At 72.0% G+C, this 42,520-nt stretch carries 34 protein-coding genes, 1 tRNA gene and 1 pseudogene; 17 read left to right on the plus strand and 19 right to left on the minus strand.

Features of this window, described 5'->3' with window-relative positions:
* The 3 genes from IE249_RS35950 to IE249_RS02595 all read left to right on the plus strand — a co-directional run.
* On the plus strand, positions 1-2,461 hold a 2,461-nt coding region (locus IE249_RS35950; RefSeq protein WP_268249661.1), incomplete at its 5' end, for a glutamate synthase-related protein.
* Entirely contained in the window at positions 2,454-3,917 is a 1,464-nt protein-coding gene (locus IE249_RS02590) for a glutamate synthase subunit beta (protein ID WP_189703098.1), read from the plus strand. The genes IE249_RS35950 and IE249_RS02590, both read left to right, overlap by 8 nt.
* 114 nt (positions 3,918-4,031) lie before the next feature.
* On the plus strand, positions 4,032-4,757 hold the full coding sequence (locus IE249_RS02595) for a vWA domain-containing protein (RefSeq protein WP_189703099.1): 726 nt from the start codon (positions 4,032-4,034) through the stop codon (positions 4,755-4,757).
* A gap of 79 nt (positions 4,758-4,836) precedes the next feature.
* On the opposite strand, the gene IE249_RS02600 is transcribed toward IE249_RS02595, so the two are convergent.
* Complete coding sequence (locus tag IE249_RS02600; protein ID WP_189703100.1) at positions 4,837-5,811, minus strand: acyl-CoA dehydrogenase family protein; 975 nt, start codon at positions 5,809-5,811, stop codon at positions 4,837-4,839.
* The gene (locus tag IE249_RS02605) at positions 5,811-6,950 is read right to left on the minus strand and encodes an acyl-CoA dehydrogenase family protein (RefSeq protein ID WP_189703101.1); all 1,140 of its coding nucleotides are present in this window, start codon (positions 6,948-6,950) and stop codon (positions 5,811-5,813) included. The genes IE249_RS02600 and IE249_RS02605 overlap by 1 nt, the downstream gene beginning before the upstream one ends.
* A gap of 73 nt (positions 6,951-7,023) precedes the next feature.
* On the opposite strand from IE249_RS02605, the gene IE249_RS02610 reads away from it, so the two are divergent.
* From IE249_RS02610 to IE249_RS02620, 3 genes are read left to right on the plus strand one after another with little or no spacing between them, the layout of a single operon-like run.
* Positions 7,024-7,818 carry an SDR family oxidoreductase gene (locus tag IE249_RS02610; RefSeq protein ID WP_189703102.1) on the plus strand — a complete coding sequence of 265 codons (795 nt, stop codon included), beginning with the start codon at positions 7,024-7,026 and terminating at the stop codon, positions 7,816-7,818.
* 26 nt (positions 7,819-7,844) lie between these two features.
* On the plus strand, positions 7,845-8,480 hold the full coding sequence (locus tag IE249_RS02615) for a TetR/AcrR family transcriptional regulator (RefSeq protein WP_189703103.1): 636 nt from the start codon (positions 7,845-7,847) through the stop codon (positions 8,478-8,480).
* A 23-nt stretch (positions 8,481-8,503) separates the two neighbouring features.
* Complete coding sequence (locus IE249_RS02620) at positions 8,504-9,661, plus strand: acetyl-CoA C-acetyltransferase (RefSeq protein WP_189703104.1); 1,158 nt, start codon at positions 8,504-8,506, stop codon at positions 9,659-9,661.
* Between the two features lie 135 nt (positions 9,662-9,796).
* Here the strand turns inward: IE249_RS02620 and IE249_RS02625 are convergent, their stop codons facing one another.
* The 4 genes from IE249_RS02625 to IE249_RS02640 are packed head-to-tail and all read right to left on the minus strand — an operon-like array spanning position 9,797 to position 13,231.
* Entirely contained in the window at positions 9,797-10,855 is a 1,059-nt protein-coding gene (locus tag IE249_RS02625) for an NAD(P)H-dependent flavin oxidoreductase (RefSeq protein WP_189703105.1), read from the minus strand.
* Positions 10,855-11,637: a CoA-transferase subunit beta gene (locus IE249_RS02630; RefSeq protein WP_189703106.1), complete on the minus strand. Its 783-nt coding sequence runs from the start codon at positions 11,635-11,637 to the stop codon at positions 10,855-10,857. Before IE249_RS02630 ends, IE249_RS02625 begins: the two co-directional genes overlap by 1 nt.
* A complete protein-coding gene (locus IE249_RS02635; RefSeq protein ID WP_189703107.1) occupies positions 11,634-12,482 on the minus strand; it encodes a CoA transferase subunit A in 849 nt (282 codons plus the stop codon). The genes IE249_RS02630 and IE249_RS02635 overlap by 4 nt, the downstream gene beginning before the upstream one ends.
* A 5-nt stretch (positions 12,483-12,487) precedes the next feature.
* Positions 12,488-13,231: an enoyl-CoA hydratase family protein gene (locus IE249_RS02640; protein ID WP_189703108.1), complete on the minus strand. Its 744-nt coding sequence runs from the start codon at positions 13,229-13,231 to the stop codon at positions 12,488-12,490.
* 101 nt (positions 13,232-13,332) lie between these two features.
* Between IE249_RS02640 and IE249_RS02645 the strand changes: the two genes are divergently transcribed.
* Both IE249_RS02645 and IE249_RS02650 read left to right on the plus strand, forming a co-directional pair.
* Positions 13,333-14,103, plus strand: coding sequence for an SDR family oxidoreductase (locus IE249_RS02645; RefSeq protein WP_189703109.1), 771 nt, complete (start codon positions 13,333-13,335; stop codon positions 14,101-14,103).
* Entirely contained in the window at positions 14,100-15,092 is a 993-nt protein-coding gene (locus IE249_RS02650) for an SDR family oxidoreductase (protein ID WP_189703110.1), read from the plus strand. Before IE249_RS02645 ends, IE249_RS02650 begins: the two co-directional genes overlap by 4 nt.
* A gap of 9 nt (positions 15,093-15,101) precedes the next feature.
* On the opposite strand, the gene IE249_RS02655 is transcribed toward IE249_RS02650, so the two are convergent.
* Positions 15,102-16,001, minus strand: coding sequence for a hypothetical protein (locus IE249_RS02655; RefSeq protein ID WP_189703225.1), 900 nt, complete (start codon positions 15,999-16,001; stop codon positions 15,102-15,104).
* Between the two features lie 123 nt (positions 16,002-16,124).
* Here IE249_RS02655 and IE249_RS02660 point away from each other — a divergent pair, with 123 nt between their 5' ends.
* The 5 genes from IE249_RS02660 to IE249_RS02680 all read left to right on the plus strand — a co-directional run bounded on the left by IE249_RS02660 (position 16,125) and on the right by IE249_RS02680 (position 23,818).
* A complete protein-coding gene (locus IE249_RS02660) occupies positions 16,125-16,460 on the plus strand; it encodes a chorismate mutase (RefSeq protein ID WP_189703111.1) in 336 nt (111 codons plus the stop codon).
* Positions 16,461-17,263: 803 nt separating this feature from the next.
* The gene (gene pepN / locus IE249_RS02665) at positions 17,264-19,765 is read left to right on the plus strand and encodes an aminopeptidase N (protein ID WP_189703112.1); all 2,502 of its coding nucleotides are present in this window, start codon (positions 17,264-17,266) and stop codon (positions 19,763-19,765) included.
* A 177-nt stretch (positions 19,766-19,942) separates the two neighbouring features.
* Positions 19,943-20,776: an NAD(P)H-binding protein gene (locus tag IE249_RS02670; protein WP_189703113.1), complete on the plus strand. Its 834-nt coding sequence runs from the start codon at positions 19,943-19,945 to the stop codon at positions 20,774-20,776.
* Between the two features lie 151 nt (positions 20,777-20,927).
* Positions 20,928-22,385: a pyridoxal phosphate-dependent decarboxylase family protein gene (locus IE249_RS02675; RefSeq protein WP_189703114.1), complete on the plus strand. Its 1,458-nt coding sequence runs from the start codon at positions 20,928-20,930 to the stop codon at positions 22,383-22,385.
* On the plus strand, positions 22,382-23,818 hold the full coding sequence (locus tag IE249_RS02680; RefSeq protein ID WP_189703115.1) for a lysine N(6)-hydroxylase/L-ornithine N(5)-oxygenase family protein: 1,437 nt from the start codon (positions 22,382-22,384) through the stop codon (positions 23,816-23,818). Before IE249_RS02675 ends, IE249_RS02680 begins: the two co-directional genes overlap by 4 nt.
* Positions 23,819-23,879: 61 nt before the next feature.
* On the opposite strand, the gene IE249_RS02685 is transcribed toward IE249_RS02680, so the two are convergent.
* Entirely contained in the window at positions 23,880-25,688 is a 1,809-nt protein-coding gene (locus tag IE249_RS02685; protein ID WP_189703116.1) for a bifunctional metallophosphatase/5'-nucleotidase, read from the minus strand.
* A gap of 137 nt (positions 25,689-25,825) precedes the next feature.
* Between IE249_RS02685 and IE249_RS02690 the strand changes: the two genes are divergently transcribed.
* Entirely contained in the window at positions 25,826-26,551 is a 726-nt protein-coding gene (locus tag IE249_RS02690; protein ID WP_189703117.1) for an SIMPL domain-containing protein, read from the plus strand.
* 149 nt (positions 26,552-26,700) lie between these two features.
* Positions 26,701-28,137, plus strand: a complete 1,437-nt coding sequence (pyk, locus tag IE249_RS02695) for a pyruvate kinase (protein ID WP_189703118.1) — start codon at positions 26,701-26,703, stop codon at positions 28,135-28,137.
* An 8-nt stretch (positions 28,138-28,145) separates the two neighbouring features.
* On the opposite strand, the pseudogene IE249_RS02700 reads toward pyk, so the two are convergent.
* Together IE249_RS02700 and IE249_RS02705 are read right to left on the minus strand one after the other, a co-directional pair.
* A pseudogene (locus IE249_RS02700) lies at positions 28,146-28,926 on the minus strand (transposase).
* Positions 28,927-29,009: 83 nt separating this feature from the next.
* A tRNA-Leu gene (locus IE249_RS02705) sits at positions 29,010-29,092 on the minus strand.
* A gap of 101 nt (positions 29,093-29,193) precedes the next feature.
* On the opposite strand from IE249_RS02705, the gene IE249_RS02710 reads away from it, so the two are divergent.
* Positions 29,194-29,868 (plus strand): ANTAR domain-containing response regulator, encoded by a 675-nt coding sequence (locus tag IE249_RS02710; protein ID WP_189703119.1) that lies wholly within the window; start codon positions 29,194-29,196, stop codon positions 29,866-29,868.
* 78 nt (positions 29,869-29,946) lie between these two features.
* Here the strand turns inward: IE249_RS02710 and IE249_RS02715 are convergent, their stop codons facing one another.
* The 9 genes from IE249_RS02715 to IE249_RS02755 all read right to left on the minus strand — a co-directional run bounded on the left by IE249_RS02715 (position 29,947) and on the right by IE249_RS02755 (position 40,006).
* Positions 29,947-30,663 carry an ABC transporter ATP-binding protein gene (locus IE249_RS02715; protein ID WP_189703120.1) on the minus strand — a complete coding sequence of 239 codons (717 nt, stop codon included), beginning with the start codon at positions 30,661-30,663 and terminating at the stop codon, positions 29,947-29,949.
* Positions 30,660-31,667: an ABC transporter ATP-binding protein gene (locus tag IE249_RS02720; RefSeq protein ID WP_189703121.1), complete on the minus strand. Its 1,008-nt coding sequence runs from the start codon at positions 31,665-31,667 to the stop codon at positions 30,660-30,662. Before IE249_RS02720 ends, IE249_RS02715 begins: the two co-directional genes overlap by 4 nt.
* A gap of 7 nt (positions 31,668-31,674) precedes the next feature.
* Entirely contained in the window at positions 31,675-33,513 is a 1,839-nt protein-coding gene (locus IE249_RS02725) for a branched-chain amino acid ABC transporter permease (protein ID WP_189703122.1), read from the minus strand.
* Positions 33,514-33,518: 5 nt separating this feature from the next.
* Positions 33,519-34,451 carry a branched-chain amino acid ABC transporter permease gene (locus tag IE249_RS02730; RefSeq protein ID WP_189703123.1) on the minus strand — a complete coding sequence of 311 codons (933 nt, stop codon included), beginning with the start codon at positions 34,449-34,451 and terminating at the stop codon, positions 33,519-33,521.
* Positions 34,452-34,562: 111 nt separating this feature from the next.
* Entirely contained in the window at positions 34,563-35,792 is a 1,230-nt protein-coding gene (locus IE249_RS02735) for a branched-chain amino acid ABC transporter substrate-binding protein (protein WP_189703124.1), read from the minus strand.
* A 287-nt stretch (positions 35,793-36,079) separates the two neighbouring features.
* Positions 36,080-36,712 (minus strand): Tat pathway signal sequence domain protein, encoded by a 633-nt coding sequence (locus IE249_RS02740; RefSeq protein ID WP_189703226.1) that lies wholly within the window; start codon positions 36,710-36,712, stop codon positions 36,080-36,082.
* Complete coding sequence (locus IE249_RS02745) at positions 36,709-37,101, minus strand: hypothetical protein (protein WP_189703125.1); 393 nt, start codon at positions 37,099-37,101, stop codon at positions 36,709-36,711. Before IE249_RS02745 ends, IE249_RS02740 begins: the two co-directional genes overlap by 4 nt.
* 71 nt (positions 37,102-37,172) lie before the next feature.
* On the minus strand, positions 37,173-37,661 hold the full coding sequence (locus IE249_RS02750; RefSeq protein WP_189703126.1) for a PaaI family thioesterase: 489 nt from the start codon (positions 37,659-37,661) through the stop codon (positions 37,173-37,175).
* Between the two features lie 65 nt (positions 37,662-37,726).
* On the minus strand, positions 37,727-40,006 hold the full coding sequence (locus IE249_RS02755; RefSeq protein ID WP_189703127.1) for an FdhF/YdeP family oxidoreductase: 2,280 nt from the start codon (positions 40,004-40,006) through the stop codon (positions 37,727-37,729).
* Between the two features lie 200 nt (positions 40,007-40,206).
* Here IE249_RS02755 and polA point away from each other — a divergent pair.
* A partial coding sequence (polA, locus tag IE249_RS02760) for a DNA polymerase I (RefSeq protein ID WP_229857293.1) occupies positions 40,207-42,520 on the plus strand: 2,314 nt, incomplete at its 3' end.

The raw sequence follows: 42,520 nt of genomic DNA on the forward strand, positions 1-42,520 counted from the left end.
AACCTTCCTGCCGGGCGCCGAGCCCGAGAAGGCCATCCGCAACCTCATTCACGCCCTCGGCAAGGGCGTACTGAAGGTCATGTCCAAGATGGGCATCTCGACCGTCGCCTCCTACCGCGGCGCCCAGGTCTTCGAGGCCGTCGGCCTGGACGAGACCTTCGTCGAGAAGTACTTCAACGGCACCGCCACCAAGATCGGCGGCGTCGGCATCGACGTGATCGCCAAGGAGGTCGCCGCGCGCCACGCCAAGGCCTACCCGGCCTCCGGCATCGCGCCCGCGCACCGCACGCTGGAGATCGGCGGCGAGTACCAGTGGCGCCGCGAGGGCGAGCCGCACCTGTTCGACCCCGAGACCGTCTTCCGGCTCCAGCACTCCACGCGCTCCGGCCGCTACGACATCTTCAAGAAGTACACCTCCCGGGTGAACGAGCAGTCCGAGCGCCTGATGACGCTGCGCGGCCTGTTCGGCTTCGCCTCCGGCCGCGCGCCGATCCCCGTCGAGGAGGTCGAGCCGGTCTCCGAGATCGTCAAGCGCTTCTCCACCGGCGCCATGTCGTACGGCTCCATCTCCAAGGAGGCGCACGAGACCCTCGCCATCGCCATGAACCAGCTGGGCGGCAAGTCCAACACCGGTGAGGGCGGCGAGGACCCGGACCGCCTGTACGACCCGGCGCGCCGCTCGGCGATCAAGCAGGTCGCCTCCGGCCGCTTCGGCGTCACCTCCGAGTACCTGGTCAACGCCGACGACATCCAGATCAAGATGGCCCAGGGCGCCAAGCCCGGCGAGGGCGGCCAGCTGCCCGGCCACAAGGTGTACCCGTGGGTGGCGAAGACCCGGCACTCCACGCCGGGCGTGGGCCTGATCTCCCCGCCGCCGCACCACGACATCTACTCCATCGAGGACCTGGCCCAGCTGATCCACGACCTCAAGAACGCCAACCCGGCCGCCCGCATCCACGTGAAGCTGGTGTCCGAGGTCGGCGTCGGCACGGTCGCGGCCGGCGTGTCCAAGGCCCACGCGGACGTCGTGCTGATCTCCGGCCACGACGGCGGCACCGGCGCCTCCCCGCTCACCTCGCTCAAGCACGCGGGCGGCCCCTGGGAGCTGGGCCTGGCCGAGACCCAGCAGACGCTGCTGCTCAACGGGCTGCGCGACCGGATCGTCGTCCAGACCGACGGCCAGCTGAAGACCGGACGTGACGTGGTCATCGCCGCGCTGCTCGGCGCCGAGGAGTTCGGCTTCGCCACCGCCCCGCTCGTCGTCTCCGGCTGCGTCATGATGCGCGTGTGCCACCTGGACACCTGCCCGGTCGGCATCGCCACCCAGAACCCGGTGCTGCGCGAGCGCTTCGCCGGCAAGGCCGAGTACGTGGTCAACTTCTTCCGGTTCATCGCCGAGGAGGTCCGCGAGCTGCTGGCCGAGCTGGGCTTCCGCTCCATCGAGGAGGCCGTCGGCCACGCCGAGGTCCTCGACGTGACCCGCGCGGTGGACCACTGGAAGGCGCAGGGCCTGGACCTGGAGCCGCTGTTCCACGTGCCCGAGCTGCCCGAGGGCGCGGTCCGACACCAGGTGATCGCCCAGGACCACGGCCTGGAGAAGGCGCTCGACAACGAGCTGATCAAGCTCGCCGCCGACGCCCTGGCCGCGCCCGGCTCCGCCGACGCCCAGCCGGTGCGCGCCCAGGTCGCCATCCGCAACATCAACCGGACGGTCGGCACCATGCTCGGCCACGAGGTGACCAAGAAGTTCGGCGGCGCGGGCCTGCCCGACGACACCATCGACATCACCTTCACCGGCTCCGCTGGCCAGTCCTTCGGCGCGTTCGTGCCGCGCGGCATCACGCTGCGCCTGGAGGGCGACGCCAACGACTACGTCGGCAAGGGCCTGTCCGGCGGCCGTGTCGTGGTCCGCCCGGACCGCGCGGCCGACCACCTCGCCGAGTACTCGACGATCGCGGGCAACACGATCGCGTACGGCGCGACCGGCGGCGAGATCTTCCTGCGCGGCCGGACCGGCGAGCGGTTCTGCGTCCGCAACTCCGGCGCGACGGTCGTCTCCGAGGGCGTGGGCGACCACGGCTGCGAGTACATGACCGGCGGTCACGCGGTGGTCCTCGGCGAGACGGGCCGCAACTTCGCGGCCGGCATGTCCGGCGGCGTCGCCTACGTGATCGACCTGAACCGCGACAACGTCAACGCCGGCAACCTCGGTTCCGTGGAGGCGCTGGACGACGCGGACAAGCAGTGGCTGCACGACGTGGTCCGCCGCCACCAGCAGGAGACGGGCTCCACCGTCGCCGAGAAGCTGCTCGCCGAGTGGGACACCGCGGTCGAGCGCTTCAGCAAGATCATCCCCAGCACGTACAAGGCAGTGCTCGCCGCCAAGGACGCCGCCGAGCGAGCCGGTCTGCCCGAGACCGAGATCACCGAGAAGATGATGGAGGCGGCGATCAATGGCTGACCCGAAGGGCTTTCTGAACCACGGCCGCGAGGTCGCCAGGTCCCGCCCCGTCGAGGAGCGCGTCAAGGACTGGAACGAGGTCTACGTCCCCGGCTCCCTGCTGCCGATCATCAGCAAGCAGGCCAGCCGGTGCATGGACTGCGGCATCCCGTTCTGCCACAACGGCTGTCCGCTCGGGAACCTGATCCCGGAGTGGAACGACTACGCCTACCGCGAGGACTGGGCCGCCGCCTCCGAGCGCCTGCACGCCACCAACAACTTCCCGGAGTTCACCGGCCGTCTGTGCCCCGCTCCGTGCGAGTCGGCGTGCGTGCTCGGCATCAACCAGCCGCCGGTCACCATCAAGAACGTCGAGGTCTCCATCATCGACAAGGCGTGGGAGACCGGGGACGTCGCCCCGCGGATCCCCGAGCGCCTGTCGGGCAAGACCGTCGCGGTCATCGGTTCGGGGCCGGCGGGCCTGGCCGCCGCCCAGCAGCTGACCCGGGCCGGCCACACCGTCGCCGTCTACGAGCGCGCGGACCGCATCGGAGGCCTCCTGCGGTACGGCATCCCCGAGTTCAAGATGGAGAAGCGGCACATCAACCGCCGTATCGAGCAGATGCGCGCGGAGGGCACCCGCTTCCGCACCGGCGTCGAGATCGGCCGCGACATCAAGGCCACGGACCTGAAGAAGCGCTACGACGCGGTCGTCATCGCGGCCGGCGCCACCACCGCCCGCGACCTGCCGGTCCCCGGCCGCGAACTCAAGGGCATCCACCAGGCCATGGAGTACCTGCCGCTGGCCAACAAGGTGCAGGAGGGCGACTACGTCACCGCGCCGATCTCGGCCGAGGGCAAGCACGTCGTCGTCATCGGGGGCGGTGACACCGGCGCGGACTGCGTGGGCACCGCCCACCGCCAGGGCGCGGCCTCCGTCACCCAGCTGGAGATCATGCCCCGGCCGGGCGAGGAGCGGAACCCGGTCTCCCAGCCGTGGCCGACCTTCCCGATGCTGTACAAGGTCACCAGCGCCCACGAGGAGGGCGGCGAGCGGGTCTACGCCGTCTCCACCACCCACTTCGAGGGCGACGAGGACGGCAATGTGCAGTGGCTGCACATGAGCGAGGTCGAGTTCGTCGACGGCAGGCTCACCGCGAAGCCGGGCACCGAGCGCAAGATCCCCGCCCAGCTGGTCACCCTCGCCATGGGCTTCACCGGCACCGACCGCGAGAACGGCCTGGTGGAGCAGTTCGGCCTGGAGCTCGACGAGCGCGGCAACATCGCCCGCGACGCCGGCTTCCAGACCAACGTGCCGGGCGTGTTCGTCGCCGGTGACGCCGGCCGCGGCCAGTCGCTCATCGTGTGGGCGATCGCGGAGGGCCGCTCGGCGGCCCGCGGCGCCGACCAGTACCTGACCGGTGCCAGCGACCTGCCGGCCCCGATCCGCCCGACCGACCGCGCGCTCGCGGTCTGACGGCAGCCCCTGAGACGTCCCGTACAACGGCGTACGGAACACTGACGACGCCTGCCCCGTCCCCGACCGGACCCGGGCAGGCGTCGTCGCATGTCCGCACGCCGAGGGGAAGCCATGGCCGCGATCAGTCTGAGCAAGGTGGAGGAGACCGCGCCCGCGCTGGTCAGCCTGTACAAGACGGCGGGGGCCTCGCTCGCCGAGCACGGCCTGGAGGGGCAGCGCGCCGCCGTCTACCTCGTCCTGGACCACTCCGGTTCGATGCGGCCGTACTACCGCGACGGCAGTGTGCAGGCGCTCGCCGACCGGGTGCTCGGCCTGTCGGCGCACCTGGACGACGACGGCCGGGTGCCGGTGGTCCTCTTCTCCACCGACATCGACGCGGTCAGCGAGATCGCGCTCGCCGGCCACCGCGGCCGTATCGAGCGGATCGTGGCCACCCTCGGCCACATGGGGCAGACCAACTACCACCTGGCGATGGACGCCGTCGTCGACCACTACCTCGACAGCGGGGCCACCGACCCCGCCCTCGTCGTCTTCCAGACCGACGGCGGCCCTACCAGCAGGGCCGCCGCGGAACGCTATCTGTGCAAGGCGGCGAAGCTCCCGCTCTTCTGGCAGTTCATCGGCTTCGGCGACCCGCACAGCCGGCAATTCGACTTCCTGCGCCGCCTGGACGAACTGCCGGTGCCCGGCAGCCGGGCGGTCGACAACGCCGGCTTCTTCCACGCCGGCCGCGATCCGCGGGCGATGCCGGACGCGGAGCTGTACGACCGTCTGGTGGGCGAGTTCCCCAAGTGGCTGGTGGCCGCGCGGGCGCAGGGGATCGTGGCGCCGGACTGAGCACTCGGCGGCGCGGCGGGCGTGGGGTCGGCGGTGGGGCGGGTCGGTGGGCCAGGGTCAGTGGTGCGGTGGGGCCGGGTCAGTGGTGCGGTGGGTCCGTGGCCAGGGCGGCGGCGAGGACGGCGGCCCGGCACTCGTGGGGCGCGCCCCAGGCGGTGCGCAGCGCACGGGCCTTGGTGAGCCAGAGCGACAGGTCGCACTCCGCCGTGTACCCGATCGCACCGTGCAGCTGCAGCGCCGTACGGGCAGTCGAGTACGCCGCCTCGCAGGCCGCGCCCTTCGCGGCGGCGACGTCGGCCGCGTCCATGGTGAGAGCGGCGCCGAACAGCAGGGGCCGGGCGAACTCCAGGGCGATCTTCGCGTCGGCCAGGCGGTGCTTGACGGCCTGGAAGGAGCCGATGGGCACCCCGAACTGGACGCGCCGCCCGACGTGGGCGACCGTTCGGTCCAGCAGCGCCGCACCCACGCCGATCGCCTGGGCCGCCGTGGCGAGGCGGGCCCAGCCGAGGGCGGCCGGGGGTGTGCGGGGCAGGAGCAGTTCGCCGCCGGGCAGCGGGGTGGTGAGCCGGCGGGCGCGGTCCAGGCAGGGGCGCGCGTCCCGTGCGCCGGGCGCCCGCCACACCTCGCCGTCCCTGAGGGCGAGGACGACGTCGGCGGCATCGCCGTCCAGCGCGTACGGTGCCCCGACCGTGGCCATCGCCCTGCCCGAGGCCAGTGCGGACAGCAACTCGGCCGCCGGATCCGGCCTCCTGGGGTCCCCGGCGAGCAGGGCGGCGGCGAGGACCGTCTCCACCAGGGGGCCGGGCACCGCGTGGCGGCCCAGTTCCACGAAGGCCACGGCCAGTTCCACGGGCAGCGGTCCCACCCCCGCGCAGGACTCCGGTACGGCCAGGGCGAAGACCCCCGCGTCGGCGAGGCGCGACCACAGCGCGCGCCCGGCCGTGTGATCGCCGGCGGCCCAGGAGCGCACGGCCGAGGGGGTGCCGGCGGCGGTCAGCATCGCGTCCAGCGAGGCGGCGAACGCACGCTGTTCGGCGGTCGGCAGGAAACGCATCAGCGCCGCCCCCTCGGCAGGCCGAGCAGCCGCTCGGCGACGATGTCGCGCTGCACCTCGTTGGCGCCCGCGTAGATCGGCCCGGCCAGCGCGAAGACGTACCCCTCGGACCAGGCGCCGTCCGCGAACTGACCCTCCTCGCCCAGCAGATCGAGGGCCGTCTCGTGCAGCACGAGGTCCAGCTCGGACCAGAAGACCTTGTTCATGCTGGCCTCCGCGCCGACGGTGCCGCCCTCGAGGAGACGGGAGGCGTGGGCGTAGGCGGACAACTGGTAGGCGCGGGCGCCGGACAGCGCGTCGGCCACCCGGTCGCGCACGTGCTCCGGGCTGCCGAGCGTGCGCCACAGTGTGTGCAGGCGGCGCGCGGCGGCGAGGTAGCGGCCGGGCGAGCGCAGGGTGAGGCCGCGTTCGCTGCCCGCCGTGGACATCGCCACCCGCCAGCCCTCGCCGGGCTCGCCGATGACGTCCTCGTCGGGCACGAACACCTCGTCCAGGAACAACTCGGCGAACGCGGGTCTGCCGTCGAGGCGGCCGATCGGGCGGACGGTCACCCCCGGGTCTTGAAGGTCGAACATCACGTACAGGAGCCCCTGATGGGGCTTCGGCGCTCCGGGGCCGCTGCGGAACAGGCCGAAGGCGCGGTCGGCGAAGGCCGCGCGCGAGGACCACGTCTTCTGCCCGCTCAGGAGCCAGCCGCCGTCCGCGCGCACCGCCCGGGAGCGGAGCGCGGCCAGGTCGGAACCGGCCTCCGGCTCGGACCACGCCTGCGCCCAGACCACCTCCCCGGTCGCCATCGACGGGAGCACGCGCGCCCGCTGCTCGGGGGTGCCGTGCTCGAACAGGGTCGGCGCGAGCAGGCCGAGGCCGTTCTGGCTCACCCGGCCAGGGGCGCCCGCCGCCCAGTACTCCTCCTCGAAGACCAGCCAGCGCATCACGTCCGCGCCCCGGCCGCCGTACTCCTCGGGCCAGGAGACCACCGACCAGCGGTCCGCGGCGAGTTCGGCCTCCCAGGCGCGGTGGGCCGCGAAGCCCTCACCGGTCTCCAGTGAGGGCAGCGGGTGTGCGGGCACATGGCCGGCCAGCCAGGCGCGGGCCTCGGCGCGGAAGGCCTCGTCGGCGGGGCAGTGGGTGAGGTCCACGGGCGGCGCGCTCCCTTCCCGGCAGTCGTGCGGCACCTTCCCTAACAAGTGTTTGGTAGGTTAGCGTGGCGGTATGACAGACGTCGAGGGTCCGGCGTACGTCCCCGGACACGGACTGCTCAGCGGGCGCACGGCCGTCGTCACCGCTGCCGCCGGTACGGGCATCGGAGGGGCCACCGCGCGCCGGTTCCTTGAGGAGGGCGCGCGCGTGCTGATCAGCGACGCGCACCCCAGGCGGCTCAAGGAGCACGCGGCGCGGCTCGCCGGGGAGTTCGGTCCCGGCCGGGTGTACGCCACGCCGTGCGACGTGACCGACGAGGAGCAGGTGCGCGCGCTGTTCGCGGCGGCGGAGGACACCCACGGACGGCTGGACGTCCTCGTCAACAACGCGGGCCTCGGCGGCACTTCCGACCTCGTCGACATGAGCGACGAGCAGTGGTCACGCGTGCTGGACGTGACGCTCAACGGCACCTTCCGCTGCACCCGGGCCGCCCTGCGGCACTTCCGCGACCACCCCGAGCGCGGCGGAGTGATCGTCAACAACGCCTCGGTGACCGGCTGGCGCGCCCAGGCGGGGCAGGCGCACTACGCGGCCGCGAAGGCCGGCGTGATGGCGCTGACCCGGTGCGCGGCGGTCGAGGCGGCCCGGTTCGGCGTGCGGGTCAACGCCGTCTCGCCCAGTCTCGCCGTGCACCCGCACCTGGCCAGGGCGGCTTCGCCGGAACTCCTGGAGCAGCTGACCGTGCGGGAGGCCTTCGGGCGGTCCGCCGAGCCGTGGGAGGTGGCCAACGTGATCGTGTTCCTGGCCTCGCGCTACTCCTCGTACATGACCGGAGAGGTCGTCTCCGTCAGCAGCCAGCACGCGTGAGGGACGGTGCGGATCACAATGGACGCGTGCCGACCAAGAAGAAGCCCCAGGTGACCGCCCCGAAGAAGCCCGCGGCGGCCGCCGCCGTCGCCCGCCGCGGCGAACTCCTCAGCACCGCCGCCGAGGTCTTCGCCGAGCACGGCTACAACGCCACCACCGTCCGCAGGATCGCCGACGAGGCGGGCATGCTCGCGGGCAGTCTCTACTACCACTTCGACTCCAAGGAGTCGATGCTCGAGGAGATCCTGCGCACCTTCCTCGACGAGCTCTGGCACGGCTATGACGCCGTGCTCGGCGCCGGACTAGGACCGCGCGAGACCCTCGAGGCCCTGGTCACCGAGTCTTTCCGGGAGATCGACCGGCACCGCGCCGCCGTCGCGATCTACCAGAAGGAGAGCAAGCAGCTCGCCGCGCAGGAGCGCTTCGCGTTCCTCGCCGAGTCGCAGCGCAGGTTCGAGAAGGCGTGGCTGTCCACGCTCCGGCGCGGCGTCACCGCCCGGGTCTTCCGGGCCGACCTCGACGTCCGGCTCACCTACCGGTTCGTTCGGGACACGGTGTGGGTCGCCGCGTCCTGGTACCGGCCCGGTGGACAGCACAGCCCCGAGGAGATCGCCCGGCAGTACCTGTCGATGGTGCTGGACGGGATCGCCGTACGCGAATAGTCCTTTCCGTAGAGGGAGTTGGCATGGCCGAGGCCTACATCGTCGAAGCGGTCCGCACGCCCGTCGGACGGCGCGGGGGAGGACTGAGCGCCGTCCACCCGGCCGACCTCGGCGCCCATGTCCTCAAGGCGCTCCTCGCCCGCGCCGGCATCGACCCGGCCGCCGTCGAGGACGTCGTCTTCGGCTGCCTCGACGCCGTCGGACCGCAGGCCGGGGACATCGCCCGGACCTGCTGGCTGGCGGCCGGACTGCCCGAGGAGGTACCGGGCGTCACCGTCGACCGGCAGTGCGGCTCCTCCCAGCAGGCCCTGCACTTCGCCGCCCAGGGCGTGCTGTCGGGCACCCAGGACGTGGTGGTCGCGGGCGGGGTGCAGAACATGTCGCAGATCCCCATCGCCTACGCCACCCGGCAGGCCGCCGAACCCCTCGGCTTCACCCAGGGCCCCTTCGCCGGCAGCGAGGGCTGGCGCGCCCGCTACGGCGACCGGCCCGTCAACCAGTTCGCCGGCGCCGAGATGATCGCCGCCAAGTGGGGCATCACCCGGCACGACCAGGAGGAGTACGCCCTGCGCTCCCACCGCCGTGCCCTGCGCGCCATCGACGAGGGCCGCTTCGAGCGGGAGACGGTCCCCTACGGCGACGTCCTGGCCGACGAGGGCCCGCGCCGTGACACCTCCCCGGCCAGGATGGCCGCCCTCGCGCCCGTCCTCCCCGGCGGCACCGTCACCGCCGCCTGCTCCTCCCAGGTTTCCGACGGTGCCGCCGCCCTGCTGCTCGCCTCCGAACGCGCGGTGCGCGAACACGGCCTGCGCCCCAGGGCGCGCGTGCACCACCTCTCGGTGCGCGGCGAGGACCCCATCCGCATGCTCACGGCCCCGATCCCGGCCACCGCCCACGCCCTGAAGAAGACCGGCCTCACCCTCGACGACATCGACCTGGTCGAGATCAACGAGGCCTTCGCCCCCGTCGTCCTCGCCTGGCTCAAGGAAACCGGCGCCGACCCCGGCAAGGTCAACGTCAACGGCGGCGCCATAGCCCTCGGTCACCCCCTCGGCGCCACCGGCGCCCGGCTGACGACCACCCTCCTGCACGAACTGGAGCGCACCGGCGGCCGCTTCGGCCTGCAGACCATGTGCGAGGGCGGCGGCCAGGCCAACGTGACCATCATCGAACGCCTCTGACGGACCCCGGCGGTCGCGTCACCGAGCGGCTCGGGCGGCTCCGGCGGTGGGGCCGGCTCCGGCGGGCGCGTCACCGAGTGGCTCGGACCGGTTCCGCGGGCGCGTCAGTGGCGCCCGCCGAGTCCGCTCGCCGTGTCACCGCGTGGCTCCGGCCGACTCCAGCCGGCGCATCACCTCCTCCGCCTCGTCCATGATCCGTTCCACCAGCTCCGCGCACGAGGGCAGGTCGTCGATCACCCCGGCGACCTGTCCGGCGGACATCACCCCGAGGTCGGTGCGGCCGTCCACCATCGCCGACCGCAGCAGCACCGGGGTGTTCGCGGCGAGCAGCACCTGTGCCCAGGACATCCCCCGGCCGTGCCTCATCGCCCGGCCGTCCCGCACCATCGCCCGCCAGGTCAGCCCGGACACCCCGCGCAGCGCGGCCGCCCGCCGGACCGCCTCGGCCAGCGCCCGCACCCTGCCGTGCCGCTCCAGCGCCGCCACCTGCTCCGTGCGCAGCACACGGTGCGGCAGACCGTCCACCGCCCGGGTGACCGTGACGTCCCCGACCTCCGCCGCGAGATACCGGGCCTTGACCGCGTCCGGCACGGTCGAGTCGGACGTCAGCAGGAACCGCGTGCCCATGGCCACGCCCGCCGCCCCGTACGCCAGGGCCGCCACCAGTCCGCGTCCGTCGAAGAAGCCGCCCGCCGCCACCACCGGTATCCCCACCGCGTCGGCGACCTGCGGCAGCAGCACCGTCGACGCCACCCCGCCGGTGTGCCCGCCGCCCTCCCAGCCCTGCACGATCACCGCGTCCGCCCCCCACGCGGCCACCTTCTCGGCGTGATGCCGCGCCCCGACGGACGGGACGACGACCACTCCCGCCTCCTTCAGCCGGGCGATCAGCTCCCGGGACGGGGCCAGCGCGAAGGACGCCACCCGCACGTCCTCCTCGATGAGGATGCGCACCCGCTCGTCGGCGTCCTGAGCGTCGGCCCGCAGGTTCACCCCGAAAGGCGCCGTCGTACGGGACTTGACCTTCCGTATCGCCGAGCGCAGCGCGTCCGGTGTCATCGTCGCCGAGGCCAGGATGCCCAGCGCTCCCGCGTTGGCCGCCGCCGAGACCAGACGCGGTCCCGCCACCCATCCCATCCCGCTCTGCACGATCGGGTGCCGGACCCCGACCAGCCGGGTCAGCGCGGTCTCCATCAGCGCCCCGTCCCCTCGGGCACCTCACGGCCCCGCATGCCGCCGGGGTCGATCACCTCCCGGATCAGCCGCAGTTCCTCCCGCGTCGGCTCCCGGGTGCACGGCACCTCATCCGGGACGGCCAGGGGGAAACCCGTGGCTTCCCGGACCTCCTGGACCGTCACCCCCGGATGCACCGAGACCAGCCGCATCGCACGGTCCGGGGTGCCGAAGTCGAACACCCCCAGATCGGACACGACCCGCCGCAGGTCGTGGAAGCGGGCCGTGGCCGGATGGCGGGCCGCGTTGTCGTACCCCACACCGCACACCATGTCGACCTTCTCCACGAAGACCCGCCGGGAGTGCCGGGGCACCCAGTAACTCGTCGGGTTGTTCAGTGTGTTGACCGGGGCTCCGCGCACGCCCAGCAGCTGCCGGCGGGGCGGGGAACCCCCGCCTATGCGGGAGATGTTCTGGTTGCCGAACCGGTCGAGCTGGCTCGCGCCCATCATCACGTGCCGCCGGCCGCCGGTGACCAGGGCGAGATGCTGCCGGTAGGGCAGCCAGCCCTCCACCGTGCCGTCCGGGCCGATCAGCAGCGCCTCGCCGTCGGTCAGCAGCAGGTCCGGTGCGAAGGTGAGCCGGGCCAGCCGCGCGCCCACCGAGGGGACCGTGCCCATCGGGCCGGCCAGGATCTCGCCCGCGCCGCGCCAGGCCTCGGCGCAGGCGATCACGCAGTACTCGGCGCGCGTGGGCGGGGCGACGGAGGCATCGGCGGTGGCGCGGGCGGGGGAGCGGCTCATCGGTCCGCCTCCTGCCAGGACCGCACGGCCGACCGGTAGGCCCGCTCGTCGCCGCCCAGGAAACGCTCGGCGAACCGGGGCCAGGGCGTGGTCGCGTAGTGCTTCTGGAAGGCCTCGTCGCGCGCGTAGTCCGGGGCGCAGGAGGTGAAGTGGGCGCCGTTCGGCGCCTCGATCACGCCGGTCACCGTGTGCCGCTTGACCAGCAGGGTCTGCACCGCGGCGGCCTTCGTCAGCTCGGCGGTGTCCACGATGCGTTCGCAGGAGACGTACGCCTCGTCGGCCGCCTCGCAGAACAGGTCGTCGAAGTACGGGTCGGGGCCCAGATACTGGCCGTTGCCCCGCCGGTCCGCGCGGTTGAGGTGCACCAGCGCCGCGTCCAGCCGCAGGGCCGGCATGGCCACGAACACCTCCCCGTCGTCGTACGGCGAGGTCACCGTGCGCAGCCCGGAGCCGGGCCGCACGACGTCCGAGCCGATGCCCGCCCGCACGGGCAGGAAGGGCAGCCGGTTCGCCGCCGCGCGCAGCCCCCACAGGAACATCGCCTCGTCGACCTCCGTCAGCTCCAGCGACCCGCTCTCCCGGGCCGCCCGGTAGTTGGGCTCGAGCGGGACCGAGTCCAGCGTCACGAAGGCGGTCACCAGTCTGCGCACCCGCCCGGCCGCCGCCAGCATGCCGACGTCCGGACCCCCGCACGACACCAGTGTCAGATCGGTGACGCCGGACCGCAGCAGCGCTCTGACCAGCGCCATCGGCTTGCGGCGCGAGCCCCAGCCGCCGATGCCCAGCGTCATACCGCTGCGCAGCCGGGAGACCGCCTCGTCCGCCGTCATCGTCTTGTCGCCCACCCGTCTCACCGCCCCTTCCCGCCGAAGGTGTCCCTGACCCGGCCGGCCGCCCCGCTCAGCGCCGCCTCGAAGGTGAAGCCCTGCTCGAAGCGGTAGCCGCGGCGCACGTCCACCGGGTCGATGCCGTTGAGAGCCGCCTTGGCCAGCCGCACCAGCTCCCCGTCCTTGGCCGCGATCTCACCGGCCAGCTCCAGCGCCGCGCCCCGCAGCTCCTCCCTCGCCACCACCCGCCACACCGAGCCGTGCGCGTGCAGCTGGGCCGCCGTCACCGTGCGGGCCGTGTAGTACAGGGCGCGCAGCAGATGCGGGGGGACCAGCCGGGCCAGATGCGTGGCCGCGCCCAGCGCGCCCCGGTCCAGCTCGGGCAGGCCGAAGGTGGCCTCCTCGCTCGCCACGATCGCGTCCGCGTTGCCCACCAGGCCTATGCCGCCGCCCAGGCAGTGGCCGTGCACCGCCGCCACCACGGGCACCTCGCACTCGTACACCGCGCCGAAGGCCTCCGCGCAGCCACGGTTGGCGCCGAGCAGGGCGGTGTGGCCGCCCTCCTGTATCTCCTTGATGTCCACGCCCGCGTTGAACCCGCGGCCCTCGGCGGCCAGCACGACGCAGCGCGTCCGCCGGTCGCGGCCGGCCGCGCGCACCGCGTCGGCCAGCGCGAACCACCCGCTCACCGGCAGGGCGTTGACCGGCGGGAAGTCGACCGTGACGACGGAAATCCCGCTTTCCGCGGCCGTGAGGGAGACACCCATGGGCGCATCAGCTACCTTCACTCAGGTGGTATTCCACCAAACATTTGTTAGGTGCGAAGTCCTTCGAAGCTAGCAGCCGCACGAACCGAGCGGGAGGCCCTGTGGAAAACTCGCCCCACCCGCCGCTCAGCGGAAAAACCGTGGTCGTCACGGGTGGCACCCGAGGCGTCGGCGCCGGGATCGTCCGCGCCTTCGCCGCGGCCGGCGCCCATGTCGTGGCCTGTGCCCGCAGGCCCCCCGAAACCCCGCTGCCCGGCGTCGACTTCACTCTCTGCGACCTGCGCGACCCACCCGCCGTACGCGCCCTCTTCGACGCGCTGCCCCGGCTCGACGTCCTCGTCAACAACGCGGGCGGAGCGCCGTACCGCCTGCTGGCCGACGCGGACGCCGAGCGGCACGCGAAGGTGATCGAGCTGAACCTCCTCACCCCGCTGACCGCATCCCTCGCCGCCCGCGCCCACCTCGCCCGCACCCGCGGCTGTGTCGTCATGATCGGCAGCGTCAGCGGCACCCGGCCCTCGCCCGGCACGGCGGCCTACGGCGCCGCCAAGGCCGGGCTGGAGAACCTCGCCCGTTCCATGGCCGTCGAGTGGGCCCCCGACATCCGCGTCAACACCCTCGTCGTCGGCCCGGTCCGCACCGAGCTCTCCCACCTCCACTACGGCGACGAGCAAGGCATCGCGGCCGTCGGCCGCACCATTCCCCTCGGCCGTATGGCCGCACCGGCCGACGTCGGCGCCGCCGCCGTCTTCCTCGCCTCCGACGCGGCCGCCTACATCAGCGGAGCGAGCCTGCTCGTGCACGGCGGCGGGGAGCGGCCGGCGTTCCTGGCCGCGGCGACGGTCAACAAGGAGAAGGGAGAGGGCCGATGAGCGGAATCTGCGACGGCCGGGTCGTCGTCGTCACCGGCGCCGGACGCGGGCTGGGCCGCGCCCACGCACTCGCCTTCGCCGCCGAGGGCGCACGCGTCGTCGTCAACGACCTCGGCGTACGCCTCGACGGGCGCCACCCCGACGCCCGGGCGGACCGGGACCGTACGTCCGCCGGGGCGGACCGGGACCGCACGTCTGCCGAGGAGGGGCTGATGCGGCAGGGCGGCCCCGCCGCGCAGGTCGCCGCCGAGATCCGGGCCGCCGGGGGTGAGGCGGTGGCGCACGCCGGTGACATCGCCACCACCGCGGGCGCCGCCTCCCTCGTCAGCACCGCCCTGGAGACCTACGGACGGCTCGACACCCTCGTCAACAACGCCGGGTTCCTGCGCGACCGCATGCTCGTCAACCTCGACGAGGACGACTGGGACGCCGTGCTGCGCGTCCATCTCAAGGGCCACTTCCTGCCGCTGCGGCACGCGGCCGCGCACTGGCGGGCCGAGTCCAGGGCGGGGCGGACACCGGCCGCCCGCGTCGTCAACACCAGCAGCGGCGCCGGCCTGCTCGGGTCGCTCGGGCAGGCCAACTACAGCGCGGCCAAGGCCGGAATCGTCGGCCTCACCCTGGTCGCCGCCGCGGAACTCGCCCGCTACGGCGTCCAGGTCAACGCGATCGCCCCGGCCGCCCGCACCCGGATGACCGAGCACACCTTCGCCGAGACCATGGCCGCGCCGGCCACCGCCGCCGGCTTCGACGCGATGTCGCCGGCCAACGTCTCCCCGCTGGTCGTCTGGCTCGGCTCCGCGGCCGCCGCCGGTGTCACCGGCCGTGTCTTCGAGGCGGAGGCCGGCCGGATCACCGTCATGGAGGGCTGGCACCCCGGGCCGACCGCCGACAAGGGCGCCCGCTGGTCACCGGCCGAGGCGGGGGAGACGGTGCGCAGGCTTCTCACCGAGGCACGGGCGCCGGGGCGGGTGTACGGCACGGGGTGAGCGCACCGGTCAGGTGTCGCACTCCAGCACCGTCCGGCACAGCGCGCACCGCGCCCGCATCCGGCCCCGCACCGGCACCCTGATCCGCTGATGGCAGGTCGGGCACGGGAAGGAGACCCGCAGCGGCTCGTGCCCGTCCGCCGTGAAGGAGTACGGCACTCCGGACGGGACGAGCTGGGCGCGGCCGTGCTCCTGGGCGTGCCGACGGTCGCGTGCGTAGCGGCGGCGGCCCGCCCAGCCCGCCGCAGTCAGGGGCGGCTGCTGCTCGTCGCGGCGGGCCCGCGCCATTCCCTTGACGTACGCCTCGTACGCCTGCGGGCTGGTGAACCACGTCGAGGGGTCCTCGCCGAAGAACAGCGCCCGCTTGGCGAGGACGTAGCCGAACTCCTCCGGAGTGAGGTAGCCGAGTTTCTGCGACGCCGAGCCGTGCTCGCGGAAGGCGTCCAGCAGCAGCCAGCCCGCGCCCAGGTAGGCGGCGGCGGTGTCGGTGAGGATCTCGTTGTCGCGGAGGCCGGGGAAGGACAGGTCCAGGCGGTGCAGGTAGACGTGCATCACCTCGTGCGCCAGGGCCGCGCCGATGTCCTCGCGGTGGGTGCGGAACCGGTCGTTCAGCTCGACGAAGTACTCGGGGCCGACGGCCAGCTCGACGTTCGCCGCGTGCTTCATCTCGCGGAAGCTGACGATCAGGCGGGCGTCCGGGAGCCGGTAGTGGCGCACCAGCTCACGGGCCACGCGCTGGGCGCCCAGGTGCAGGTCGTCCGTGTCGCAGAAGGCCACGTCGGCCGGGGCCACGCTGGTCGAGAACGTGCGGACGGTGTCGTAGGACAGCCGCTTGTAGAGCGCCGTGATCGCGGCGCGCACCGTGTCAAGGTGCGGGTAGCCGTGCTCGACCGGTCCGTCGTCCGCCACGTCCGTACCCCCAAAGACGCCGCCCAGGGCTCCTTCCCACTTTATGCGCAGTCCGGCCGGTTCCGGTCCGGTGGCCGGTACGCCCATGATCGGACCGGCGTCCACCCCGTAGGGTGGACGCCCATGACCACCAGCAGCACCGGTACCGGTGACGTCGACCCCGCGGTCCTCGCGGAGCTCACGCGGCTGCGCGACAGCATCGACAACATCGACGCGGCCGTCGTCCACATGCTCGCGGAGCGGTTCAAGGCGACCCAGCAGGTCGGGCACCTCAAGGCCGCCCACCAGCTGCCGCCGGCCGACCCGGCTCGCGAGGCCCGCCAGATCGCCCGCCTGCGCGCCCTCGCCGAGGACGCCAAACTCGACCCGGCCTTCGCCGAGAAGTTCCTCAACTTCATCGTCGCCGAGGTGATCCACCACCACGAACGCATCGCCGAAACGACCCCTGGCGCCGGCTGACCCGCACCACCCGCGCAAGGCTTCGTGCTGCCCGCGCGGGTGGCGTGTCACGCGACACCAGCGCCACGCCACGCACCCGCGCCGGGCCCCGCAAGGCCGCGCGGGGAAACCGGGGATCGCGCCCGCGCGGGGAGCATGCCGTCCCCGCGCGGGGTCGCGAAATCGTCGCCGCGCGGGGACGGCGACCCCCGCGCCGCGCTCGCGCAGCAAGCACGACGTCCCGCTCACGGCACAGCGACCCGCGCGGGGCGTGGCGTCAACCACCGTGCCCGCGCGGGCAGCGCGGAATCCCGCACCGCGCCCGACGCGGGCGGGGCGAAGCCCAACGCAGCGGCCGCAGGGGAGACACAGCAGCGAGCGGGCCCTCGTGTGGGGAGCGCCCCCGCTGCCCCCGCCCCGAGCGGGCAGCACTCCCCGCCGCTTTCCCCCCGCGCGGGATGGGCGAAGCCCTGCATACCCGCCGTATGCCAAGCACAGCGCCAAGCACCGCCCCCGCGGGGCAAGAGCGTGCCCCCGCCCCGGCACGGGCGGGATGTGCGACGCCACGCCTCGCCCACGTGGGCAGTGTCCAGCCCGTACCACGCCCCCGCCCGCCCCGCGGGCAGCGGAGGCCCGTACCACGCCCCCGCACGGCAAGCGCGCCCCCCGGCCCCGCGCGGCCGGCGCCACGCCCCCGCACGGGGCGCGTCGCGCCCCCGCGTGGGTAGCGCATCGGTGTTCGAGGGGGCGTTCGGGCGCGTGGGGGTTTCCTGTCGGTGAAACCCCCTCGTGGTGTCTCGGGGGCATCGGGCAGCATGGCCTGCATGTCCGTACTCACGCGCGACGAAGCGCAGATTCGTGCCCAGCTCCTCGACGTCCACCACTACAGCGTCGACCTCGACCTGACCGTAGGGGACGACACCTTCGACTCCCTGACCGCGATCCGGTTCACCGTGCGCGCCGGCCAGGACGTCACGGACACCTTCGTCGAGCTCAAGCCCGCGCAGCTGCGCTCCGTCACCCTGGACGGACAGCCCCTCGACCCCGACGGCCTCGCCGAGAACCGTCTGCCGCTGAAGAACCTCACCCCGGGCGAGCACGAACTGCGCGTCGACGCCTCGATGCGCTACTCCCGCACCGGCGAGGGAATGCACCGCTTCACCGACCCCGCCGACGGCGAGAGCTACGTCTACACCCAGCTCTTCCTCGACGACGTCCAGCGCGTCTTCGCCGCTTTCGACCAGCCCGACCTCAAGGCCGTCTTCGACCTCACCGTGAAGGCGCCCGAGGGCTGGACCGTCCTCGCCAACGGCGTCACCGAGCACACCGGGGACGGCGTCTGGAAGGCCGCCACCACGCCCCGTATCTCCACCTACCTGGCCGCCGTCGCCGCGGGCCCCTGGCACTCGGTCCGCACCGAGCACCGCGGCCTGCCCTTCGGCATCCACTGCCGCCGCTCCCTCGCCCCGCACCTCGACGCGGACGCCGACGAGATCCTCGACGTCACCCGCGCCTGCTTCGACCGCTACCACGAGAAGTTCGACGAGCCCTATCCCTTCGACTCCTACGACCAGACGTTCGTCCCCGAGTTCAACGCCGGCGCCATGGAGAACCCGGGCCTGGTCACCTTCAGCGACGAGTTCGTCTTCCGCTCCGCCGTCACCGACACCGAGCGGCAGACCCGCGCGGTGGTCGTCGCCCACGAGATGGCCCACATGTGGTTCGGCAACGTCGTCACCCTCAGGTGGTGGGACGACATCTGGCTGAACGAGTCCTTCGCCGAGTACATGGGCTACCAGATCGCCACCGAGGTCACCCGCTTCACCGACACCTGGACCGAGTTCGGCGTCTCCCGCAAGGCCTGGGGCTACGACGCCGACCAGCGCCCCTCGACGCACCCCGTCGCCCCCGAGGCCGTGGACGACACCGCCTCCGCCCTGCTCAACTTCGACGGCATCTCCTACGCCAAGGGCGCCTCCGCCCTGCGCCAACTGGTCGCCTGGCTCGGCGAGAAGGACTTCCTCGCCGGCATCAACACCCACTTCGCCCGGCACCGGTTCGCCAACGCCGCCCTCGCCGACTTCATCGACTCCCTCGCCTCCGCCACCGACCGTGACGTCCACGCCTGGGCCGACGCCTGGCTGCGCACCACCGGCGTCGACACCCTCACCCCGCGCGTCACCCCCGCCGCCGACGGCACCTGCGTCCTCACCGTCGACCACCACGGCAGCCGCCCCCACCGCATCGCCGCGGGTCTGTACGACCCCGACCTCACCGACGAGGGCCGCCTCACCCTGCGCACCCGCCTCGACCTCGACGTCCCGCTGGGCGAACCCCACCCGATCGGCAAGCGCCCCGCGCTGCTCCTGCTCAACGACGGTGACCTCACCTACGCCAAGGTCCGCTTCGACGCCGACTCCTTCCGGACCGTCCGCGACCACCTGTCGGGCCTGCCCGACCCGCTGACCCGCGCCATCGTGTGGAACGCGCTCCGGGACGCCGTCCGCGACGGCGAACTGCCCCCCACCGCCTACCTGGACACCGCCCGCGCCCATCTGCCCCACGAGACCGACCTCGCCCTCGCCGAGGCCGTCCTCGCCTTCGCCCGCGTCCACATCGCCGACCGCTACCTCACCCCCGAGCAGCGGCCCGCCGCCCTCGCCACCCTCGCCGGCCTGTGCCGCGACCTCATCCGCCGCACCGAGGACGGCGACAACCCCGGCCTGCGCCTGATCGCCGTACGCCAGTTCATCGACGTGGCCGCCCACCCCGACACCATCGCCGCCTGGCTCGCCGACGGCACCGTCCCCGGCGGCCCCGAACTCGACCCCGAGCTGCGCTGGCGCGTCCTCGCCCGGCTCGCCGTCCTCGGCGCCACCGACGAGGCCGCCATCTCCGCCGAACTCGAACGGGACCCCTCCGCCACCGGACGGGAGGGCGCCGCCCGCTGCCGCGCGGCCCTGCCCGACCCGGATGCCAAGCGCGCCGCCTGGGAGGCGATGTTCACCGACGACGAGAGCGCCGACCTGTCCAACTACCTCTTCGCCGCCACCGCCCAGGGCTTCTGGCAACCCGAACAGGCCGATCTCGTACGGGACTACGTGCCGCGCTACTACGAGGCCGCGGTCGCCGTCGCCGCCCGCCGCGGACCCGCCATCGCCCGCGCCGCCGGGCACTGGGCCTTCCCCGCCCACGCCGTCGACGCCGGCCACCTGAGCCTCGGCCAGGCCTGTCTGAGCGACGGCGACCCCACGCCCGCACTGCGCCGCAGGCTCGTCGACCAGCTCGACGACCTGGCCCGGGCGCTGCGCGTCAGGGAGGCGTGACACGGCAGGAGCACGCCGGCAGAAGGAACCGGCCACGCCCGGCCCGCCGACCGCGCGGCGAGCCGGGCGCCCTTCTAGGCTCGGCCCCCCGGGACCGGCCCGCCGGGAACGACCGGCGGCCACCGCGAGGCACGACCGGCCCCGGACCCGACCAGGCCCAGCCAGGAAGGCAGACCCGTGATCGTAGTGACCGGCGCGACCGGCAACGTCGGACGTGCCCTCGTCGACCGTCTCCTCGCCGCCGACCGGCCCGTACGGGCACTGACCCGCGACCCGCGGCGGGCCGGCCTGCCCGAGCGGGCCGAAGTGGTCCGCCACCGGCCCGACGACCCGGCGTCCCTGTTCACCGGCGCGAGCGCCCTCTTCCTCTACGCCCAGGCCGCCGGCGAGCGGACCGCCGAACTGCTGCGCGCCGCCCGCCAGGCCGGCGTCCGGCACGTCGTCATGCTCTCCTCGGCCATCATCGCCGAGGGCGCCGACGAGACCCACCCCATCCACGTCATGCACGCCACCGTCGAGCGGCAGGTCCGCGACAGCGGCCTGGACTGGACGCTTCTGAGGCCGGGCGCGTTCGCAGCCAACGCCCTGCAGTGGGCGCCGCAGATCCGCGCCGGGAACACCGTCCGGGGCGTCTTCGCCGACGCCGTGACCGCGCCCGTCCACGAGGACGACATCGCCGCCGTCGCCGAGCGCGCCCTCCTCGACGGCGGTCACGAGGGCGCCGTCCACCGCCTCACCGGGCCGGAGGCCGTCACCAACGTCCAGCAGGTCGCCGCACTCGGCCACGCCCTCGGCCGCACGCTGACGTACGTCGAGGTCCCGCCCGGCCAGGCCGGTCCCGACCTCTACCCCGGCCTGCCCCCTCACCTGGTCCAGGCCCTCATGAAGACCTTCGAGGCCACCGTCGGCGTACCCCCGGAGATCACCGGCACGGTCGAGAAGATCACCGGCACCCCGGCCCGCACCTTCGCCCAATGGGCCACGTCCCACACGGCCGACTTCCGCTCCTGACCGCCGGCGCCGCCAACACCGCCGGCGCCGCCAACACCGCCTCCCGGCAAGCCAGTACACACTTTCGGGTTCGATCGTCCGGCTTCCGGGCGCGTCGCGGCGTCTTGCGTCCAAGCTGGAAGTCCCTGCCCCCGAGCCACGGAGGACAGCCATGGACACCCCGCCCCCGGACGCCCCCGTTCCCCGCCCCGCACCCCCGGCGCACACCGGCCCCGCGAGCCCCGCCGATCCCGCCGCTCTCGCCGCTTTCGCCCCTCTCGCCTCCGGGCCCGAAGGGCCCCGGGCCCTGCGCCCGCTGCTCGAGACCGTTCTCGACGCCCTGGACACCGGTCGCAGGGCCCGCGGCGGACCGCTGCCCGCCGGGGGCCCCGAGGCGGTCGCCGCCCGTGTCCGGGACGCCCTCGGCGACGTCCTGCCCGACCACGGCGACCCCGACGCCCTGCGCGCCCTCGTCCACGCCCTCGCCGAGGGCGCCGCCGACCCCGCGGACCCGCTGTGCGCCGCACACCTGCACTGCCCGCCCCTGGCCGTCGCCACCGCCGCCGACCTCGCCGTCAGCGCCCTCAACCCCTCCCTCGACTCCTGGGACCAGGCGCCCGCCGCCGGTGAACTCGAAGCCCTGGTCGCCCGCGAACTGGCCCACGAGACCGGCCTCGCCGACGCCGTCGTCACCACCGGCGGCACCGAGTCCAACCACCTCGCCCTCCTCCTCGCCCGCGAGACCAACGGCGGCCACATCCGCCTCGTCCACGGCGCCAACGCCCACCACTCCCTGCCCCGCGCCGCCTGGCTACTCGGCCTGCCCGAACCCGTGGTCGTCCCCGCCCCCGCCGGCACCATCGACCTCGCCGCCCTCCACAGCGCCCTCACCGACCTCGCCGGCCCCCGCGGCTCGCTCCTCGTCGCCGCCACCGCCGGCACCACCGACGCCGGACTGATCGACCCCCTCCCCGAGATCGCGGGCCTGTGCGCCGCCCACGGCGCCCGCCTCCACATCGACGCGGCCCACGGCGGCGGCCTGATCTTCAGCGACCGCCACCGCGACAAGCTCACCGGACTCGAAACCGCCCACACCGTCACCCTCGACCTGCACAAACTGGGCTGGCAGCCCGTCGCCGCGGGCCTCCTCGCCGTCCGCCACCCCCGCGACCTCGCCGTCCTCAACCAGCGCGCCGACTACCTCAACGCCGCCGACGACACCGAGGCCGGCCTGCCCGACCTCCTCGGCCGCTCCCTGCGCACCACCCGCCGGCCCGACATCCTCAAGATCGCCGTCACCCTCAAGACCCTCGGCCGCAGCGGACTCGGCGCCCTCGTCGACACCGTCTGCGCCCGCGCCCGCGAACTCGCCGACCTCGTCCGCGACCACCCCGGCCTCGAGCTCTACGACCGCCCCACCATCAGCACCGTCCTCTTCCGGCCCACCGGCGCCACCGACGACGACATCGCCGCCGTACGCCGCAAACTCCTCACCGAGGGCCGCGCGGTGCTCGGCCGCGCCCGCCTCGACGGCCGGCTCTGGCTCAAGGCGACCCTCCTCAACCCCGAGACCCGGCCCGACGACCTGGCCGCCCTCCTGAAACTGGTGGAAGGAAGCACCCCCCGATGACCCCGTCCCCCAGCCCCCCACTCCAGGCGCCCGAAACCCCACGCGATCTCGTCGGCATCGGCATCGGCCCCCTCAACCTCTCCCTCGCCGCCCTCGCCCACCCGCTCACCACCCTCGACGCCGTCTTCTACGAGCGGCGCCCCGCCTTCACCTGGCACCCCGGCCTGCTCATCGAGGGCGCCCGCGTCCAGGTCCCCTTCCTGGCCGACCTGGTCACCCTCGCCGACCCCGCCAGCCCCTGGACGTTCCTCAACTACCTGAAGTCCCTCGACCGGCTCTTCCCCTTCTACTTCGCCGAACGGCTCCACATCCACCGCGCCGAGTACGACGCCTACTGCCGCTGGGTCGCGGGCCGGCTCCCCGCACTGCACTTCGGCCACCAGGTCGACGCCGTCCGCTGGAACCCCGAACGCGACGTGTTCGAGGTCGACTTCACCCAACTCGACGCCGACGGCGAGGCGGAAGCCCTGGGCCGCACCTACACGCGCAACATCGTCCTCGGCATCGGCACCCGCCCCCACGTCCCCGAACCCCTCAGACCCCTCGCCGACACCCCCGGCGTCCCTGTCCTCCACGCCGCCGACTACCTGGACCACCGCGATGCTCTCCTCGCGGCCGGGCACGTCACCGTCGTCGGCTCGGGACAGTCCGGCGCCGAGATCTTCCTCGACCTGCTGCGCCACCGCCCCGCCGGCCGCGAACGGCTGCACTGGATCGGCCGCACCCCAGCCTTCGCCCCCATGGAGTACTCCAAGCTCGGCCTGGAGCACTTCACCCCGGACTACACCCGCTACTTCCACGCCCTGTCCGAGTCCGTCCGCGACCGCCTCCTGCCCACCCAGTGGCAGCTGAACAAGGGCATCGACGCCACCACCCTCGCCGCCATCCACGACGAGCTCTACAGGCGCTCCCTCCACGGCGGCTGGCCCGACACCGTCCTCACCCCCGGCGTCCGCGTCCGCACCGCGGGCCGCCTCGCCACCACCCAGGTCGAACTCCACCTGGAACACCTCCAGCAGGGCACCCGCACCCGCCTCACCACCGACGCCGTCGTCCTCGCCACCGGTTACCGCGAGTGCCCCCTCACCCCGCTGCTCGCCGGACTCGACCCCTACATGCGCCGCGACAGCCGTGAACGCCCCCGCGTCGACGAGCACTTCCGTCTCGTCCTCGACCCCTCCATCACGGCCTCCGGCTGCCACGCCTACGTCCAGAACGCCGAACTGCACACCCACGGCGTCGGTGCCCCCGACCTCGGCCTCGCCGCCTGGCGCAGCGCCACCATCCTCAACTCCGTCACCGGCACGGACCCCTACCCGCTGCCCGCCCGCACCGCCTTCACCACCTTCGGTCTCGAACAGGGACGGCCCCAGGTCCCGCCCGCCCGCCGGCTCAGGGCACTCACCCCTCTGGCGGACGGAAACGGAATCTGAGGCCGCCTCCCGGTCCGAACACCCGCGCGTCAGAAGACCCGCGCGTCACCGCACCGGCGTATCAGAACACCGGCGTACCGTCGCGCGTCAGCCGCCAGTCCACCGACGCGAAGTCCTTCGGGTCCAGCACACCCTTCGCGGTCACCCACTCCGCGATCCGGGTACGGATCTCCGTCGACTCCGACCACAGCTCCTTCGCCGACGCCACATACGGGAACGCGCCACCACCGTTGGCCCGGTAGTTGTTCACCGCCAGCACGAACTGCTGCGCGTCGTCCAGCGCCGCCCCGTCGAACGTCAGGTTCCTGATCCGCGACCCCGCCGGCTGCGCGATGTCGATGTCGTACGCGAGACCCGACACGTAGTCGTAGTTGTAGTCCGGACGGTTGTTGGCGTTCGTCAGCTTCTCCACGTCCACGGCAGCGCCCACCGCCGTCTGCGCGAAGTACTCCGCCGAGTACTCCAGGTACGCCCGCACCTGCGCGCCCGTCATCAACTTGGCGACCAGCGTGTTGTCGTACACGTACAGGCTCGACAGGTCCCGGATCGTGACATCGCCAGCCGGGATCTCGGAGGTCCGCGAGAACGGCGAGGCCTGCGCGATAACCGGCAGCGCGGCGTACTCCGTGCCCGCGAGCGCCGACTTCACCACGTCCTCCTGGACCCTGGTTATCAGATCGATGATCGGGGCGTCCTTGTAGCGGGCGTCCACCGTCGTCAGGGTCTCGGTCGCCCGGCCGACGACCTGGTTGACGTACGCGACGACCTTCTTGTGCTCGTCCGTCAGGAGCCGGGTGATCCTCGGGTCGTCGGCGACCGAGTTGGAGTTGCGCAGCGAGGCCGCGACCGACTCCACCTCCCACCGGCCCTTGGCGAACACCAGCTCGATGTCGAACAGGGACAGCCGCTCCGCGTAGCACAGCGGCTCCGACAGCACGACCGTCTTACCGGTCTTCTCGTTGACGACCCGCAGCTCGGGGATCTCCAGATGCGCGTGACCCACCAGGATCGCGTCGATGCCCGGCACCTGCCGCGCCACATTGGCCGCCGCGTCCTCCACCCACGGCAGCTGATCGCCGTACGAGGACTTGCCCGACGTACCCGAGTGGGCGGACACCACGACCACGTCCGCACCCATCGAACGCAGCTTCGGCACCCACTTCGCGGCCTGCTCCTCCAGCCCCGGGAAGGTCAACTTCCCCTGGACGTAGGCCTTGTCCCAGATCGCGATGCCCGGGTTGGTCAGACCGAGCACCGCCACGGTCACCGGCGGGGCACCGTGCACGTGGAACTTCTTCATGAAGTACGGCGGAAACGCGGGCTTCTGCGTCCGGGCGTCCAGCGCGTTCGCGCCGAGCAGCGGGAAGTCGCACTGCTGCTCGAACTTGCGCAGCGTCTCGATGCCGTAGTTGAACTCGTGGTTGCCGAGGGCCACCGCGTCGTACCCGATGGCGTTCATCGCCTGCGCCATCGGGTGCACCGGACCACCCTTGGCGGTGATCGGGTCGACCTTCGCGTAGTAGTACGTCAGCGGGGTGCCCTGGATCGTGTCGCCCGCGTCGATCAGCAGGGTGTTGCACCGGCCCTTCTCCTCGCGCACCTGGTTCACCAGCGTCGAGATGCGCGCGAGGCCCTGGGCGTTGCCCGCGCCGTCGGCGTACTCCGCGTCCTTGAAGTAGTCCCAGTTGAAGACGTGTCCGTGCAGGTCGGTGGTGCCCATGACGGTCAGCGACCAGCGCTTGGCCGGCCGCCCGGACGCGCCCGCCCCGCTCGCGGCCTGCGCCGCCGGAGCCGCCGCCCCACCGGCCAGCGCCACCCCCGCCCCCGTCACGGCCGACCTCTTCAGAAACTTCCGGCGGTTCAACGGCATGTCTCGTTCTCCTCGGGAAAGAGTCAACAACGCGCGTAGATTCTGACCCGCGCATGACCAAGCGCAACAGACCTCGCAGGTTGCGATTCCATGACCGGCAAGAGCGCGGCCCCGCCCGCCGGTGACAGAGTGGGCACATGACCACAGCCCCCACCCCCGCCTCCGGCCCCCGGCCCGCCGTCCCCTACGGCACTCCCGAGGCCCCCCGCATCGCCGTCCGCGGCGAGGCACACCTCGAAGTCGATCCCGAGATAGCCCGTATCGGCATCACCGTCACCGCCCGTGGCAAGGACCGCCGTTCCGCCCTCGACGACCTCACCCGGCGCAACGCGGCCGTCGTCGACCTCGTCAAGACCTACGGCACGGCCGTCGAACGCCTCGAGACCGGCGCCTTCTCCATCACTCCCGAACTCACCCGCCACGGCCGCGGTGAACGCGTGCGCACCTATCAGGGCACCGTCCACCTCACCGCCGAACTCTCCGACTTCACCGCCCTCGGTGAACTGACCACCCGACTGGCCGACTTGGAACTCACCCGGGTGGACGGCCCCTGGTGGGCCCTGCGACCCCAGTCGCCCGCCCACCGGGAGGCCCGCCGACAGGCCGTCCACGAGGCCGTCCAGCGTGCCAGGGAGTACGCCGAGGCCCTCGGCACCACCCTCGCCGCACTCGTCGAAATCGCCGACATCGGGGCGGAGAACGCCCAGCCGTACCCGTCCGCCCCCGGACGCATGCGAGCCATGGCCGGCTACGGCGCGGCGGCCCCCGACGAGAGCGCGGCACCCCTCGACCTCGAACCGCAACGCCAGCACGTCTACGCGCAACTCAACGCGCGATTCACGATGACACCGCCCAGACTGTGAACTGCGGCAAACCCCGAGCGAACGCGCGAACGCTCATCGGAGCAACGCCCTGCACAATTCAACAGTTGTCAATGACCTTTCACTCAACGGTTGTTGAGCAGTCACCCGGCACCAAATCTCTACCGAACGGTAAGGCCTAGGCTCATATCATGCGCCGAGCAAAGATCGTTTGTACCCTGGGACCCGCGACCGACACGTACGACCGGATCAAAGCGCTGGTCGACGCCGGAATGGACGTGGCCCGTTTCAACCTCAGCCACGGCACCTACGCCGAGCACGAGGCCCGGTACCGGCGCGTCCGCAAGGCCGCCGACGAGACCGGCCGCAGCGTCGGCATGCTCGCCGACCTTCAGGGCCCGAAGATCCGGCTCGGCCGCTTCCGGGAGGGACCCGTACTCCTTGAACGCGGCGACACCTTCACCATCACCGTCGAAGAGGGCGTGGAGGGCGACCGCCACATCTGCGGAACCACCTACGCCGGTCTCGCCGAGGACGTCGCCCCGGGCGAACGCGTCCTCGTCGACGACGGCAAGGTCGCCCTCGAGGTCACCGCGGTCGACGGCCCGCGCGTGCGGACCAGGGTCGTCGAGGGCGGGGTGATCTCCGACCACAAGGGCATCAACCTCCCCGGCGTCGCCGTGTCCGTGCCCGCGCTGTCCAAGAAGGACGAGGACGACCTGCGGTGGGCCCTGCACACCGGGTTCGACGTCATCGCGCTGTCCTTCGTGCGCAGCGGCCGCGACGTCCTCGACGTCCACCGCATCATGGACGACGAGGGCCGGCGCCTCCCCGTCTGGGCGAAGATCGAGAAGCCGCAGGCGGTCGAGGCCCTCGACGACATCGTCGCCGCCTTCGACGGCATCATGGTCGCCCGCGGGGACCTCGGCGTGGAGATGCCCCTGGAGCAGGTCCCCATCGTCCAGAAGCGCGCGATCAAGCTGGCCAAGCGCAACGCCAAGCCGGTGATCGTCGCCACCCAGATGCTCGACTCCATGATCGGCAACTCGCGTCCGACGCGCGCGGAGGCCTCGGACGTGGCCAACGCGGTCATCGACGGCACGGACGCGGTGACGCTGTCCGGCGAGACGAGCGTGGGCAAGTACCCGGTCGAGACCGTGCGCACCATGTCCAAGATCGTCGCGGCCGCCGAGGAGGACATCCTCGCCAAGGGCCTCGCCCCGCTGACCGACCGCAACAAGCCCCGCACCCAGGGCGGCGCCGTCGCCCGCGCGGCCGCCGAGATCGGCGACTTCCTCGGGGCCAGGTTCCTGGTCGCCTTCACCCAGTCGGGCGACACCGCGCGCCGCCTCTCCCGCTACCGCTCGCCCATCCCGCTCCTGGCCTTCACCCCCGAACCCGCCACCCGCTCCCAGCTCAGCGCGACCTGGGGCGTGGAGACCTTCCTCGGCCCCCGGGTCAACTCCACGGACGCGATGGTCGCCCAGGTGGACGAACTCCTCCTGCGGTACGGCCGCTGCGAGAAGGGCGACGTGGTCGTCATCACGGCGGGCTCCCCTCCCGGTGTGGCCGGCTCGACGAACATGGTCCGGGTCCACCACATCGGCGAGGACGACAGCCCGAGGTAGGTCGGCCCTCAGTGCTTGGCCCCCACGTGGGCGTCCATCAGGGCCACGGAGGCTTTGCGGGCGACGGAGATGTTGTACGGATTGCCGTGCCGGGTGCAGTGGGTCCACCCCACGCCGAGCTGGTCGAGGGTGTCCGTGTAAAGCCGCCGGATGTCGTCGGAGACATTGGTGAAGAAGTAGCGGGGATACTCGTACCTCTTGCGCTCGCCGCCGACGAGGCGGGTCGTCCAGTTGGTGATCCGGCAGCCGTCGGAGTGGATCAGGCCGCGGACGAGATCCCAGGGATACGCGTCGACGATCTCCTGCTGCCAGGACTCGAGCACGATCCGCCGCTCGTGCTTCCGGCCGGGACCGTGCTGGGGGAAGGAGGCAGGGCCAGTGGCGACTGTAGGACTTGACCTCCACGCAGCCTGTTTTGCGATGCTGCCCGACGGCGGGCTGGGACATCACCTTCCGCATGGCCTCCGCCGTGGCGGCGATGATGCCGGTCTGCCTGGCGTCGCAATAGATGGACAGATGGTGCTGCTTGGGTTTGGAGACGATGTGCCCGTCACCCAGGTAGAGGCCCAGCAGGTAGGCGTACGCCGCATGATCGAGATCACCTCCGCTGCACATGGGGCAGTCGTCGGGCTGTTGGTACACCTCGCCTCGCGCTTTGCGGTCCTCGTATCGCCACCAGCCGATGGTCCCGCGCGGAACGTGGAGCTGCTCGGCGACTGCACGGTTGGGGACGCCTTGCCGCATCAGTGCGACAGCCTGTGCCCGGATCGAAGGACTGTACTGTTCCATGTCACCACGGTGCGCGACAGGCGGTGACGACACGCAGTGAAAAGCGGAGGATCACGCGAACGTGATCCTCCGCTTCAACGGTGTGCCGGGTGCGGGATTCGAACCCGCAAGCCCTCACAGGCAGAGGTGTTTGAGACCTCCGTGTATACCGTTCCACCAACCCGGCCGGGCACTGCGGTGAGTGTACCGGGTGAGCCCGGCTGCTCGCCTCTAGGTAGGCTGCATAGGCAGCAGTACCTGCCCCGCCCCGGAACAAGGAGCGCCCCCGTGACCGCCGAGTCGCCTCAGCCCGTTGACGTGTCCGATGACGACAAGTCGCATGTGCCTCCGCTGACGACCCGAGTCGTCATCGCGGAGGACGAGGCGTTGATCCGGCTGGATCTCAAAGAGATGCTGGAGGAGGAGGGGTACTCCGTCGTCGGCGAGGCGGGGGACGGCGAGCGTGCCGTCGAGCTCGCCCGGGAGCACCGGCCCGACCTCGTCATCCTCGATGTGAAGATGCCGAAGCTCGACGGCATCTCCGCGGCCGAGAAGATCGCCGAGGAGCGGATCGCGCCGGTGCTGATGCTGACCGCGTTCTCGCAGCGCGACCTGGTGGAGCGGGCGCGGGACGCCGGGGCGATGGCGTATCTGGTGAAGCCGTTCAGCAAGAGCGACGTGGTGCCGGCCATCGAGATGGCGGTCTCGCGGTTCACGGAGCTCAAGGAGCTGGAGAAGGAGGTCGCGGACCTCTCGCAGCGGCTGGAGACGCGCAAACTGGTGGACCGGGCGAAGTCCATCCTGCAGACGGAGTACGGGCTGACGGAGCCGGCCGCGTTCCGGTGGATCCAGAAGACGTCGATGGACCGCCGTATGTCGATGCAGCAGGTCGCGGAGGCCGTCATCCAGGACAGCGAGGAGAAGAAGGCCGCGAAGGGCGGGGGCAAGTCCGACAAGGGCTGACCGCCGGCCGCCGGCACATGCGTGAGGGCCCGCACCCCCGGGGGTGCGGGCCCTCACGTGTGGTGCCTCGCCGGTCCTCTAGTCCTCGCCGAGGTAGGCCTTGCGGACGGACTCGTCGTGCAGCAGGTCCTGCCCGGTGCCGGAGAGGACGATGTTGCCGACCTCCATCACATGGCCGTGGTCGGCCAGGGACAGGGCCGCCTGGGCGTTCTGCTCGACCAGCAGGATGGTGGTGCCCTGCGACTTCAGCTCCGCGATGGTGGCCATGATCTTCTGCATCATGATCGGGGAGAGGCCCATCGAGGGCTCGTCGAGCATGAGCAGTTTCGGCTGGGACATCAGGGCGCGGCCCATGGCGAGCATCTGCTGCTCACCGCCGGAGAGGGTGCCGGCCGCCTGCTTCCGCCGTTCGCCGAGGATGGGGAAGAGGTCGTAGGCGCGCTGGATGTCCTTCTCGATGCCGTCCCTGTCCTTGCGGAGGAAGGCGCCGAGGCGGAGGTTGTCCTCGATCGTCATGCGGGGGAAGATGTGCCGCCCCTCGGGGGAGTGCGCGAGGCCGAGGGAGACGATCTGGTGGGCGGGGATCTTCTTCAGGGACTTGCCGTCGAACTTGATCTGTCCGCCGACCGGCTTGAGGAGGCCGGACAGGGTGCGCAGGGTGGTGGTCTTCCCGGCGCCGTTGGTGCCGATGAGGGTGACGACCTCGCCGGCGTCCACCTTGAAGGAGATGCCCTTGACGGCTTCGATCTTGCCGTAGGCGACGCGGAGGTCCTCGACCTCGAGCAGTGCGGTCATCGGTCGTTCTCCTTGCCGGGCGCGGCGTCCGTCGTGGTGTCGGCGTCCGCCGGGGCGCCGGCTTCGGCCTCGGCCGCCGCGGTCCCGGCGTCCGCCGTCGTGGCGTCGGCGTCGGATGCCGTGGCCTCGGCGTCCGCCGCTGAGGCCTCCGCCTGGGCGACCTCGGCCGCCTCCTCGTCGCCGGGCGCGCCCTCGAAGGGCTCGCCGAGGTAGGCGGCGACGACGCGCTCGTCGCCCTGGACGGTGGCGCTGTCGCCCTCGATGAGCTTCTCGCCCTGGACGAGGACGGCGACGCGGTCGCAGAGGTTGAAGATGAACCGCATGTCGTGCTCGATGACCAGGACCGCGATGCCCATGTCCCGGATGGCGAAGACGAGTTCCTCGGTGGCGCGCGTCTCCTGCGGGTTCATGCCGGCGGTGGGCTCGTCCAGGAGGAGGAGCCCGGGTTCGCTGGCGAGGGCGCGGGCGATCTCGAGCTTGCGCTGCTCGCCGTAGGGCAGGTTGCGGGCGAGGTGCTCGGCCTTGCTGTCCAGGCCGACGAACTCCAGGAGCTCCATGGCCCGCTTCCGGGAGGCGGCCTCGGCCTTGTGGAAGCCGGGCCCGCGCAGGACGGCCGACCAGAAGCCCTCCTTGGTGCGGGTGTGCCGGCCCACGAGGACGTTCTCCAGGACGGTCATGTTGGCGAAGAGCCGGATGTTCTGGAAGGTGCGGGCGATGCCGGCCGCGGTGACCTTGAAGGACTTGGGCGGCAGGACGTTGCCCTTGTAGCGGACCTCGCCCTCGGTGGGTACGTAGAGGCCGGTCAGGCAGTTGAAGAAGGTCGTCTTGCCGGCGCCGTTGGGTCCGATGAGGCCGACGATCTCGCCGCTGTTGACCGTGAGGTCGACCCCGCGTACGGCGGTGAGTCCGCCGAAGCGCATGGTGACGCCGCGGGCGTCGAGGACGGTCTGGCCGGGGACGCTGGCGCCCGGGGCGGTGTCCTTGGTGGTGGTTTCGGTGCTCATGGTGGTGTCAGGCCCCTGTCTTGCCGAGGACTGCGGGCGCTTCGGCCTCTTCGTGGAATTCGAGCTGGCGGCGCCGGTTGGGGATGAGGCCCTCGGGGCGGAACCGCATGAGGAGGATGAGCGCGACGCCGAAGGCGAAGAGCTGGTAGTCGCCGAGGAACTGGAGCTTGTTGGGGATGAGGAAGAGCAGCGCGGCGCCGATGAGCGGGCCGGCGATGGTGCCCATGCCGCCGAGGACGACCGCGGCGAGCAGGAAGGCGGAGTTGGGCGGGATGGGCCCGGCGAAGAGGTACTGCTCGGGGGTGACGGTGTAGGTCACGTGGGCCTGGACGGTGCCGGCGAGGCCGGCGAGCGAGGCGCCGACCGCGAAGGCGATCAGCTTGACGCGGAAGCCGTTGATGCCCATGGCGAGCGCGGCGGTCTCGTCCTCGCGGATGGCGACCCAGGCGCGCCCGATGCGGGAGTTGCCGCTGCGCCGGAAGACCAGGACGACCACGGCCGTGATGATGAGCATCAGGAAGAAGTAGTTGGCGAAGCGTCCGATGGAGAACCCGGCGATGTCGTGGACGGCGCCGAAGTCGAACCCGAGGATGTCCAGGTTCGGGATGGACGCGACACCGTTGGAGCCGTTGGTGAGGTCGGGTCCGCTGGTGCCGTCCAGGTTGTTGGCGGTGATGCGGAAGATCTCTCCGAAGCCCAGGGTGACGATGGCGAGGTAGTCGCCGCGCAGGCGGAGGGTGGGCGCGCCGATGAGGACGCCGAAGACCAGCGAGGCGAGCGCGCCGATGATGACGGCGGCCCAGAAGGGGAAGTGCACGTGGAACGGCGAGTTGGGGGAGCCGCTGACGAGTGAGGCGGCGTAGGCGCCGACGCCGAGGAAGGCGACGTAACCGAGGTCGAGCAGACCCGCGAGGCCGACCACGATGTTCAGGCCCAGGGCGACCGTGGCGAAGATCAGGATGTAGACGCCGAGGGTGGCGTACTGGTCGTCGGTCTGGGTGAAGGGGAAGAGCGCCGCCGCGATGAAGGCGCCGAACACGGTGATGTTCTGGTGCCGCGCGGTGATCTGGGAGACATGGGCGATCAGGCCGGCCTTGTTGAGGGCGGCGAAGCCGAGGCCGGCGAGGATCAGGAAGCCCACGAAGAGTTCGTCGTACTCGGTGCCGATGCCGTAGGTGAAGACGGTCAGGCCCAGCGCGAGCGCGGCGACGATGATGAGGATCTCGGCGTAGGAGGGCAGCTTGCCTACGGGCCTCGGGCTCTCGGCGGCGAAGGCGGCCTTGGTGGTGTTCCAGCCCTGTCCGAGGCTGTGCCGGAAGTTCTCCCAGGCGGTGCTGTCGGGGTCGATCGGGTCGGGCTCGGGCCGCTCGAAGGGGAGCGCGAGCGCGCCGACGAGAGCGGCCAGCGAGGTCACCGCGACGACGTAGCCGCCGGGTTCGAGGTTGACGACGCCACCGAGCTCCACGCTGATGGAGATCACCGTGTACCAGGCGGTGGCGAAGGTGGCCAGCGCGGCGAACTTGACGGCCGCGTCGCCGCCGGCCGGGACCAGCCAGCCGAGCGCCTTCACGTCGTAGGTGGCGAGGGTCAGCAGCGTGGTCAGTACGGCGCCGATGAGGACGAGGACCTGAAGGCCGCCCGGGTAGCCGTAGACGGTGAGGTCGCCGGGGAACTCGGAGGTCCAGGTCCAGGCGAGGAACGTGGCGACGATCGTGAGGACGCTGCCGCCGGCGGCGAGGGCGCGCCCGGCCGCCGCGGGGATGCCGAACAGGCCGGAGGACGAGGCGCCGGTGGAGGGGGCGCTCGGGGTCTCGGGGGTTTCGGGTGCGGTGGTCTGTGTGGTCATCGGTGTCACGCCCTGTCCGCCACGCGCTCGCCGAGCAGACCCTGTGGCCTGAACAGCAGTACGAGGATGAGGAGTACGAACGCCCAGACGTCTGCCCAGGACTGGCTGCCGAACTTGTCCATGCCGGGGATGTCGGAGATGTAGGCGGTGGCCAGGGTCTCGGCGATGCCGAGGACGATGCCGCCGATCATGGCTCCGTAGATGTTGCCGATACCGCCGAGCACGGCCGCGGTGAAGGCCTTCAGTCCGAGGATGAAGCCCATGCGGAAGTCGATCTGGCCGTACTTGAGGCCGTAGGCGACACCGCCGACGGCGGCGAAGGCGGCGCCGAGGGCGAAGGCGACCACGATGATGCGGTCGGTGTTGACGCCCATGAGCTTGGCGGTGTCCGGGTCCTGGGCGGTGGCCTGCATGCCGCGTCCGGTTCGGGTCTTCATGACGAAGTACGCGAGGACGGCCATGCTGATGGGCGCGGCGGCGAGGAGGAAGATGTCGCCGGTCTGGATGGTGACGTTGCCGATGTGGAAGGGGCCGCCGGGGATCTGCGGGAACGTGCGCGCGGACTTGGCCTCGGGGTACCAGGCCCAGACCGCCTGCTGCAGCGCGAGGGAGAGACCGATGGCGGTGATGAGCGGCGCGAGGCGCGGCGCGGTGCGCAGCGGACGGTAGGCGAACCGTTCCGCCCCCACGGCGACGAGTACGGCGACGATGATGGCGCCGATCAGCATGAGGGGGAGGGCCACCCACATGGAGGTGCCACCGGGCAGGATGTAGACGTAGACCGTGAGCGCGCCGAAGGCGCCGGTCATGAAGATCTCGCCGTGGGCGAAGTTGATGAGCTGGACGATGCCGTAGACCATTGTGTAGCCGATGGCGACCAGCCCGTACATGGATCCTAGTAGCAGGCCGTTGACCAGCTGCTGCGGCAGTTCGTTCACCGCATGTCCTCCGAGACTTTCGGAAACGTTCGACGGATGTGACCGGATGCGAGTCCGCGCGGGGCGCCAGTGGTTCAGCGCCCCGCGCGGCCTGTGGTGGTGCGGGAGGGGTCAGCCGGTGTAGGTGCCGGACTTCTCCGCCGCCCAGGCACCGTTCTTCACGGCGTACACGGTGAGCTGCTTGTTCGTGGCGTCACCGAACTCGTCGAAGGAGACCTTGCCGGTCACACCGTCGAAGGAGACGTTCTGCATGGCCGCGGTGACCTTGGCGCGGGCGTCGTCGGGGAGCTTGCCGCCGTTGTCGTCGACGACCTTCTTGACGGCCTCGATGATCGCCCAGGCGGAGTCGTAGGAGTAGCCGCCGTAGGCCGCGTACTCGTCCTTGTAGCCGGCCGCCTTGTAGTCGGCGACGAACTGCTTGGCCGAGGGCAGGCTCTCGACCGGGGCGCCGACGGAGGTGGCGAGGTCGCCGGTGGAGTCGGCGCCGGCCAGCTTGATGAAGGTCGGGTCGTAGATGCCGTCGCCGCCGACCAGCGGGATCTTGGCGCCGGCGGCCTTGATCTGCTTGCTGAGCGGGCCGGCCTGCGGGTACTCGCCGCCGTAGTAGACGACGTCCGCGCCGGACTTCTTCACCTCGGTGGCGATCGCCGAGAAGTCCTTGGCGTCGGGGTTGATGTGCTCGGTGCCGACGATCTTGCCGCCGAGCTTCTTGAACTCGTCGGTGAAGGTGCCGGCCAGGCCCGCGCCGTAGGTCTTCTTGTCGTCGATGACGAAGACCTTCTTCTTCTTGGCGTCGTTGTAGAGGTACTGCGCGGCGAACGGGCCCTGGATGGCGTCCGTGGTCGCGGTGCGGAAGTACGACTTGAACTGGCGGACCTTCTTGGTGCGCCAGTCGGGGCCCTGGGTGAGGGCGGGGCCGGTGTTGGCGGGGGAGACCTCGACCAGCTTCGCGTCGTCGAAGACCTTCTGCATCGACTCGGCGACGGAGGAGTTGAGGGGGCCGACGACGCCGAGGACGTTCTTGTCGGCGACGAGGGCGGTGGCGTTCTGCTGGCCCGAGGAGGGCTGCGCCTGGTCGTCGCGGGCCTCGATCTTGAAGGTGACGCCCTTGACGTAGTTCTTCTTGTTGGCCGTCTTGGCGGCGAGGTCGGCGGAGTTCTTGATGCCGAGGCCGAGCGCGGACAGGTCACCCGTCAGCGGGGCGTCGACGCCGATGGTGACGGTGGTGCCACCCTTTCCGGAGTCGGAGCCCTTGTCGCCGCCCCGCGAGCCGCAGGCGGTGAGGGTGAGGGCTCCCGCCGCCAGCGCGGCGGTGATGGCGATGAGAGAACGTTGACGCACGATCAGTCCTTTCCCTGGCACGGCCCTCCCCCCTGGAAGTGGCCGAGTCGAGCGCTGTGCCGAAGAGACTTTCCGACCGCGCCGTGACTGGCCGTGACTCTAAGCGCGGGCGGGGAAGGTCGAGGAGGGTCTGACCAAGGCTGTGACTCTCTTGTTATGACACGACGTAATGCAGAGCGGTACTCGGTGGGTGGAACAGCGGAATTCAGGCCGATTCGCCCCGTCCGCATTCTGAGAACCCGCAGGACGGACCCTGCTGTGTTCAGGCGTCTCGACGGTTTTGCTGATTACCGGAAATCGTTGCCACAGGCTACGTGCAGGCCGTCGGAGAGGGCGTGCGCATAGCGTGACCCGAGGATGTAACTGTGAACTTCGATTGCGCGCGTATTACGCAGCGTTACATCGAGGAAAGGGAGTCCGGCGTTCTCCGGCACTTTTCCGCATTCCGTCACCCGCATGGTGACGACGATCTTCCGGGCGGTGCCTGCCGCGATGCGCAGGGGCGGGCGCGGCTCGGGAGTGAGGACGAGTCCGGCGTACGGCTGGGTGATCCGGGTGACGGTGACCGGCGGGCCGGCGGTCACGCTGACCAGCACGGTGAGGCCGAAGCTCCGGGGCGCGGCGCCGCTCTGGGCGGGCGCGGGCTCGAGGTAGGCGACGTCCACCACTTGGGACGGGTACGGCGGAGGAGCGGGTTCCGGGGCGGGGCGCGGGAGTTGGTGCGGCCGGGTGGCGTAGAGGTAGCCGCCGCCGGCGAGGAGGAGGACGGCCGCGGTGGCGGCGAGGACGGCGCGGCGGTGGCGCTCGGGGCGGCCGTCGCGGGGGAGTTGTCGAGGAGGGGTGTCCGCGGGGGCGTCCGGGTCGGGGGTGTCCCACGCGCGCGTGCCCTCGCCCGGCTCGACCGGGCCCACGCCGCTCAACTCCACGGCCCCTTGCCGGGACCGCCGGCGCGGTACCAGTCGGCGCAGCCCCGCTGGGCCCCGCGGCCGATCGACTCGTCGGCCGCGACGGCGCCCTGACGTTTCTTCACGGCCCTTGCGTCGTCGACGACTTGACGCAGTATCTCGTACTGCCCGTTGGACAGCCCCATCGACTGGTAGTCCCCGTAGGTGTGACTGTCCAGCACCTTGCGCGACCAGTACGTGACGACGGTGGCGCACAGTTCCTCGGCGGACGTGGTGTGCGGGGAGGGGGAGGCCGACGGGTCGGCGGCGGTCGGTGAACCGCCCCCCGCACCGCAGCCGGCCGCCAGAAGCACCAGCACGAGCCAGCCCCCGGCCCCCGGCCGCACGCCATGCCGCATCACCATGCCCAGACGCTAGGCCGCACCCCCCACTCCGGGCAACGCAGGCGACACCACCCGGTCCGCGGCGGGGCGGCTCAGCCGGTCTTGCGGACGTGGTCGCCGTCGGCGGGGCGGACCTCACGCAGGAGGCAGGTCAGGCGGGCGGTGCACACGCGGTGTCCCTCCTCGTCGCTGATCACGATCTCGTACGTCGCCGTCGAGCGGCCCCGGTGCACGGGCGTGGCCACGCCGGTGACCAGGCCGGAGCGGACGCCCCGGTGGTGGGTGCAGTTCAGGTCGACGCCGACGGCGATCCGGGAGCTGCCGCCGTGCAGCATGGAGCCCACGGAGCCGAGGGTCTCCGCGAGGACGGCCGAGGCGCCGCCGTGCAGCAGCCCGTAGGGCTGGGTGTTGCCCTCCACCGGCATGGTGCCGACGACGCGGTCGGCGGAGGCCTCGAGGATCTGCACGCCCATCCGGGTCCCGAGGTGCCCGGCGGAGAAGAGGGCGGGCAGGTCGACGCCGAGCGCGGCGTACTCGTCGATGACCTCCTGAGGGAACTTCACGCTCTGCTGCTCGCCCATGGGTGCGGCTCCGTCCATCCGTGATCGGCTCGTCGTCGATCGGCCAGTCCTGACTGAGCGAACGCTCAGTCGGTCGCCGATTGTTCCAGACGCACCACGACGGACTTGCTGGCCGGGGTGTTGCTGGTGTCCGCGGTGGCGTCCAGCGGCACCAGCACGTTGGTCTCCGGGTAGTAGGCGGCCGCGCAGCCCCGCGCGGTCGGGTAGTGCACGACCCGGAAACCCGGCGCCCGCCGCTCCACGCCGTCCTTCCACTCGCCGACCAGGTCGACGTACGACCCGTCGGCGACCCCGAGCCGCCGCGCGTCCCCGGGATTCACCAGCACCACCCGCCGGCCGTTGGTGATCCCCCGGTAGCGGTCGTCCAGGCCGTAGATCGTGGTGTTGTACTGGTCGTGCGAGCGCAGCGTCTGCAGCAGCAGACGGCCCTCGGGCAGCTCCGGGTACTCCACCGGCGCCGCCGTGAAGTTCGCCTTGCCGGTGGCCGTGGGGAAGCGGCGCTCGTCGCGGGGCGCGTGCGGCAGCGCGAACCCGCCGGGACGGGCCACGCGCGCGTTGAAGTCCGCGAAACCGGGGATCACGCGGGCGATCCGGTCGCGCACCGTGGCGTAGTCCTTGGCGAACTCCTCCCACGGCACCACGCTGTCCTCGCCCAGCACCGCGCGCGCGAGGGCGCACACGATGGCCGGCTCCGACCTCAGATGCGGGCTCGCCGGCGCCAGCCGCCCGCGGGAGGCGTGCACCATGCCCATCGAGTCCTCGACGGTGACGAACTGCTCGCCGCCCGCCTGCACGTCCCGCTCGGTGCGGCCGAGCGTGGGCAGGATCAGGGCGCGCGCGCCGGTGACGACATGCGAGCGGTTGAGCTTGGTCGACACGTGCACGGTCAGCCGGGCCCGGCGCATGGCCGCCTCGGTGACCTCGGTGTCGGGGGAGGCGGAGACGAAGTTGCCGCCCATCGCGAAGAAGACCTTCGCCTCGCCGTCGCGCAGCGCGCGGATGGCGCGCACCACGTCGTAGCCGTGCTCGCGCGGCGGGGCGAAGCCGAACTCCTTCTCCAGGGCGTCCAGGAACGCCGGGGCGGGCCGCTCGAAGATGCCCATGGTGCGGTCGCCCTGCACGTTGGAGTGGCCGCGCACCGGGCACACGCCCGCGCCCGGGCGGCCGATGTTGCCGCGCAGCAGCAGGAAGTTGACGACCTCGCGGATGGTGGGCACCGAGTGCTTGTGCTGCGTCAGGCCCATCGCCCAGCACACGATGGTGCGCCGGGAGGCGAGGACCATCTCCAGCGCCCGGTCGATCTCCGCGCGCGTGAGGCCGGTCGCGGTGAGCGTCTCGTCCCAGTCGGCGGCGCGGGCGGCGGCCGCGAACTCCTCGTAGCCGTGGGTGTGCTCGCGGACGAACTCCTCGTCGACCGCGCCCTCCGTCTCCAGGATCAGCCTGTTCAGGAGGCGGAAGAGGGCCTGGTCGCCGCCGATGCGGATCTGCAGGAACAGGTCGGTGAGCGCGGCGCCCGTCGCCAGCCCCTTGGGGGTCTGCGGGTTCTTGAAGCGCTCCAGACCCGCCTCGGGCAGCGGGTTGACGCTGATGATCCGCGCGCCGCCCGCCTTGGCCCGCTCCAGGGCGGAGAGCATGCGCGGGTGGTTCGTGCCCGGGTTCTGGCCGGCCACGATGATCAGGTCCGCCTGGTGGAGGTCCTCCAGCAGGACGCTGCCCTTGCCGATGCCGATGGTCTCCGACAGGGCCGAGCCGGAGGACTCGTGGCACATGTTGGAGCAGTCGGGCAGGTTGTTGGTGCCGAGCTCGCGCGCGAAGAGCTGGTAGAGGAACGCGGCCTCGTTGCTGGTGCGGCCCGAGGTGTAGAAGACGGCCTCGTCGGGGGAGGAGAGCGCGCCGATCTCCTCGGCGACGATGCCGAGGGCCCGCTCCCAGGTCACCGGCTCGTAGTGGTCCGCGCCCTCGGGCAGGTACATGGGGTGGGTGAGCCGGCCCTGCTGGCCGAGCCAGTAGCCGCTGCGGCCGGCGAGGTCGCTCACGGAGTGCTCGGCGAAGAACTCCGGCGTGACCCGGCGCAGGGTGGCCTCCTCGGCGACCGCCTTCGCGCCGTTCTCGCAGAACTCGGCCTTGTGCCGGTGGTCCGGCTCCGGCCAGGCGCAGCCGGGGCAGTCGAAGCCGTCCTTCTGGTTGACCCGCAGCAGCGTCAGCGCGGTGCGGCGCACGCCCATCTGCTGCTGGGCGATGCGCAGGGTGTGCCCGACGGCCGGCAGCCCCGCCGCCGCGTGCCGGGGTCCGGAGACCCGCGGCGCGTCCTGGACCGGATCACCCTTGGGCGGCTTCGTGGCCATCGCACCCTCCCCATCGACTGCGTGTGCTGTGTCCCTTCGCACCGCGCGCCCTGGCGTCGGGCCGTGTGCTCCGGAGGCCTCCGATCCTCGCACGAGCCGCCGACAACGGTCCCGGCCGGGCGGGGTCCCGGACGCCGGCGGAGATCGCGGGGACGGGCGGAGCGCCCCGGCTGTCAGTGGCTCGTGGCAGGATCGGGGACGTGGCAGAAACAGCATCGAAGACGACCGAGAAGACCTCCGGCACAGACCGCCCCCGGCTGATGCTCATGGACGGGCACTCGCTGGCCTACCGCGCGTTCTTCGCGCTGCCCGCGGAGAACTTCACCACCGCGACGGGCCAGCCGACGAACGCGATCTACGGCTTCGCGTCGATGCTGGCCAACACCCTGCGTGACGAGGCGCCCACGCACTTCGCGGTCGCCTTCGACGTCTCCCGCAAGACCTGGCGCTCGCAGGAGTTCACCGAGTACAAGGCGAACCGCTCCAAGACCCCCGACGAGTTCAAGGGCCAGGTCGAGCTGATCTGCGAGCTGCTCGACGCGATGCACGCCTCCCGCTTCGCCGTCGAGGGCTTCGAGGCGGACGACGTCATCGCCACCCTCGCCACCCGGGCCGAGGCCGAGGGCTTCGAGGTGCTGATCGTCACCGGCGACCGTGACTCCTTCCAGCTGGTCTCCGAGCACACCACGGTGCTGTATCCCACCAAGGGCGTCTCCGAGCTGACCCGGTTCACCCCGGAGAAGGTCGTCGAGAAGTACGGATTGACGCCCGCGCAGTACCCCGACTTCGCGGCGCTGCGCGGCGACCCGTCGGACAACCTGCCGGGCATCCCCGGCGTCGGCGAGAAGACGGCCGCGAAGTGGATCAACCAGTTCGGTTCGTTCGCGGAGCTGGTCGAGCGCGTCGAAGAGGTCAAGGGCAAGGCCGGGCAGAACCTGCGGGACCACCTGGAGGCCGTCAAGCTCAACCGCCGGCTCACCGAGCTGGAGCGTGACGTCGAGCTGCCCAAGGGGGTCACCGACCTCGCCCGGGCGCCGTACGACCGCAAGGCCGTCGCGATGGTCCTGGACACCCTGGAGATCCGCAACCCGTCGCTGCGCGAGCGGCTCTTCGCCGTCGACCCGGGCGCCGAGGAGGCCGAGACCACCCCGGTCGCGGCGGACGGCGTGGAGCTGGACGGCGCGGTGCTCGGCACCGGGGAGCTGGCCGGCTGGCTCGGCGAGCACGGCACCGAGGTCCTCGGCGTCGCCACCGTCGACGCCTGGGCGCTCGGCGCCGGCTCGGTCGCCGAGGTCGCGCTCGCCGCGGCCGGCGGGGCGGCCGCCTGGTTCGACCCGTCCCAGCTGGACGAGTCCGACGAGCGGGCCTTCGCCTCCTGGCTCGCGGACGCGGACCGGCCCAAGGTCTTCCACAACGCCAAGGGCGCGATGCGGGTCTTCGCCGAGCACGGCTGGAGCATCGAGGGCGTGCGCATGGACACCGCGCTCGCCGCATACCTGGTCAAGCCCGGCCGCCGCTCCTTCGACCTCGACGCGCTGTCCCTGGAGTATCTGCACCGGGAGCTGGCCCCCGCCGCCCAGGCCGACGGCCAGCTCGCCTTCGGCGCGGACGAGGGCGCCGAGGCCGAGGCCCTGATGATCCAGGCCCGCGCCGTCCTCGACCTCGGCGAGGCCTTCGAGGCCCGTCTGGCGGAGGTCGGCTCGGCGGACCTGCTGAGGGACGTGGAGCTGCCCACCTCGGCGCTGCTCGCCCGCATGGAGCGGCACGGCATCGCGGCGGACCGCGCCCACCTCGAGGCGATGGAACAGACGTTCGCGGGTGCCGTGCAGCAAGCCGTGAAGGAGGCGCACGCGGCGGCGGGGCACGAGTTCAACCTCGGCTCGCCCAAGCAGCTCCAGGAGGTCCTCTTCGGCGAGCTCGCCCTGCCGAAGACCAAGAAGACCAAGACGGGCTACACCACCGACGCCGACGCCCTGGCCTGGCTGGCGGGCCAGACGGACAACGAACTGCCGGTGATCATGCTGCGTCACCGCGAGCAGGCCAAGCTCCGCGTCACCGTCGAGGGCCTGATCAAGACCATCGCGGCGGACGGCCGCATCCACACCACGTTCAACCAGACGGTCGCCGCGACCGGCCGGCTGTCCTCCACCGACCCCAATCTGCAGAACATCCCCGTGCGCACCGACGAGGGCCGGGCCATCCGCCGCGGGTTCGTCGTCGGCGAGGGCTTCGAGTCGCTGATGACCGCGGACTACAGCCAGATCGAGCTGCGGGTGATGGCGCACCTGTCGGAGGACGCCGGTCTGATCGAGGCGTTCACCTCCGGCGAGGACCTGCACACCACCGCCGCCTCCCAGGTCTTCGGGGTCGAGCGGTCGGCGGTGGACGCGGAGATGCGCCGCAAGATCAAGGCCATGTCCTACGGCCTGGCGTACGGGCTGTCGGCCTTCGGCCTCTCCCAGCAGCTCAACATCGAGGCGGCGGAGGCGCGCGCCCTGATGGACGCCTACTTCG

It is taken from the genome of Streptomyces anandii JCM 4720 (genome assembly GCF_014650655.1).
GTDB lineage: Bacteria > Actinomycetota > Actinomycetes > Streptomycetales > Streptomycetaceae > Streptomyces > Streptomyces anandii.

Bases quoted from the DNA above. Each gene is read 5' to 3' on its own strand.
- IE249_RS02630 (WP_189703106.1), bottom strand. From the start codon at position 11,637: ATGAGCCGCTCCCCCGCCCGCGCCACCGCCGATGCCTCCGTCGCCCCG.
- IE249_RS02590 (WP_189703098.1), top strand. From the start codon at position 2,454: ATGGCTGACCCGAAGGGCTTTCTGAACCACGGCCGCGAGGTCGCCAGG.
- IE249_RS02675 (WP_189703114.1), top strand. From the start codon at position 20,928: ATGGACACCCCGCCCCCGGACGCCCCCGTTCCCCGCCCCGCACCCCCG.
- IE249_RS02685 (WP_189703116.1), bottom strand. From the start codon at position 25,688: ATGCCGTTGAACCGCCGGAAGTTTCTGAAGAGGTCGGCCGTGACGGGG.
- IE249_RS02620 (WP_189703104.1), top strand. From the start codon at position 8,504: ATGGCCGAGGCCTACATCGTCGAAGCGGTCCGCACGCCCGTCGGACGG.
- IE249_RS02650 (WP_189703110.1), top strand. From the start codon at position 14,100: ATGAGCGGAATCTGCGACGGCCGGGTCGTCGTCGTCACCGGCGCCGGA.
- IE249_RS02720 (WP_189703121.1), bottom strand. From the start codon at position 31,667: ATGAGCACCGAAACCACCACCAAGGACACCGCCCCGGGCGCCAGCGTC.
- pyk (WP_189703118.1), top strand. From the start codon at position 26,701: ATGCGCCGAGCAAAGATCGTTTGTACCCTGGGACCCGCGACCGACACG.
- IE249_RS02715 (WP_189703120.1), bottom strand. From the start codon at position 30,663: ATGACCGCACTGCTCGAGGTCGAGGACCTCCGCGTCGCCTACGGCAAG.
- IE249_RS02595 (WP_189703099.1), top strand. From the start codon at position 4,032: ATGGCCGCGATCAGTCTGAGCAAGGTGGAGGAGACCGCGCCCGCGCTG.
- IE249_RS02660 (WP_189703111.1), top strand. From the start codon at position 16,125: ATGACCACCAGCAGCACCGGTACCGGTGACGTCGACCCCGCGGTCCTC.
- IE249_RS02600 (WP_189703100.1), bottom strand. From the start codon at position 5,811: ATGCGTTTCCTGCCGACCGCCGAACAGCGTGCGTTCGCCGCCTCGCTG.
- IE249_RS02750 (WP_189703126.1), bottom strand. From the start codon at position 37,661: ATGGGCGAGCAGCAGAGCGTGAAGTTCCCTCAGGAGGTCATCGACGAG.
- IE249_RS02745 (WP_189703125.1), bottom strand. From the start codon at position 37,101: ATGGTGATGCGGCATGGCGTGCGGCCGGGGGCCGGGGGCTGGCTCGTG.
- IE249_RS02625 (WP_189703105.1), bottom strand. From the start codon at position 10,855: ATGGAGACCGCGCTGACCCGGCTGGTCGGGGTCCGGCACCCGATCGTG.
- IE249_RS02680 (WP_189703115.1), top strand. From the start codon at position 22,382: ATGACCCCGTCCCCCAGCCCCCCACTCCAGGCGCCCGAAACCCCACGC.
- IE249_RS02640 (WP_189703108.1), bottom strand. From the start codon at position 13,231: ATGGGTGTCTCCCTCACGGCCGCGGAAAGCGGGATTTCCGTCGTCACG.
- IE249_RS02725 (WP_189703122.1), bottom strand. From the start codon at position 33,513: ATGACCACACAGACCACCGCACCCGAAACCCCCGAGACCCCGAGCGCC.
- pepN (WP_189703112.1), top strand. From the start codon at position 17,264: ATGTCCGTACTCACGCGCGACGAAGCGCAGATTCGTGCCCAGCTCCTC.
- IE249_RS02755 (WP_189703127.1), bottom strand. From the start codon at position 40,006: ATGGCCACGAAGCCGCCCAAGGGTGATCCGGTCCAGGACGCGCCGCGG.
- IE249_RS02690 (WP_189703117.1), top strand. From the start codon at position 25,826: ATGACCACAGCCCCCACCCCCGCCTCCGGCCCCCGGCCCGCCGTCCCC.
- IE249_RS02610 (WP_189703102.1), top strand. From the start codon at position 7,024: ATGACAGACGTCGAGGGTCCGGCGTACGTCCCCGGACACGGACTGCTC.